Here is a 50,339-nt window from a genome sequence, read left to right on the forward strand (position 1 = left end):
CAAAGCGGGGATCGGCAATTACTTTTATCGGGATTGAATCCTTTGCGCCCTCATAATCCATAACAACGGTATAGTTGCCCGGTAAAACAGAGATCTTTTGTGCGCTATGGGTAGACCCAGGTAAATCGGCCGACTTTTCATCCAAATGCCAAACCAAATAATTCAATCCTTTAACCAAGGAATCCCCAGTAATGGTATTGATCCATTCCTTTTTTTCATTGAATATAGTGGCCGTTACCATTGCCGTAGAATCTTTTAGTTGCTTTAGATAAAAAGGGATTTCGGTCTTCTGGAAAACCTTGTTTTCTCCCTCGAACGTCGTATGGAAGCCGGTCCATATATTTCCGGGCGGATTGATAAAAAGTCCTTTTACCTGCACGGCGTCATTTACGGGTAAGGCTGTAATGGTATCTTTGATTCTATTGCCCGCAATTTCCCTTAGGCTCAACAAATCATCCAAGACCCATATCGCCCGCCCGAAGGTCCCTACGATCAAAGCCGATTCCGGCTCTTGTATGGTCAAATCCATTGTCGACACGGATGGAAATCCGTTTTTGAATTGTTTCCAGGATATCCCTTCATCCATACTGATCCATAACCCATTCTCTGTGCCCAAGAAGACCAACTTCGGTTCAACGGGGTCTTGAATAATACTCAGGGCATATCCTTTAACCTGACCTCCATCGGCAATTCGTTGCCAAGTACGTCCGAAATCAACCGTTTTGAAAATGTAAGGGGCATAATCCCCTTTTCGGTAATTATTGGCGACCAACCATGCAGTACCTGTATCATAACGCGACGCCTTGATTTGGGCGATCCAAGCTTCCTTTGGTAAGCCTTTCACGTTTTTGGTCACATTTTTCCAGGAAGAACCCCCGTTCTTTGTCAATTGCACTTGTCCGTCATCGGTACCTACCCAAATGATATCCGTATCCAAAGCATTGGGGGCAATGTCAAGAATACTATTGTATTGTTCAGCTCCTGATATATCCAAGGTCAGCCCTCCATAATCCCCTTTTTGATGTTCTGGATTGTTGGTGGTCAAATCCGATGAAATGATGTGCCAAGTAGCCCCTTTGTCTTCGGTGACATGCACAAATTGCGATCCGTAATACGCTTTATTTGCATTCTTTGGGTCACGGGCAAAGCCTGCATTCCAATTGAAGCGTAAAACCGTTTTGGAATCGGGTGAAGGTGGCTTTATGCTAACATAGTAACCGGTAAGTTTGTCGTATCTGTATAAATTACCGTTTTGTGAGGACCCGTATCCGAAGCGTGAATTTTCCAAATCCGGTGAAATATCAAAACCATCACCCCCTACCAAATATTGCCAATACAGCGTACGAATACCCCCTCTTTTCCATGTATACCCCGGACCGGACCAATTGCCATTATCCTGCATACCCCCATACACATTGTAAGGTCTATCTTCGTCAACACCGATATGATAAAATTGGGCCACAGGAATGGTTTCTGGAAAATACCAACTTTTGCCATGGTCATGGGTTATGCCCAAACCACCATCACCACCGATCATAAAATGTTCGGGATCCTTGGGGTTGACCCAAAAGGCATGAAAATCGGCATGGATACCTTTGGTCTCATCGGCAGGGATCATGGGTTTCGGGTCAAATGTCTTACCCCCGTCATAACTGACCGATAGCGGTTGGTAAATATTATACAACCGTTCAGGGTCTTTGGAGTCTACCGCAACATCCTGAAAATAAAAAGGCCTATTGTTCGTGAATTTTGGATCCTCATTGATAACGTACCAATGCTTCCCCCCATCATCACTACGGTACAATTGGTTCTTAATAGCCTCAATTTTGGCGTACATGCGATTGGGATCACTGGGGGCTATGGCCAACCCTACTCGACCCAATTCTCCCGTTGGAAGCCCAGCTTCAGCCCCTAAAGGTTGCCAAGTGTTGCCTGAATCCTCAGTGACATAGAGACCCGAACCTTTTCCGCCCGAAGTAAAAAAATAGGGCGTACGTTGATGCTCATATACCGCAGCAAATAGTTTATTAGTATTTCTAGGGTGCATTACAAGGTCCCCTATCCCGGATTGTGTATTGGTATATAAAATCTTCTTCCAGGTTTGTCCACCATCCATAGTTTTGTAAAGCCCTCTATCCTCATTTGGGGTAAAAGGATCGCCCATGGCCCCGACATATACCACAAGCGGATTTCGAGGGTCGATGATGATGCGATGAATCGTTTTGGTCGCTTCCAGACCCATTTGGGACCAGGTAGAGCCTCCATCCGTGCTCTTGAAAATACCCATGCCCAAATTCATCGAATTTCTCGGGTTACCTTCACCGGTACCTACCCAAACAACATCTGGATTATCTTGCTGAATCGCCAAAGCCCCAATATTTTGGGTAGGCTGGTCATCAAAGACCGGAAACCAAGCGCTTCCTCCGTTTTTGGATTTCCAAACCCCACCGGAAGCCGCACCGACGTACATGATTTTCGGATTGTCGTTTACAACATCAATGGCGGTAATTCGTCCACTCATGTTGGCAGGACCCACGCTTCGAATCTTCAGGTTTTCGAGATGGTCCATGTCCACCGATTGCGCATTTACGGCACATAGATTGATCGTTAAAAAGAATGAAAGAAGTAAACGGATTGATTTAAACATAAATATTAACACTTTATAAGACACCCATAGAGTGACTATGTGAAACGAAATTTAGTTATTGCAAATACTATCATTGGATCATTGCCATGAAATCGAATTCGGAAATTATAGGGACCCCCAAACTATCGGCTTTTGTGCGTTTGCTTGGGCCCATTTTATCACCAGCTACCAAATAGGAGGTTTTTGAGGATATGGAAGAGCCTACCTTAGCCCCATTATCCTCCATCAATTTTTTAAGCTCATCCCGACTGACCGTCTCAAAAACTCCGGAGACCACGAATGTTTTACCCTTGAGTATTTCAGTTTGGTTCATGAGTTTGTCCGCCGATAACTCGAACTGTAAGCCGTAACTTCTCAATCGGGAGATGTTTTCCAGATTCCTTTCATTACCAAAAAACTCCACGACACTTTGGGCAATTCGTTCGCCGATTTCATCCACAGCCATCAGCTCTTCCATAGAAGCGGCCATCAAGGCATCGATATTTTTGTAGGCCTTTGCCAATTTCTTGGCTACGGTCTCCCCTACGAATCGGATTCCTAAGGCAAACAGAACCCGCTCAAATGGAATCTTGACCGATTCGGCCACGCCTTTGACCAAATTCTCCGCGGATTTTTCCGCCATGCGTTCCAACGGCATGATCTGCGCTTTGGTTAAAATATAAAGATCGGCGTAATTTCGAATGAGTCCTTCCTTGAACAGTAACTCTACCGTTTCAGCCCCAAGGCCTTCAATATCCATGGCCTTGCGGGAAATAAAATGTTGGATACGTCCTGTAATCTGGGTTGGGCATCCATAGAAATTGGTGCAATAATGTTTCGCATCCCCTTCGCTGCGTACCAGTTCCGTGCCACATTCCGGGCAATGGGTAATGTATTGGGTCGGAGTTGAATCGATGGGACGCTTTGTTAAATCGACCCCAACTATTTTAGGAATGATCTCTCCCCCTTTTTCAACAAAAACGGTATCACCCTCACGAATATCCAATTTTTCAATTTGGTCCGCATTGTGCAATGAAGCCCGCTTCACAGTTGTTCCCGCCAACAATACAGGCTTTAAATTGGCAACCGGGGTAATTGCCCCGGTACGCCCCACCTGATAGGTAATTTCGTTCAATATCGTGGAGACCTGTTCTGCCTTGAATTTAAAGGCCATGGCCCAACGAGGGGATTTGGCGGTATATCCCAATTCTTCTTGATGTTGTATGCTGTTGACCTTGATAACCACCCCATCGGTCTCATAGGGCAATTGATGTCGATGTACATCCCAATGATCCACAAAGGCCATGACCTCATCGGTAGTTTTGCATAGTTGTGCGATTAAGGGCACTTTAAAGCCCCATTCCCGGGCTTTTTCGAGCATTTGATATTGGGATGTGATTCCTGTATTCGGGCCCACGATTCCATACAATAAACAATCCAATGGTCTTTGGGCAACGATGGCGCTATCCTGTAATTTTAAACTCCCTGAGGCCGTATTCCTTGGATTCATATAAGGATCTTCACCTGCAGCGATGCGTTCTTCATTCATTTTGGCAAAGCCATCCAAGGGTAAGATAATCTCTCCTCTAATCTCGAACTTCGGAGGATAATCACCTGTGAGTTGTAAGGGAACGGAACGTATGGTCTTTATATTCGTGGTCACGTCATCGCCTTGAAAACCGTCTCCCCGGGTCACAGCCCTTACCAATTTTCCGTCTTCATACGTAAGACTTATGGAAGCCCCATCATATTTCAGCTCACAGGTAAATTCGACCTCGGCATCCCCTAAAATACGTTGGATACGTTTCTCCCATTCCTCCAGATCCTCTTTGGAATAGGAATTGTCCAAGGAATACATACGATGTTCATGAACCACGGTATTGAAACTCTTGGTGACCCCGCCACCAACGCGTATGGTCGGGGACGTTTGATCGTGAAAATCAGGATGTGCCGCCTCCAAGGCTTGAAGCTCTTTAAGCTTCATATCGAACTCATAGTCAGAAATAGTGGGGTTATCAAGCACATAATAATTGTGGTTGTGTTCCCGTAATTCTTGGCGCAAGGCTTCTATTTTTTCTTTGATACCCATTTATAGCTCGTCTTTTTTAATCCATTTTGGTAAGGATAATGGTTGGTATTCCTCCATTTGTTTTAATAATCCATCAACAGATTTGTCCACCAACAACATATTATAATGCTCACCTTTCAAAAAACCTAGGTCGACCATCTTTCGGATCATTTTCAACAAATCATCATAAAATCCATTGGTATTCAATATTCCAATAGGTTTCTGATGCAGGCCTAACTGGGCCCAGGTGATCATTTCGAACAATTCTTCCAAAGTGCCATATCCTCCGGGAAGGGTAATGATACCATCGGATAGTTCGTGCATTTTAAGTTTGCGTTCGTGCATGTTCTCTGTGACGATCAATTCTGATAACCCCGTATGGCAAACTTCCTTTATTTTTAAAAAATCAGGAATAATGCCGATGACCTTGCCTCCATTGTCCAAGGCACCTTGTGCCACCTTTCCCATCACCCCAATTTTGGCGGCTCCATAGACCAAGGTGATTTTTTGTTCAGCAAGGGACTGCCCTAACCCATAGGCCGAAGATAGAATATCGGGGTCATTACCCTCACTACTACCACAAAACACGACAATGCTATGCATATCTTCCAATGTTCACATTTAAAATCCCCAGACTATCTTTTCTCAAAAGTATTTATTTTCAAATTATAAAATCATAGATCATCCTCTTCAAACATTTACAAAGGGAGCACCCCTTTCAGCATCCTATCATTCCCAAACATATCCTTACGAAGTTCGACTTCTGAAAAATCATGCTGCAAAAGTGCGCTTGTCTCTTTGCCCAAGTATTGATTTATTTCCACATACAACCTACCGTCAGGATTTAAATTATTCTTGGCAAATTGAATGATCTTACGGTAAAAGACCAAAGGGTCATCATCATTGACGAATAAAGCCGATTCCGGTTCATTTTTAAGAACGTTTGGTTTCATCATTTCCTTTTCCAACATCCTGACATAAGGTGGGTTTGATACAATTACATCAAACTTTGCTTTAAGCCTTTCCAATTTCAGGATATCCCCTTGAACAAAAGCGACTTCAACGTTGTTTAATACGGCATTTTCCTTTGCGACCGCCAAGGCTTTTGCCGAAATATCCAATGCATAAACCTTGGCCTTTGTTATATTTTTCTTCAACGCTATCGCGATACACCCACTACCCGTACCGATGTCCAAAATACTGATTTCCCCGTTTTCCACAAGGGGAACATCCTCAAGAACCCACCGTACCAATTCCTCCGTTTCCGGTCTTGGAATGAGGACATTTTCATTTACCTTGAAATCCATTTCCATAAAATGGGCCGATCCAAGAATGTACTGGATAGGTTTTTCCAGTCGCAATTGGCTTAACACCTCGAACAACGGTTGTTCTTCGTCTTTGGAAAGTGTCAAATTCGGTTGTAGTGCCAAAACAAATCGTTCCAGATCAAAATAATGCGCAATGGTGAGGTAAAAGAAGCTATCGACTTCCTCCATGGGATAGATGACATCAAGTTCGTTATGGAAGATTTTTTTGATTTCGAGTAATAGCATAACCTATAATGATTTCAGCATCCATACAGGGCAAGAAAAATGACCGGTATCGCCCATGGGCTTATCTAAATATTCGAATCCTGATTTTATGTAGAGTTTTTGGGCCGCTTCCATATAAGGCATGGTCTCTAAATAACATTTTTCAAAACCAAAGTGCCTTGCCCTCTCCAAACAGATTTCCATCATTTTTGCACCGAGGCCACGGCCCCGGGCTTCTTCCAGAAAATACATCTTTTGGAGTTCACAGACGGTATCATCATAATTCTCTAATTGTGCCACCCCGGCACATCCGATTATTCGGGACTTATGTTCGATTACAAAGTAAGTGGCCCTGGGCACATTATAATTTTCGTACATATGATCCAACGCCTTGTCCGCATAGGCGGTTCCCACTTTCGGAACACCCAAATCGACCAAGACCTTCCGAATTACAGTTGCCACTTCGATATTATCTTTTGGTTTGATTTCCCGTATTATCGCAGTATCCATAGCTTGTTTACCAGATATCTTTTAAAGTCCTATTTTTGTGGAGTGAAGATACATGAAATATAATTTTATTCTGAATCTTAAACCTATTTTTCGGACTTATCAGAATGAGCATCCTAAAGTAAAATTGTTTAATTAAATGCCCATAGACGCTCGATATATGCTACGCGCCCTACAACTTGCCAAAAATGGCTTGGGGGCCACGGCTCCCAACCCTATGGTAGGGGCAGTTATCGTATATGGCAACAAGATTATCGGTGAAGGATATACCAGTCCCTATGGTGGACCCCATGCGGAGGTGAATGCCATCAATGCCGTCAAGGATAGATCCTTATTATCCCAATCGATACTCTATGTGACCTTGGAACCCTGTTCCCATTTTGGCAAAACCCCTCCTTGTGCTGATTTGATCGTAAAACATAAGATTCCCAACGTTGTTATTGGCACCTTGGACCCCCATGAAAAAGTAATGGGCAAAGGAGTTGCACGTCTTAGAGATTCTGGATGCACAGTAACAGTCGGGGTACTTGAAGAAGCATGTAGGGAGCATCATAAACGCTTTCTGACTTTCCACCAAAAAAAACGTCCTTATATTATTTTGAAATGGGCGGAGACCCTAGACGGCTTTATAGCCCCATCTCCCAACAAAAGAAATGCCAAGCCCCAACCGTATTGGATCTCAAATAAATTCTCGAGGCAGTTGGTCCATAAATGGCGCAGTGAGGAACAGGCCATTTTAGTGGGCACCCATACGGTTTTGGCGGATAATCCCAAATTGGATGTGAGAGCGTGGTTCGGCAGACCCACGGTCAGGGTCATCCTTGACAGGCACTTAAAAATACAGGGGAAATACCATATCCTTGATCCCGATACAAAAACAATTATCATCACAGAGGTCAAGGATACGGTAAAGAGGCTTAAGGACATTGACTATGAAGTAATCGACTTTTCGGAACATGTGCCCCAACAAATTTGCCAAGTGCTGTACAAACACCATGTAACCAGTGTTATCATTGAAGGTGGGGGTAAAACCCTACAATCCTTCATAACCGCCAACCTGTGGGACGAAGCACGGGTTTTCATAGGCCCAAATACATTTGGGGAAGGAATACGAGCGCCATCATTGATGGCAAATAAAGTGTCACGGCGGGAAATTGGATCGGATTATCTAAACCTATATATGAATGATTAAAAACATCATTTTCGACTTTGGGGATATCTTTATCAATCTGGATAAGGAAATTGTTTTACGTGAGATTCAAAGACAAGGAAATACCACCCTTGCCCCAGAAGCGTTCACATTAAGCAGCGCCCTGGAAATAGGGGCCATTACCCCTGATGTTTTTGTAAAGGGTCTGAATGCCATTTTTCCAAAGGCCTCCTCCCAAGAAATCATAGCCATTTGGAATGGAATGATATTGGACTTCCCCGATTACAGGTTGGAGTTTATCGAACGTCTGGCCAAGGAAGACACCCATCGACTTTTTTTGTTAAGCAATACCAATGCCCTGCACATTTCATATGTAATGGAAACCATGGGCGAAGGGAGGTACCGTCGCTTTAAGGACAGTTTTGAACAGTTTTATCTTTCACACGAAATACAATTGAGAAAACCCAATGCAGACGTCTATGAATTTGTACTTCATGAAAACCATCTTAACCCTGCAGAAACCCTTTTTATTGACGATACCAAAGAAAATACCGACGCGGCAAATCGATTAGGCATACAGACATGGCATCTAAAGGTAGGACAAGAGGACATCATCGCACTAAAATCTAAATTGTAAATGATCGACCTCGTCTTAAGTATCTGTTGCTCAAGCCTGATTTTTGTGATTTTCAAGCTTTATGATGTCTATAAAATCGAGACCTTATTTGCCATCATCACAAATTATTTTGTGGCTTGTCTGGTAGGATTGTATTTTTATTCAGGTGAGGTGAAACCTTTGGAAATCGCTGAACAACCCTGGTTCCTTGGTACACTCCTCCTTGGGCTGCTTTTCATTGTTGTTTTCAATCTAATGGCAAAAACATCACAGACTGTTGGGGTTTCCGTGGCATCGGTAGCCACCAAGATGTCATTGGTAGTGCCTGTTATCTTTGGTGTTCTGGTGTATAAAGAAACCCTTGGCTTTTTGAAAGTTTTGGGGATTATCATGGCATTGGCTGCCGTATATTTCGCTTCCATCAAACAACGGAAGGTTGGCTTTAAAAGATCGGACCTGATCCTACCCGTCTTGGTATTTCTAGGATCCGGCATCATCGATACAAGTATCAAGTATGTACAGGAAGTGTATATCAAGGAACATGAGTTCCCGCTTTTTTCGGCAACGGTTTTTGCTGCGGCTGCCTTTGTAGGGCTTGTCTTTCTAATCTTCAAAGCGTTGAAAACCCCGTTGAAAATAAATTTTAAAAATATCCTTGGTGGAATTGCCCTAGGGGTTCCCAACTACTTTTCGATCTATTATTTGTTGCGGGCCTTACAAAATCCGACCTTGAACAGTGCATCGGTCTTTACAATCAACAATGTGGCCATTGTAATGCTCTCGACCCTTTTGGGCATCCTATTGTTCAAGGAACAGATCAGCGCCAAAAATTGGGGGGGCATCGTCTTGGCTATCCTCAGTATAACCCTGGTCGCTATATTCTAATGAAAACTACCGATCGCTATAAAACATTGGCCAAACCATCGCGCGAAATTCTCTTTAAAGAAAAAAAGAGTAAGTTTTTTGCTACGGCATACCCTATTTTAAGTGAAGATGAGGTAAAACCCATCATTGAAGCATTGAAGAAAAAACATCATACTGCCAACCATTTCTGTTTTGCCTGGCAATTAGGCGTCGAAGATGTACGCCATAGGGCAAATGATGACGGGGAACCCAATAATTCCGCAGGGATGCCCATTTACGGCCAGATACAGTCCCATGGGGTAACCAATGTCCTCGTGGTCGTAGCCCGGATTTTTGGGGGTACAAAATTAGGGGTCGGCGGATTGATCGGTGCCTATAGATCAGCAGCCAAAATGGCCCTCGAAGAATCCCGTATTGTCATAAGAACCATAAAGGTGCAATTTGAACTTACATTCGGTTATGAGACGATGGACAAAGTTATGCGGGTAATCAAACAGCACAACTTGGAAATCGTCAACCAGCGATTGGAAGCGAAATGCATTTTGACCATAAACGCACCTAAGAGTCAAGCGGCGGATATCTGTCGATTATTCAGTTTTGATCCTTCGATTTATGTAACTGAAAAACCGATTTAAACCTTTAGTTTGTCAAGCAGATAATCAGGACATTTGACAGGCTTGTTTTTTTTTGCGTCCATAAACGCAAGCACGGTATTTGCCAGAGCCAATAATTCGCCTTGTTCATTATGGATTTCGTAGTCAAATTCAATCCTCACCATGGGTTTTTTACGAATGATCGTTCGAACTCGCAAAAGGTCATCATAAACCGCCGATTTTTTAAAATTGATGCTGATTGAAATTACAGGTAGGATGATTCCGTTTTCTTCCATCGACTTGTAGGAAACCCCTAACGAACGTAACCACTCTACCCTACCCATCTCCAAATATTGCGGATAATTCCCGTGGTAAACCACGCCCATCTGGTCGGTTTCACTATAGCGTACTCGAAAAGAAAAATCATGAAAATCCATATTTATTCAGCTAAAAATTATATATTTAGAGGCCTATCCCCAAAGGTGGCAACATGCGAAAAAAAAAGGGTAAATTCAACCCCAAATCATTTTTTTTTTAGGATTTTTGTTCACATATTTGCGAGACCTAAATTACACTTGCATAACTATCCGGACTTATTCCTAATTATGCTTAAAAACTAACCATAAACTAGAGAATTTTTTTATAATGAGTGTAACTGCAAATTCCGTTTGGAACAATTGTTTGGCGTTTATCCAAGATAACATCCAACCGCAGGCATTCAAAACATGGTTTGAACCTATTAAACCGGTAAAACTCTCTGAAAATTCGCTGAGTATTCAAGTTCCCAGTAAATTCTTTTATGAATGGTTGGAGGAACACTACGTGAAGTTGCTTAAAGTAGCCCTCACCAAAGAGTTGGGGGAAACTGCCAAATTGGTCTACATCATACGCATGGAGAATACCTACGGCAACCGCGAGCCGTTCACTGAAAAAATACCGAGTTCAAATAGGGGCCATATGGGGCCGCAGGAAATGGATGTTCCCATTAAATCAAAAAACCCCGAGCTAAGAAACCCATTTGTCATTCCGGGTATTCGAAACATCAAGATCGAATCCCAGTTGAATCCCAATTACAATTTTGACAATTTTTTGGAAGGCGACTCAAACCGTTTGGCGCGATCGGCAGGTATGGCTGTGGCGAACAAACCTGGTGGCACCTCCTTTAACCCGCTGTTGATCTTTGGCGGTGTGGGATTGGGCAAGACCCACTTGGCCCATGCCATTGGTGTTGAGATCAAGGATAAATATCCCGAACGGACAGTGCTGTACATCTCTGCTGAGAAATTTACGCAGCAGTATATCGAGTCGGTCAAGAAAAATACCAGGAATGATTTTATACATTTTTACCAATTGATTGATGTATTGATCATTGACGACGTTCAGTTTTTATCTGGCAAGTCAGGCACACAAGATGTTTTCTTCCATATTTTCAATCATTTGCACCAAAATGGGAAACAGGTCATCCTAACATCGGATAAGGCACCGGTCGACATGCAGGATATTGAACAACGCTTGCTTTCGAGATTCAAGTGGGGATTATCGGCAGAATTGCAGAATCCCGATTATGAAACGCGAATCTCCATCTTAAAGAACAAACTATATCGAGATGGTGTTGAAATGCCAGACGATATCATCGATTATGTCGCCAAGCATATTAAGACCAATATTCGGGAGTTGGAAGGTGCCATTATATCCTTGATCGCCCAATCATCGTTCAACAAAAAAGAGGTTACCTTGGATTTGGCCCAGCAGGTGGTCGAGAAATTCGTTAAGAACACCAAACGGGAAGTCTCTATAGATTATATCCAGAAAATAGTATCCGACTATTTTGAAATGGATGTGGCCACCTTACAATCAAAGACAAGAAAAAGGCATATCGTACAAGCTAGGCAATTGGCCATGTTCTTTGCCAAAAAGCTGACCAAGGCCTCTTTGGCCAGTATTGGTTCCCAAATAGGGAAAAGGGACCATGCCACCGTATTGCATGCCTGTAAAACGGTTGACAACCTTGCCGAGACCGATAAGCAGTTTCGCAAGTATATTGAAGATTTAACCAGAAAACTTTCTTAATTTTTTTTTAATGGCAATCAAGGTTCTAATGGTCTGCCTAGGAAATATCTGCAGGTCGCCTTTGGCCGAAGGTATACTTCAAAGTAAAGTAGATCCAGCTAAGGTATTTGTAGATTCGGCCGGCACTGGCGGATACCACATTGGTAGTAAACCCGATAGCCGAAGTATTGCCGTAGGGCGCAAATACGATATTGATATATCCCATCAACGTTGCAGGAAATTTTCGGTCGACGATTTTGACGAATTTGATATGATCTATGTAATGGACCTAAGTAATTATGGCAATGTGATTGCCCTAGCCCTCAATGAACACCAAAAAAACAAAGTCAAATTATTGTTGGATGAGGTAGATTCCAAGACGAAAGAAGTACCAGACCCCTATTATGATGACAATGGTTTTGAACATGTTTTTCACCTTATCGATAATGCTTGCACGGTCATTGCCAAAAAAATGGAAAGGATATAACCCCCTCATATGGATAGTAATAGCACCCCCAAAGGAAAACTTTATTTAATCCCCACCACTTTGGGTGAAAACGAGCCATTGGAAGTATTGCCCATTTCCATCAAAAGGGTTATCGAGGCCATAGATTATTATATTGTCGAAAATGAAAAATCGGCAAGAAGGTTCATCAAAAAAATCAGTCCAAGAAAATCACAACCTAAATTACATATTGAAGTCCTCAATAAATATACGGAAGCTGAGGCGTTGCCAACCTTTTTACAACCTTGTCTTGAAGGATTTAATGTAGGCGTGATATCCGAAGCTGGATGTCCTGGAATAGCCGACCCTGGGGCCGATGTCGTTAGGATAGCCCATCAAAGGAACATACAGGTCGTTCCTCTAGTAGGACCATCTTCCATTGTTTTGGCCTTGATGGCCAGTGGTTTGAACGGTCAGAATTTCGCTTTTAATGGGTACCTGCCCATTGAGGCTGCCCAGCGCAATAAGGCCATCAAGTCCTTGGAGAAAAAATCGGTGGAGAGCCTTCAGTCACAAATATTCATTGAAACCCCGTACCGAAATGACAAACTGTTCGCAGAGTTATTGAAAAACCTATCGAACAACACACAACTTTGTGTAGCCTGTGATATTACCTTGGCCACAGAATACATACGAACACAAAGTGTCATGAACTGGAAAAAGTCTACGATAGATCTTAATAAAAGACCCGCCATATTCATCATACAAGGGTAAAAAATAAACCCTGACGTCTCCGTCAGGGCCTACCATTTTCATATTTACACAAAATCTTACACCTTGGCGTTACGCTTTGGGGAAACCAAAGAAATATCGTAACCTGAGAAATACTTTAAATAACTAATAATGGTTGTACCATAGGCATCCTTGAAATTCGCCTTTCCATACGAGCGCAGATACTTCATCACATTACCTGGCCCCGCTAAATGCGCTGCGGCCAACATACCTGACTCCGTAATCTCGACACCTTTGATCTTTTTGCCAACGAACTTCTTGATATCCCTTCGCATGATCCACTTATTACGGGCAATATTAGTTTCAAATGTTTTTTCCTGTAGCCCGGGATCATTAAGAAAAACGGAAGAATTGAAAACACCCATCAACTCAAGGGTACCTACCCCGAATTGGTACTTGCCTAAATACCCTAGGCTATTGGTTGCAAAATAATTCCCTGACGACTCCTTGAATGCCAGGGCCTCTTTAAAACCATGAAAAGTACTGCCTAAAAAAGGCGGTGTATCCATGGTATGTACAATAACAGTTTTGTTTTTGGGAAACAAAACTTTAGTAGGTTCAGTGACTTTTAATGTTCTAGGTACTGTTGTCGTTGTTGACAGACCATTGAAACCAACAAAAGTCAAAAGCATGATAAGAGAACTAAAAAAGATTATACATCTTCCCATATCTCTGTTTTCTTAAGACTTACAACCAAAAAGGGTTCGCTTAAATTTCACGCTACAAAGATAGAATGCTAAAAATGCAAGTGTAAGAAGCTCTTGTTAAAAATATTCAATTTTAGTTAACAAGTCTTAAAATTACGATTAATAGCCTATCTCTTGATATTCTGGCTATTTATCCATCGGATATACTGTGCCTTATTTCGGTTGTGTTGCGCTCCGGTCTTAGCAAATTTGTGATATCCAAAATCCTCTACATTGGCAACCATATAAAGATACTCATGGTTCTCAGGGTTTAGAACGGCATCTATAGCCGAAATATCAGGCATGGTAATCGGCCCTGGAGGTACACCCGCATATTTATATGTATTGTACGGAGAATCGAGTTCAAGGTCTTTGTATAGGACTCTTTTGATAACGGTATCAAAGTTGCCAGAATGCTTTTTTATGGCATAGATAACCGTGGGATCCGCCTGCAACAGCATTCCCTGTCGCAATCGGTTCAGATACAGCCCGGCCACCCGAGGCCGTTCATCTACTTTTGCCGTTTCCTTATGCACGATCGAAGCCAACGAAACAACCTCATTCGGGGATAAGCCCAATGCTTTCGCTTTGGCAACACGTTCATCATTCCAAAAACGTTTGTATTCTTTCAACATGCGGTCCCTGAACTTTTCGGCTGGGGTATTCCAGAAAAACTCATAACTATTTGGCATGTACATCGCTAATTTTGTTTCCTCGGTGAATCCATTGGCCTTATAAAAAGCAACGTCGTTCAGTACTGACAAAAGCCCGAGACTGTCAGGTTCCAACTGGGAAGAAATCCGGCCGGCCAAATCGGCCAAGGTCTCTTGGTTGTTGAAGGATACCTTTACAGGAATATTATTGCTTCGCAACGAATTGACAATAGCATTGTTGTTCATACCTTTCGCAAGCATGTATTTACCCCCCCTGACGTTTGGGGTGTATCCTTTTCTATCGGCCACCTGCATGAATGAGGCGGTGTTCTTCAAAAGGGGTTTCAACAAGGCATTCACATCATCGATACTGGCATCGGAAGGAATGTAGACGAATGCTTCTTTTTCGTTGAACTTGGTATTGGGTGAAAATACCGCATCGTATACCTTATAGGCGAATATTCCCCCTACAACCAGCCCCAAGGCTACCACGATCAACAAGATCCTCTTTATATACATTAAGCGTTTATTTTTTGCAGTAAAACTTCATTTTTAAATCCTCCCTTCGAAAAAATCCAATCCTTCTTTATTCCCACTTCAACAAACCCCATTTTTTTGAACAGATGCAGGCTGGCCAAATTATCTTCCAATACGTTGGCATACAATTGGCGCAATCCCAAGACCTTAAAGCCGTATTCGTACAAAAGCCCGATCGCCTCAGCGCCAATGCCCTTGTTTCGCTCTTTTTCCTCGAGAACAACCAATCCGATACCAGCCCTTTTATTCTGTGGATCAAAATCGAATAAATCGATTAATCCAAGCACTTTGTTCCCTTTACATATACACAAACGCAATTGTTTGACGTCATAGATATCCCTATGGGCATTTTCCAAATAATGCCTTAGCACTTGTTTGGAATAGGGCGTAATGGTACCGCTGATTTCCCAAATATCGGTATTGTTCTCCAATTGGTATAGAAAATCAAGATCCCCGGGTTCGATTGCTCTTAAATGAATCTGTTTTCCTTGTAAGTTCACCATTCGATTTCTCCTTTAAAAACCTGTTTCGCCGGCCCTATGAGGCGTACATTTCCATAACCTTCCGCCTGCACTGAAAACCGAACCTGCAATTTACCCCCTCGGGTTTCGATATCAACAACCTCTGAGGTCACTTTCTTGGCATGGTGCATCGCAATGGCCACCGCGGTAACACCCGTTCCGCAAGAAAGGGTTTCATCCTCCACCCCTCGTTCATAGGTCCTAACAGCAAAAGAACCATCGGCCATTGGTTCAACGAAATTGATATTGCTTCCTTTTTCACCATAGAGGCCATAGCGCAATCTTGAACCCTCCTTGTACACCTTCAAATCCTGAAGATGCTTTACCACCTGAACATGATGAGGGGAACCTGTATTCAGGAAATAGGCATTGGGTTTCGTTTTTATTTCAGTGACGTTGCCCATTCCCAACTCTACCCTATCACCCTCGATGGTCGCCAAATGGGGTCCATCTACGGCGCTGAATTTGGTTTCCGAGGCGATTAAACCGAGAAAATTTGCAAAGGCAACCAAACAACGACCTCCATTGCCACACATGGTACCCATATTACCATCTGCGTTGAAATATACCATTTTAAAATCCAAGGATTCATCATTCTCAAGTAGAATGAGTCCATCAGCACCTATCCCAACCCTCCTATCGCAAAGCCTGGCAATCAATTCGATATCGTTTTTGGGAAAGGTTTCCAACCGATTGTCCATCATAACAAAATCATTCCCTGTTCCCTGATATTTGTAGAAAGTATGAACCATATTAAATTTTATGGGGTAAATATAGTTTAATTTTAAGGGTTTTTTAGCAGTTAAAAAGGAGTTAAACCGTAAAAACAGGATCTTAAATTCGTTTAATTTTACGCTATGAATATAATGCTGGTTTAATATAATACTACATACTTATGAAGAAAATAGGGAGTTCGTTACTTATTGCACTTTTTGCAGGGGCTATAACCTTAGGCGCCTACAAACTATTTTTTGAGAAAACGAATTATGCCGTTGTCACTGATGATAACGCCTCATCAATCATCAATTCAAGCTTGTCGCCCACATCGGCCAAAGGGGCAGGGATCAATGAAGTTGATTTTACCATGGCTGCCGAAACAACGGTAAACGCAGTTGTGCACGTTAAAAACGTGACCATAAGCAGGGGTCCGACCAGTTTAATGGAATTCTTTTATGGGTATGAAGGGAACCAGAAAGCTCAGATCGGTACGGGTTCTGGGGTCATCATATCGCCCGACGGATATATCGTAACCAACAATCACGTCATCAAAGGCGCCAGTCAATTACAAGTTACCTTGAACAATAATAAAACTTACGAAGCGGAATTGGTCGGCACAGATCCAAATTCCGATATTGCCCTTCTCAAAATTGACGCAAAAAGACAATTGCCCTATTTGGCTTTTGGGGATTCTGACAATGTCAAAGTGGGTGAATGGGTATTGGCTGTAGGCAATCCGTTTAACTTGACCTCTACGGTAACGGCTGGAATTGTCAGTGCCAAAGCCCGGGCCCTTATGAGTACGGACCAATCCTTTATCCAAACCGATGCTGCCGTGAATCCTGGCAACAGTGGTGGGGCTTTGGTCAATACCAATGGGGATCTTATCGGAATCAACACCGCTATTTCGTCCCAAACGGGATCATATGTGGGGTATTCCTTTGCCGTACCCAGCAATATAGCCAAGAAGGTCATCGATGATATCATGGAATTTGGTAGCGTCCAAAAAGGTGTTTTGGGCATTAAGACCGTATCCTTGAATACACCATATGCCATCGAAAAAGGAATAAACGAGATCGATGGGGTCTATATTGAAGGTGTAGAGGAAGAATCAGGAGCGGACGAGGCCGATTTAAAAGAGGGTGATGTAATTAAAGCAATAGATCAGATTGAGGTCCATAAATTTGCAGATTTAACTGGATACCTTTCTACCAAAAGACCTGGTGATGAATTGGAGATAACAATAGACCGTCAAGGAGAACAACTAATGGTTCCGGTAACTATAAAAGAGAGACAGACCTTATTTGTTCCTGTTATGGGACTCGAGGTCAAGAATTTGACCGATAAGGATAAAAAAACATTCAAAACCAAGAAGGGGGTCAAAATCGTTGGGGTCCCTGAAATGTATCGTGGATATGGTCTAAATGGAAAAGTACTTCTTTCTGTCGACGATGAGGAGATAAGTGATATTCAGGAGGCAAAAACCCTTTTTGGGCGTATTTCGAAATACGGAAAATCAAGCATTACCATGATCAATGAAAAAGGGGAAAGGGAACGTCTGATATTTCAGTAAGACAAATTACGGAGGTTATGAACGAGGTCGTTTAAAAAACGACCTCGTTTTTTTTTGATATGGGAAAGCGCGATAGTAAGGGCTGAAACTTTTACTTTTGATAAAATTATTAACTTCAACAACCCATGAACCCGACAAAATCATACGAGAAAGAATTGGCCTTCCAGGCCGATCGCAGAAAAGCGACTACGGAATTCATCAAAATCACCAGTGACCTATGGTATGACAAGGCCATTGAAGTGGTGCTGTTCAAGAATCAAATTATAGACCGCAGTGTAAGTGATATCATTCACTTACACGAGTATGCAGGGGAGTTTGTGCAAAAGCCGATCTCTATTTTCGATTCCATTGAAATCCTTCGGGCTATCAATGATATAAAACTACCACCGGCCAAATTGGATATCGGCAAGTTAACGTATGAATATCATTCCGACGACCATACCTACAATGACATCAAGGCGTTTGTTATCGAGAAATTGAAGGATGCCCATAGTGCCAAGGAAATTCAACCCAAAGATGTGGTCTTGTACGGTTTTGGACGGATCGGACGGTTATTGGCCCGCGAATTGATGGCCAAAACAGGCAAAGGCAACCAGCTCCGTTTAAGGGCCATTGTCACCCGTGGCGACATCAATGAAGAAATCCTGGAAAAACGAGCGAATCTATTGCGTACGGATTCCGTTCATGGTAGGTTTTTGGGTACGGTGGATACTGATGTAAAGAACAGTGCCCTGATTATCAATGGCACAACGGTTCATGTCATCAGCGCAAGTAATCCCGAGGATGTGGACTATTCGCACTATGGGATTGAAAATGCGCTTTTAATCGACAATTCAGGGGCCTATAGGGACCAAGAGCAATTGTCCCGTCACTTAAGGGCCAAGGGGATTTCAAAAGTATTATTGACAGCTCCCGGAAAAGAGGTTCCGAATATCGTTCATGGAGTCAATCATTTGGAATACGACCCGGACAAGACCCATATTTTTTCCGCCGCATCCTGCACCACCAATGCCATTACCCCTATCCTAAAGGTCGTCGAAGACTCCCTTGGTATAAAAAAAGGGCATTTGGAAACCATTCATGCGTATACGAATGACCAGAACCTTGTTGACAATATGCACGGAAAATACAGACGTGGAAGGGCTGCAGCCTTGAATATGGTCATAACGGAAACAGGTGCCGGAAAAGCCGTATCGAAGGCACTCCCCTCGCTTCATGGAAAATTAACCTCAAATGCCATACGTGTTCCGGTCCCCAATGGTTCATTGGCTATTTTGAACTTGGTGATTAAAAACAAAACCTCATTGGATGGTATTAACACCATACTCAAGAAATATGCTTTGGAAGGTAACCTCGTTGAACAAATAAAGTATTCCTTGAGCAAGGAAATGGTATCGTCTGATATTGTCGGAACATCAGCGCCCGCAATCTATGATAGTAGGGCAACCATAGTTTCGGATAACGGTGAGAATATTGTTCTTTATATCTGGTATGATAATGAATATGGGTATTCGCATCAGGTCATAAGACTTGCCAAGTATATAGCCAAAGTGAGACGATTTACCTATTATTAGGTTTTTAGCTTAAAGCATACAATTAAAATAGAACCTTTGCGTTCCTAGCTTTATAAACCTTGTGATCAATTTTTTTTCTTAATTGATTTTAATGGTTTACTTTAGTTACCTCTAAATCATTTACTAAACTTAGAACCATTTTAAAATGAAAGGTTTAAAAACACTACTTTTAATATTGGCCATATTCGCTTTTAATTTTCACAGCGCTCAAGAAGAACCAGCCGACACAGAGGAATTGTCCTTGGACAAAGGGAATATTGATAGCCAGTTCGAATATGTCTTCAGAAAATCAGGTAATTATAGGGCCGATGGCATACGTTATGAGGTAGTTCGCATAACCTCTTTGGATAAATTGCGTAAGAATGTCGTGGATTCCCTCAAAGCCTCTTATAAAAAAGCAGCGGAATTGAACGCTACCATATCGGGCCATGAGGCCACTATTTCCTCCTTGAACAAAAAGTTGGAAGAAACGACCAATAATTTAACAGCGGTCACCGAGGAAAAGGATAGCATGTCCTTTTTAGGGCTATTGGTTTCAAAAGCCACATATAATTTTATTCTTTGGACCATTATCGCAGGGTTACTTTTATTGTTCCTTCTGTTCGTCTATAAATTCAGGAGAAGCAATACGCTGACCCAGGAGGCGAAAACTGCACTCTCAGAGGTCGAGATCGAATATGAGGATCACCGACGAAGGGCATTGGAAAGGGAACAAAAAATAAGTAGGCAGCTGCAAGACGAGATAAACAAATACAAGAAATCAAAATAAAAAAAAGCTCCTTGATGGAGCTTTTTTTTGCTAGCGCTATGATCGAAATCGTTACTGCTTCGATAGAAAACCTCCTTCACGTCGTGCCCTTATTCGACCAGTACCGGGTATTTTATAACCAAGAAAGCAATATTGAAGGAGCAAAGGCCTTTCTAAAGGAACGATTCAGAAAAAACGATTCGATGATTTTCCTTGCCTATTGTTCGGATGAACCTGTAGGATTCACGCAACTCTATCCCCTATTCTCTTCCGTTTCAATGCAACGATCCTATGTCTTGAATGATTTATTCGTGCATCCAGACTTTAGAAAAAAACAAATCGGTGAGGCACTGTTGAACAGGGCCAAGAAATTCTGCTTAGACAATAAGGCAAAAGGCCTTGCCCTCGAAACCGCCATTGATAATCCTGCTCAAAGACTGTATGAAAAATTGGACTGGGTGAAGGACGTTGACAGTTTTCATTACTTTTGGACTGCACAATAATTTAGATCTATCAGCTATTATGCGAATTGATATTATAACCGTATTACCCGAATTGCTCAAGAGTCCGTTTGAAGCTTCCATCCTAAAGCGGGCTATCGAAAAAGAATTGGTCGAGGTGCATCTGCATAATTTAAGGGACTATACCGATAAAACCTATAACCAAGTGGATGACTATCAGTTCGGAGGTGGGGCAGGTATGGTATTGATGATAGAACCTATTGATAAATGTATCTCGGCCCTTAAGGCCCAACGCGAGTATGATGAGGTCATTTATATGACTCCCGATGGACAGACCTTGAACCAAAAAATTGCGAATACGCTATCGCTTCTTGAAAATGTGATCATTCTTTGCGGACATTATAAAGGGGTAGACCAACGGGTTAGAGATCTCTTTATAACCAAGGAAATCTCCGTTGGGGACTATGTGCTTTCGGGGGGGGAATTGGCAGCGGCCATTCTATGCGATACCATCATTCGGCTTATTCCTGGAGTGCTCGGCAATGAAACTTCCGCCCTCACCGACTCGTTTCAGGATAACCTATTGGCACCTCCGGTATATACGAGACCTTCGGAATACAAAGGAGTAAAGGTGCCTGAAGTTCTTTTGAGTGGAAATTTTCCTAAAATCGAGGAATGGCGTGAAAATGAGGCTCACAAAAGAACAAAAACCTTGCGACCAGACCTGCTAACCGATGAAGCACCATAAACCACATAATGTTTTACATATTCCCGTCAGAAACCTTAATCTTCAAGGTTAAGGTCCTTGTTTTGGTTTTCTCGAATCTATAAATGCAATATTCAGATCGCACAAAAAACGCTTAATGGCCCTGGAACCACTGGAAGCTTGATGCTTCTTGTTTGGCCCCTTCGGTCGGGAGGAATATTTGACCATTTTGGAATACCTTTTTGCTGACGTTTTTGCCTTCTCGTTGCGATCGCGACACTTAAAAAGCCAATAATCGGGAAATCATGACCCTTTTTTGGAAAAATTAGAAATAAAAATCTTGTGCATTTTAATTTATAGCTTATTTTTGCACCCTGTTAAATCAACCTCTGACGAAAATCGTGAATGTTGGTTGAATATCATTGTAAAATAAAGTAATGGAAGCATTAATCAACTTCGTAGAAAACGAGTTCATTTCAAAAAAAGAATTTCCCGAATTCTCCGCCGGTGATACCATCACGGTATACTATGAAATTAGGGAAGGCGAAAAAACACGTACCCAGTTCTTTAAAGGGGTAGTCATCCAAAGAAGGGGCAGCGGCGCAACGGAAACCTTTACGATACGAAAAATGTCTGGAACAATCGGGGTTGAACGTATTTTCCCGATCAACTTGCCAGCATTGCAAAAAATTGAGGTTAATAAGAAAGGTAAGGTTCGAAGGGCCAGAATATACTACTTTAGAGGACTTACCGGGAAGAAAGCAAGAATCAAGGAAGTACGTTCCTAAGAAAATATATGTACGCTCTGAAAAACACCCCAAAGTCATGGGGTGTTTTTTTTATGAACAATTGTTAACAACCATAGTTCATAAGGTGTTGATTTTTAATTCATTGTAAATCGAAAATTATAATGTACTTTTATTTTATGGAATAATAGGAAAGCCCATAGGGTTCGTTTAATATTTCATTATAAAGGTTACGTTCTTTATATTGTTGTTTAGTTTACCAAGACCTTGCATCGGGATTCGTCCTGATTGGAATGAATTGGATAGACGAGCATGAAGACCAAAGGGCTCACGTCTTGCGGAGAATTATGTGGATGTTTTTGATAGAACTATAAAACCCAGGTTCTATAGCTACGTTGAGAATATTAAGACAGCGAGAAGAAATACAAAGCGTTACTTGATTGAAGGATTAAGGACTATCTTGTATTTCAAACGTTGAAATAGCCTAGTTGATGGCAATCACTGGTTGCGGTTTTGTTGAAAATACAAGACATATATTGACTACCTATTTCTAAAAAGCCATATCAAATGTACTTGTACAATGATATGGCTTTTGTTTTTTATGCCAGTAATAAGCGAACATGGTGTGTTCAACCCCATACCAAAAGAATCCTTCACAAGATAAATAATCCCTATTTCCCGATCTTTGGGGCGACCATAAAGTTGTATATTTGCAGCACTAAAATCAAATTTTCTATTAAATGCCTAAGATTTACTATACCAAGACCGATGAGGCCCCTGCCTTAGCTACCCAATCTTTTCTACCCATTGTTCAAGCATTTACCAAAACTTCGGGCGTAAACATAGAGACCAAGGATATTTCTTTGGCTTCTAGGATCATCACCTCTTTTCCGGAATTCCTGACCGAGGCCCAACGAATGGATGATGACCTTGAAGCGTTGGGGAATCTCGCCAAAAATCCGGAAGCAAACATCATAAAACTACCAAATATCAGTGCTTCGATTCCTCAATTGAACGAAGCCATTGAAGAACTTCAAAATAAAGGTTTTGCAATTCCCGATTATCCTGCAGACCCAAAAAATGATGCAGAACGTAAAATAAAGGCCACCTATGACAAAATCAAGGGCAGTGCCGTAAACCCTGTTCTTAGGGAAGGAAATTCTGACCGAAGGGCACCTAGGGCCGTTAAGAATTATGCGAAACAAAATCCACATAGCATGGGTGCTTGGAGCAAGGATTCCGCTACCCACGTTGCGACCATGGATCATGGGGATTTCAAATCAAATGAAAAATCATTGACCCTTGCCGCTGCAACCAGTGTTAAAGTGGTACTTACCGGTGATGATGGTACTACCATGGTTTTAAAAGAGAATATTCCGCTGTTAAAAGGTGAGATCATCGATGCTACGATAATGAGCAAAAAAGCCTTGGTCGCGTTTTTAGCCGAGCAAATCGAAGATGCCAAGAGAAAGGGAGTATTATTCTCCTTACATCTGAAGGCCACCATGATGAAGGTCTCCGACCCTATTATCTTCGGTCATGCCATCGAGGTCTTTTTTAAGGATGTGTTTGCCAAATATGGTCCTACCCTTGAGGCTATTGGGGTAAATGCCAATAACGGCTTGGAAAGTCTATTGGATAAACTCAATGGGCTTCCTGAGGAAAAAAGAAATGAAATTGAGAACGCCATCAAGACTGCGATAAGCCAAGGACCTGCTTTGGCCATGGTCAATTCAGAAAAAGGAATTACCAACCTTCACGTGCCAAGTGATGTTATTATCGATGCCTCTATGCCTGCAATGATCCGAAATTCAGGAAAAATGTGGAATGCGAAAGGTGAAGCACAGGATACCAAAGCGGTTATTCCCGACAGCAGTTATGCAGGCATCTATTCTGCGACCATCGATTTTTGCAAGGAGCATGGCGCTTTTGACCCAACCACCATGGGTACGGTTCCGAATGTTGGACTAATGGCTCAAAAAGCGGAGGAATATGGTTCCCATGATAAGACCTTTGAAATAGGAAAAGACGGCAAAGTATCCGTAATTGACATAAATTCTGGAAAAACCTTATTGGAACACACCGTCGAGAAAGGTGATATCTGGAGAATGTGCCAAGTAAAAGACGCCCCTATCCAAGATTGGGTAAAATTAGCCGTTTCAAGAGCCCGGGCGTCCCAAATTCCTGCTATTTTCTGGCTAGATGAAGAAAGAGCCCATGATAGGGAGTTGATGAAAAAGGTGAAAGCTTATTTGCCCGATCATGACACCACTGGATTGGACATTAAGATCCTTTCCCCTATTGAAGCTACAAAAGCTACCTTAAAACGATTGAAAGAAGGCAAAGACACCATTTCTGTTTCAGGGAATGTTCTACGTGATTTCCTAACCGATCTCTTCCCGATTTTGGAAGTCGGTACAAGTGCCAAAATGCTTTCCATAGTACCCCTTATGAATGGGGGCGGCCTTTTTGAAACAGGGGCCGGAGGCTCTGCGCCCAAACATGTCGAACAATTTTTGGAAGAAGGCCATCTACGATGGGATTCACTGGGTGAATTCTTGGCACTTGGTGTCTCGCTCGAATTCTATGGCGAAAAAAACAATAATCCCCAAGCGCGTATTTTAGGGGATGCTTTGGATAGTGCCACCGAAAAATTCTTGTTGAACGATAAATCCCCCTCGCGTAAGGTGATGGAATTGGATACAAGGGGAAGTCATTTTTATTTGGCGATGTACTGGGCCGAAGCATTGGCGAACCAGGATCAGGATATGGACTTGAAAAACACCTTCACAAAGGTTGCGGAAGCAATGAAGGGCCATGAATCTAAAATAATCAATGAATTAAAGGAAGCACAAGGCAGTCCGCAAAATATCGGGGGATATTATTTGCCCGATAAAAAACGCATTGCCAATGCCATGCGACCTAGCAAGACATTCAATGATATATTGTCCCATATCTGATTCGTTGATACACCCTATTGAAACCCTTGTCATTTGTCAAGGGTTTTTTTTCTTTTAAATTAATGTTAATACGCCATTATCCCTTGGTATTCTTTTTACATTTATAAAAAATTGCATCAATGAATAAGAGGTTTCCAACTTTTATCATCCTGTTCTTTATTTTTTCATTTTCTCTTTTTTCCCAACAAAAATTCACGCTCAGTGGCAGCGTATCGGAAGCATCGAGCAACGAAACAATGATCGGCGTGACCATCGCCATTCCTGCCTTGAATACAGGGGTGACTACAAATGAGTATGGTTTCTATTCCATCACCCTACCCCAAGGGGAATATGAAATACAGGTCAGTTATCTGGGTTTTCAAGACCAACTACACACCCTACAATTGACCGAAAACAGCAAGCTGAATTTCTTGATGGTCGAAGAGGCCCAACAATTGGAGGAGGTCATAGTTACCAATACGAGTGAAAAATTGGACATTCGCAAACCCCAAATGAGCGTGAATACGATGTCTGTATCAACGATCAAAAAGATACCGGTGATTCTTGGGGAGGCCGATGTCATCAAATCAATACTTTTATTGCCCGGGGTTACCAATGCGGGTGAAGGGTCTTCGGGCTTCAATGTTAGGGGTGGTGCCGTAGACCAAAACCTGATTCTTCTCGATGAGGCCACGATTTTCAATTCATCCCACCTTTTCGGATTTTTCTCGGTATTCAACCCTGATGCCATAAAAGATATAAAACTGTACAAAGGGGGTATTCCTGCCCGCTATGGTGGCAGACTATCATCCGTTTTGGATATCTTCCAAAAAGAAGGCAATAGCAAGGAATTTCATGTGAATGGAGGTATAGGTCTGGTGGCGAGCCGCCTGCTTGTTGAAGGACCCTTGAAAAAAGACAAAGCGGCCTTCCTCATCGGGGGCAGGTCATCCTATGCCCATATTTTCCTACCCTTGTTCGACATCGACAATACGGCCTATTTTTACGATCTGAACACCAAAATCAACTTTAAACTGAACGAAAACAACAATATTTTCTTATCGGGATATTTTGGAAGGGATGTTTTCAGCATCAGTGATAGTTTTGTGAACACCTATGGCAATGCCGTAGGGAATTTTCGCTGGAACCATTTGTTATCCAACAAGTTATTCTCTAATCTTTCATTGATTTATTCAGACTATTACTATGGTTTGAAATTGGATTTTGTAGGTTTTGACTGGAACTCGGGCATACAAAATTTCAATGTGAAATATGATTTAAAACACTATATCAATGATCATCTTCAAATAAACTATGGTCTTAACAATATCTATTATCGTTTCAATCCAGGCAAGATAGCACCCAGTAATTCCAATTCGGGGATCGTTGAAGATCAGCTTATCCAGAAGTATGCCAATGAGTTTGCCGCTTACATCGATATTGAACATGAGATAACCCCAGAACTAAGTCTAGGCTATGGCTTGCGGTTCAGTAATTTCAACCGTTTGGGCCAAGATGAGGTGAACCTCTATGAAAATGACCATCCGATAGTATTCAATACAGAACTTCAAATATACCAAGAAGCGGATCCCATAGGCGTATTGAATCCTAAACGGAATGAAAGCTTGGCCAAATTCAACAATTTTGAACCCAGGATCAGTTTGTCTTATACTTTAAATTCAGAAAGCTCTGTAAAAGCCAGTTATAGCAGGTTGGCACAGTACCTACACCTACTTTCAAACACCAATTCCCCAACACCCTTAGATGTATGGACCCCCAGTGGAACGTTTATAAAGCCACAGCTCTTGGATCAATATGCTATTGGATATTTCCAGAATCTTAAGGAGGGTTATTATTCGGTAGAGACCGAGATTTTTTACAAGGATATCCAAAACCGTATCGATTATGTGGATGGGGCCAACTTGATTGCCAATGATGCCATAGAGCAAGTCATATTGAATGGTGAGGCAAGAGCGTATGGCCTCGAGTTCCTGTTGCGCAAAAACATTGGTAAACTTCAGGGCTGGTTAGCCTATACCCTATCAAAATCGGAGCAAAGGACCCCCGGGCGCAATGCAATGGAATCCGGCATCAATAATGGAGCGTGGTACAATACCCCTTATGATAAAACCCACGACTTTTCAGTCTATGGGAACTATGAACTTAATTCCAAATGGAGTTTCAATACCAATTTTGTTTATCAGACAGGGCAACCTACCAACTACCCTATTGGACAATATGAATTTCAGGGACTGACCGTGCCCTATTATGGATTGAGAAACAAGGAAAGACTCCCAAGCTATCATCGTATGGACGTTTCTGCCACGCTTACACCAAAAAAGAACCAGTTTAGAAAATTACAGGGCGAATGGGTGTTCAGTCTGTATAATGTGTATAGCAGAAAGAATGCGGCCTCAATATCCTTTCGCAGAAATCAGGATACGAATGTGAATGAGGCGGTCCGAACTTCGATTTTCGGGATAGTACCGGCCGTAACCTATAACTTTAAATTTTAAGCCATGGGTAAATATTTTATTTTATTGGTTTTCTCTATAATGCTCATCGGTTGTGAGGATGTAATCGAAGTCGATGTCCCCAATGATGAAACACGCCTTGCAATCGATGCCTTGATCCGTGTGGATACCGATGTCGTAACAACACGGGTACAGGTTGCCGCTACAGAAACTACCTCTTTTTTCGAGGAAATAGGGCCCGCGGTATTGGATCAGATCCACCTTTTAAATACATCGACCAATACTGTGACAGATTTGGTGGAAGAACCTATTGGATCAGGAATTTACGTTGCGAATTGGTCGACCGATCAACTTATGCAAGGTGCATTACAATTGACCATAGTGTATAATAATGAGCTATACGAAGCAAATACGGCCTACGTTCCTTCAGTGCCTTTCGATGACTTAAAAGAGGGGGACGGCACGTTGTTCTCAGAAAATGAAACCGAAATTTTGGTTTCTTATACCGATGATGCAAACCGTGTTGATTTTTATCTTTTTGATTTTGATTTCAATGAATACCTGGTCTCTGAAGATACATTCTACCAAGGCCAATCCTTTGAATTTTCATATTTCTATGAGGAAGGACTCGAATCTGGCCGTGAACTTAATATCAGTATTTTAGGGGTAGATGAGGCATTTTACAACTACATGAATCAATTGATCGTGCAAAGCGGTGGAGATCAAGGTCCCTTCCAGACCCCGGCAGCCACAGTGAGGGGTAATATCATAAATACCAACAATAGTGATAATTTGGCCTTGGGGTATTTTGCCGTGTGCCAAGAATTTGCAGAGACCATAGTCCTGGAGTAAAATTTGAAGTCTTACGTTTTACCATTATAAGCCCAAAATTGGTATTTTTATGGTCCAAGATGTACGTACCATGAAAACGGATAAGGACCTTTTGATCAAGGGAGTAAAACACTTTGCCTATACCTTTCTATTGATGTTCGCTGCCCCGGTTGTGATATGGCAGGCGTTTAAAAATCAAGAACACGCTTTTTATATTCCGGTCCTGATACTAGGTTTGGTGTTGGCCATTGCAGCCATAGCAATGGGATTCTATAGTGTACATCTGATGATGAACGCCCTGTTCAATACCCCAAAAAAGAAGAAGTAACGAAAGCTATCCCCGGTCATTGCATTTCCTTGCCTTCGGCATCAGTGGACCCCCATTTGTTTTCTAGATCCATATAATTGAAATCCAATACGGAATTCTGGCGTTCCAATCGACCGGCCGCGAAGGCACGCTGTAAGACATCCTCTATAAGATAATCCTCTTGAACCACATCGGGCCTATACTCTTCTTTTAGGCTTATCTTGAACATTTTGGCCGTAGTATTGTACCAGAATGCACGCCATCCGCTTCGCAACTCCTTAACCAGGCCAAAAGCCGTATTACCGGTTTGCCGGTATATCAGTTTAACCAATATCTGTCCCTCGGTACGGGTCAGTTTTTTCAGTTCGTCCGAAAATTCACCTTCAATATATTTTTGGACTTCCCTAGTGTATTTTTTCCGCTTTCTCGGTTTCTTTATCCTCGAAAGGCTATCATTGAGTTCAGTGAGCCTTTCGGCAGCCATTTTGGCATAAGGAAATACCTTAATGGTCTTACGTCTTAAAATATAATACCTGAGTTTATCCTCATAGGAAGTAAATTTCAAGTTACTGAATACATACACCTCATCCAATGGAATGGAATGGTACATGATCGAATCGCCTTCAATGATGATCAGTTTCTCCGTAATCGAATCCATGGGCTGTTCCTTCACTTGTGCGGAAATAAACAAGCTACATAGACCGAACACCAAAAATAAACTCCTTTTATCCATACAATAGGGCAAACGCAAAAGCCTTGCCAAAATTAACGATTATTAATCATGGTTATTATTAATTAAAAGTGAATATTGTTAAGTTTGTATCCTAAAATATTTCATATGGCTACAAATAAGGTTCTTACCAAAAAATCAATGGATTTTCTGGAAAAATACTTGAACAATGCAGCTCCTACGGGCTATGAATGGGAAGGTCAAAAAATTTGGATGGAGTATCTAAAACCATATGTCGACACTTTCATTACCGATACCTATGGCTCTGCTGTAGGTGTCATTAATCCAGAGGCTGATTACAAGGTGGTCATCGAAGGGCATTCCGATGAAATTTCGTGGTATGTCAACTATATCACGGATAACGGACTTCTTTACGTGATTCGCAATGGAGGAAGCGATCATCAAATCGCCCCTTCCAAATGGGTGAACATCCATACCAAAAAAGGTATTGTGAAAGGCGTTTTTGGCTGGCCAGCGATCCACACGAGGGACAAGTCGAAAGAAGAGCCCCCTAAGTTGGATAATATCTTTATCGATATAGGAGCAAAGGATAATAAGGAAGTTGAAAAAATGGGGGTACATGTCGGTTGTGTCATTACCTATCCCGATGAGTTCCAGATCCTCAATAAGGATAAATTCGTATGCCGTGCCATTGACAATAGGGTCGGTGGGTTCATGGTGGCCGAAGTTGCCCGTTTGTTGCATGAAAACAAAAAGAAATTACCTTTTGGCCTGTACATTACCAATTCCGTGCAGGAGGAAATAGGGTTGCGTGGGGCTGAAATGATTACCCAGACCATAAAACCGAATGTGGCCATTATCACCGATGTTTGCCATGACACGACCACGCCTATGATCGAAAAGAAAACCCAAGGCCATACCGAGATAGGTGCCGGACCTGTTATTTCCTATGCCCCTGCGGTACAGAACAAACTTCGGGAACGGATCATAGAAACTGCTGAGGCGAAAAATATCCCCTTTCAACGCATGGCGGCCTCTAGGTCTACGGGGACAGATACAGACGCCTTCGCGTATAGCAATGGTGGAGTCGCCTCCGCCTTGATTTCCTTGCCATTGCGCTATATGCACACAACGGTGGAAACCGTGCACAGAGACGATGTTGAGAATGTAATCCGCTTGATCTATGAAACGGTGTTGAAAATAAAGAAGGGGGAGACATTCAGTTATTTTGAATAATGACTAGTCGGTAGGCACCTCCCCTTTTTAAGGGGAGGACACCTGAATTTGTATTTTATTAATGGATGAGTTGGTTGACATATTAGACTCGGAAGGAAACTTCACCGGAAAGACCGCCATGAAGTCAATTGCCCATAAAAAAGGCTTGTTTCATCCAACGGTGCATGTTTGGTTCTATACCAAAAATGGGCAAGTTTTAATTCAACAAAGAGGAAAGGACAAAGACATCCATCCCCTACTATGGGATGTATCCGTGGCAGGGCATGTTGGTGCCGGTGAGGACTTTGAAACATCGGCTATCAGGGAAATATCGGAAGAAATTGGCTTGAATATCTATCCTGGGAAATTAGAGAAAATCGGGGTTTTCAAATCGATCCAAAGACATCATGACAATTTGATCGATTGTGAATTCCACCATACCTTTCTTTGCGAATTGAAAGTACCGTTACACGAATTAAAAAAGCAAGATGCCGAAGTGGAAGCCTTGGACCTTATCTCCCTGATTCAATTTTCAGAGGAAACTTGGGGTTTGGCCCATTTAAAAAAGTATGTACCCCATGGTGTGGAATATTATAAAGAGATAATCAAGGCGATAAAAAAAAGATTATAACGTTTTTATAAAATCTTGGCATTGGTCCAACCCATAATTCTTCTGCACACCACTCTGCATATTCTTGACCACAAACGAATTATTCGCCAATTCGTGTTCCCCGATCAAAATAACATAGGGTACCTTTCGGTTATTGGCATATTTCATTTGCTTCTGCATTTTGGCGTTACTCGGATAAACGTCTGCTTTCACCCCTTTGTTCCGTAATTGGGTCACTAATTTCAAGGCGGCCATGGCCTCCTTTTCCCCAAAGTTGATGCAAAGCACATCCAACGTCTTATCCAAGGTTTCAGGAAACAGTCCCAATTCTTCCAAAACTAAATATATACGATCCAACCCGAAGGAGATGCCCACACCACTAACATCCTTCATTCCGAAAATACCTGTGAGGTCGTCATAACGTCCCCCACCCCCTATAGAGCCCATATCAACCCCTTTTGGGGCAGCTACCTCCAAGATTGCCCCTGTATAATAGTTAAGGCCCCTGGCCAAGGTGACATCGATTTCCAGTGTTGCCGATCGAAGCCCCAAATCGTCTATGGCATTGATAATGAACCCAAGTTCCTCTACGCCCGTGCTTCCTTGCCCAGAATCAAAAAGTAAGCGTTTCAACGTATTCAATTGCTCGGCATTAGTGCCTGACAGCTCAAATAAAGGCCCTGCCTTTACTATCGCCTGTTCCGATATCCCTTTGGCCAACATCTCTTTTTTGACCCCTTCTACCCCTATCTTATCCAATTTGTCCAAGGCGACCGTAAAATCCACTAAATTGTCGTGGGCCCCTATGACCTCTGCGATACCTGCTAGGATCTTGCGATTATTCAATTTAATGGTAACCCCCTCGAGCTTTAAATCGGCAAACACAGCATCGTATAATTGGATCAACTCCACTTCCTGTAAAAGCGAATTTGCCCCAACCACATCGGCGTCACATTGGTAAAATTCCCTAAAACGCCCTTTCTGAGGGCGGTCGGCACGCCATACCGGTTGTATTTGATAGCGCTTAAAGGGAAAATCGATTTCATTCTGGTGCATGACCACATAACGGGCAAAGGGCACGGTTAGGTCGTAGCGTAATGCCTTTTCGGAAATCTTAGGCGTTAATGCCCTTGAATCCTTGGAATCATAGGCCACATCATCAACCTTAGCCATAAAATCCCCAGAATTCAATATTTTAAAAATCAACCGATCCCCTTCATCCCCATATTTTCCCATCAGGGTTTCCGAATTTTCAAAGGATGGGGTTTCTATAGGCTGAAAACCAAAAGTCCTGAAGTGCTTCTTTACAATCTCGAAAATATAGTCCCGTTTAGCAATTTCGGTAGGGGAAAAATCCCTTGTTCCTTTAGGTATACCTGGTTTTTGTGCCATTTCTTAGAATTCTTCTGCAAATATATGGTTTTGTGGATTCCTGCCTAGGCAGGAATGACAATAAACTAAGCGATCATCGAATCAAACCACTTATAGAGATCACCTTTGGTGATGACGGCCCCCTGCTGTATCAAATTGAATTTATCAAGGTTCCTATCCTGGCCATAGGCTTTTGACGCCGTAAGGTATTCCACAAAATCAGATTGCCAGTTTTTCTTGAACCATCCAAAACCCACATGGGTCGTTAAGTCAATATCCGGATTCATTACCTTGACGGAAATCAGTTTCATTTCCTTCTCGGTCAATTGGAACAAATGCATCTGCTGGGCAGAAACATTCTCAAGATAGGATACCTTGGTAAGCACCCCTTCCCAGATCAAGTCACTGAAAACATCCAATTCATCCTCGGCCACTTCGGGCTTTTCTACCTTTAATTTGGCCCACTCCTCACCCGTTATCGATTGGGTGGCCAAAAAATTGATAAATTCCTGTTGCAGCTCGTCCAATTGCTGTTTCGTCAATCTCGTGTATTTCATCTATTTTATAAAATTGTTCTATTGTTTATTGTAAGCCTTGTATAGGAAATTCCAAACTTGGCCAATTCAACAATACGGTTACTACCCTAAGGGTTTATTATAATCCCACCCCAAATAGTTTGCAAAAATAAAAAAGCCTTTCAGATATTACTGAAAGGCCTATTATTTAATATACGGAATACGTTATTTATTCTCTGCAACCACTTCAAACGGGAAATCAATAATCACATCCCTATGCAGTCTAATTTGCGCATTGTAAGGCCCGGACCTTTTAACGGCCCCACCTTGGATACTGATGAATTTTTTATCGATCTCATGCCCTTCCTTTTCAATGGCCGAAGCCAAATCGATGGCGGTTACCGATCCAAAAAGTTTATCACCTGCACCGACCTTCGCCTTGATTTTAAGTTCAAGGGCCTTTAAAGCATCTGCAACCTTATTGGCGGCATCAATGATCTTCTTCTCTTTATGGGCTCTTTGTCTCAAGTTCTCTGCCAAAACTTTTTTAGCAGAAGGGGTAGCCATTGCGGCCAACCCTTGGGGTATTAGAAAATTTCTTCCGTAACCGTTCTTAACACTTACCAAATCGTCTTTAAAACCTAAGTTTTGTACGTCTTCCTTTAATATAAGTTCCATGGTTCGTTTTTCTTTTATTTTAATAAATCACCAACATAGGGCATAAGTGCCAAATGACGGGCACGTTTTACTGCCTGTGCTACCTTTCTTTGATATTTCAAAGAAGTACCTGTTAATCGTCGGGGCAATAATTTACCCTGCTCATTAACTAATTTAAACAAGAAATCAGCGTCTTTATAATCGATATACTTAATACCTGATTTTTTGAAACGACAATACTTCTTTTTGGTGTTGGTTTCAATATTCAAAGGGGTCAAATACCTGATTTCCCCATCTTTTTTTCCTTTTGCCTGTTGTTCTATAGATGCCATAGTCCTTACGCTTTAGTTTTTAACCTTGTTCTTCTTTTCTCAGCCCATGCGACGGCATGTTTGTCCAACTTCACAGTTAGGAAACGCATTACGCGTTCATCTCTTCTGAATTCTTGCTCGTAGGGTAAAATAACCTCTCCGGGAGCAGTAAATTCAAATAAATGGTAAAAACCACTTTTTTTATTCTGGATTGGATAAGCCAATTTCTTGAGCCCCCAATTTTCTTTTGATACCATTTTGGCATCATTCTTAATTAAGAAATCCTCGAATTTCTTAACTGTTTCCTCTATCTGAACATCTGATAGAACGGGATTTAAAATGAAAACAGTTTCGTAATTGTTCATAAATATTTTGTTTTTAAGGAGCGCAAAAATAAGAATATTTACGAGGAATTACAAGAAAAGGGAAAATTCTTCGTTATAGATAGGATAAAGATAAAAATCGAACTTAACCAAATCTTAATATATGTCATTGCAAATTACACAGTTATTAATACAATGTTTACAACTTTTATTGCAGTTCAACGTGTTTTTTCAGTAATTTGTCGATGATTTAACCCCACAAATCAACCCATTTATGAAATTAAGAAGTATTATTGTCGATGATTCATCAATGCAAAGGATGGCTGTTGCAAAGTTGGTGAACAATCACCCTAACCTAGCGATGGTTGCAGAATACAGCAATGCTATCGAAGCAAAAAACGGTATTAAGAACCACGAAATCGATTTGATTTTTCTTGATGTTGAAATGCCGATCATCAATGGATTTGACCTACTCGAATCCCTTGAGAACAGCCCACAGGTAATATTGATTACCGGAAAACCCGATTATGCCCTTAAAGCATTTGACTATGACGTGACGGATTATTTGCACAAACCCATTACCATGGCCCGTTTCGATGCTTCCGTCAAAAGAGCCGTAGCCAAATATGAGCAAATGAATAGGGTACTTGAAGACGAAGAGCACATCTTTGTCAAAAGTAATCTTAAGAAAAGGAAAGTTATCCTTAACGATATCAAATGGATCGAAGCACTCGGTGACTACATAAAATTGGTTACTGATGAGGCCAATATTGTAATTTTATCAACAATGAAATCTTTCGAAAAGCAATTGCCTGAAGAAAAATTTCTGCGCATTCACAAATCCTACATTGTGAACTTGGAAAAAGTTGAAAAATTCAATAGTAAGAATGTTGAAGTGAGCGGAAGGTCGATTCCATTAAGTAGAAACAAGAAGACTGAACTGGCCGAAGCGCTAAGTAATGTCTAAGTACGTAAATGACGTAATTTCTAAATGTGGTCTACATTGTAGATAACACGTACACTTCTGAACTGCGAAATAGCATTAAAGGAATTTTCGATTCTTTTAATGCTATTTTTCGTTTTTCCCAAAGGTTGGCCCAAAGGAATCTTAATGATCACATTTTTCAAGTATTGATTTCGTATGCGAGCCACTGGGGGGTACTCAGGGCCCAATATGCCCTTTTTAAAAACGTTGCGAAGTGATTTCGAAAACCATTCAGCAGCATCATTCAACGTATTGAAATTTCGGTGCTTGAAGGTAATCTTGATGATACGATTCAATGGTGGATATAAGAATTGTTCCCTTTCATATAGCTGTTCCTTGAACATACCTTCATAATCATTGGTTGAAACCTGTTTTAAAATCTGATGATAGGGATTATAACTTTGAATGATCACCTTTCCTCTTTTTTGGGTGCGCCCTGCCCTACCCGCTACTTGGGTCAATAGCTGAAAACTTCGCTCATGTGCCCTATAATCCGGGAAATTCAATAGGGAATCGGCATTCATGATACCCACCAAATTCACATTTCTAAAATCGAGTCCTTTGGTCAACATCTGTGTGCCCACAAGAATATCCAACTCTTGTTGCTCAAAAGCAGTGATTATCTTCTCATAACCATATTTGCCCCGTGTCGTGTCCAAATCCATTCTCCCGATCTTGGCGTTGGGATACAGTCCCTTTAATTCTTCCTCGACCTGTTCCGTACCAAAACCCTTGGTGTCCAAAGATGGACTGCCACAGGCCTCGCATCGTTCCGGAAGTGCAATATGATGGCCACAATAATGACACCGCAATTGTTTTTTAAATTGATGATAGGTCAAACTCACATCGCAATTCGGACATTGGGGCGAATGGCCACAGGTGGTACATTCAAGGATCGGTGCAAAGCCCCGTCGGTTTTGAAAAAGGATGGCCTGTTCGCCGTTGTTCAAGGTTTCTGTTATTTCCTGTAATAAGCGTTCGGAGAAATGGCCTTTCATTCGTCTTTTTCGGATTTGCTCCTTTAAGTCAACCAACTCAATTTCAGGCATTAAAACATTGCCGTAGCGTCTATTGATGTGTGCGTACCCATATTTTCCGTTCTGTGCATTATAGTAGCTCTCCAAACTTGGGGTGGCCGAACCCAAAATAATGTTCGACTGATGTAATGTGGATAGGACGATCGCTGCATCCCTAGCATGGTATCTCGGTGCTGGGTCGAACTGTTTAAAGGAACCTTCATGTTCTTCATCGACGATGACCAATCCCAAATCTGAATAAGGCAAAAACAATGCGGAACGCGCCCCGATCACTATTTTCGCCTTCTCTTTTTTGGCCAACACATTGTTCCATACCTCGACCCTTTCATGAATGCTGTACTTGGAATGATACACAGAAACCTTTTCCCCAAAATAATCCTGTAATCTTGAAATCAATTGGGTGGTCAAGGCAATTTCAGGCAATAAATACAAGGCCTGTTTTCCACGATTGATGCATTCTTCAATCAATTTTACATACACTTCGGTTTTTCCTGAGGAAGTAACGCCGTGCAGCAAGGTCACCTTGTTAGCTCCAAAACCAAGATATATATCTTCCAACGCCTTTTGTTGAAACTCGTTAAGGGCCTTTAAGTCAAATGTATTCCCCGTGCCATCATAAGAGATCCTATCGGTCTGTATTTGGTATTCCTCTAAAACACCTTTATCGATCAAGGCCTTGATAACTGCTTTTGAACTCCCACTGATCAGTTCCAAATCCGAGACTTTTACAGGTTTCTTGGTTGTGGCCTGCAACTGGAACAAGGACAATACCACTTGACTCTGTTTTGGGGCCCTTGTCAAGGATTGCAGCAACTCCTCCAACTTTTCTTCTGAAGTATAACGGGGGCCGAGTTTTACATAGCGCACCAATTTGGGCTTGTATCGCTCGTAGATTTCATCTTTTAAAATTATAATTTGTTTTTGCAATAACCGATTCAAGATGGGTAGTACATTTTTTATGTCTACAATGGCACGTATCTCATCTACCCTGAGCATCGATTGATGTTGCAATGCTTCATAGACCAAAAATTCATCATCCTTAAGGTCATCTTCATGAACCACGCCACGCTCGTTCCTTAAAATCAAGGTTTCACTCTCCAGTAAAAAGGCACTGGGCATGGCACTTCGGAATACTTCCCCCATCGTGCACATGTAGTAATCGGCAATCCAACGCCAATGCTTTAATTGTATCTCATTGACCAATGGATATTCATCCAATATCCTATGTATTTCCTTGGCCTCGTAGACTTCTGGGGGAGTTAGGTGGATTTCATAGACCAGGGCGGTATAAATCTTTGATTTGCCAAAAGGAACGGCCACACGCATACCGGGTTGCAAAATCTCGAATTCAGATGCTGAAATACTATAGGTAAAGAGTTTTTCGAGAGGTATCGGTAATATTACGTTGATGAAATGTTGCATACACTTCGTCTTCTAACCTTTAACGCGAAGCCAAGTCTGTGTTCTATAAATAAACATCAAATAACCCCTGACAATAAGCTCATTCTTATTTAGGGGATTCAACCAAATCTTACAGCGAAAGGTCATGGCCTGTTGAGGGTCAAAGAGTTTCTTACCTTTCCACTCCCCGTTATCATGTTCTTCGGCGGCCTCTATGATCGTCATGCCCAAAATAGGCTGGTCCTTCTGTTCCCCGTCACATTTGGTGCATACGGCATCTTCCTTTCCATCTTCAAGGATCTCAACCACATGACCATACATCAATCCATCCTTATTGTATATATCAATAATGGCTTTTGGTTTGCCCGTTCGATCATCGATTGTTTTCCATTTTCCGAATACACTTTGTGATTTTGCGGAAAAGGAAAACAAGAGCAACATTCCCAATATTATAATCTCACTTGTTATCGTCATCTTTATTGATGTTTTTTCGTAATGAATTAAGTGAAGCGTTAAGCTCGAACCCGAGCAGCAATATATTGGAATTTAACCAAATGAACACCATAAGGATCAATAATCCTCCCAATGCCCCGTATAATTCGTTGTACCGTGCAAATTTTTCAACATATACCCCGAAAAGATAGGAGGTCAATAAAAACAAGATGGTAGTCATCAAGGCCCCAATAGAAAAGAATTTTGCCTGTTTACCCTCTCTAGTCCCAAAATAATATAAAATTGACGTTGTCAAATACGATAATACGACAAAAAAGAAAATCTTACCGATCTGGGCCCCTACGATGTCATTTTCGGTTAAATCATACCCTCTGGTTTTGGCTGCCCATGCACTCAAGTAATCCAAGATATAGAATTCAAAGTATACAAAAGCGGCCGCCCCCAAAATCAAAAGGATAGAAAGTATTAGGCCTACCATGAGTGCGTAGGCATATTGCCGTATAAAACTCCGTGTCAATTCGACATGATAAGAATTCTCAAACCCACCGAATATGGCATTTACCCCATTTGCCATTAGGAAAATCGATATAAAAAAAGCCGAAGACAACAACCCTCCGCTCTGTTGATCTTTGATTTGTTGATAAATCTCACCGAAATAGTCACTGGTCGCATTTGGTAGAAAAGACTCTAGGAACAATAAAAATTGGGCGTCGAAATTCTCATTGCCCACACTGGCATAAGGGATGAGAAAAGGCACGAGGGTCACTAAAAATATCAAAAGGGGGAACAAGGCCATAAACAGACTAAAGGCAATGGAACTAGCCCTAGAGGACAAGGCGCCCTGCACAATCCCCACAATATACATTTCTAACAAATCATAAAGGGAAAGACCTTCGAAAGCCGGTAATTTCACCTTTTTCAAAAAAACCACCACCCAATTTACTATAGGTATCTTATCTAGTCTTGCCTCAATTTCTGCTGACATTTATACGGCTTTAAGACTAAGGTCCATGTTATGCACTGAATGTGTCAAAGCACCGGATGAGATATAGTCGACCCCACACTCGGCATATTTTCGGATTGTTTTTTCGTTGATGCCCCCCGAGGACTCCGTTTGGCATTGATCGCCAATCATGGTAACCGCTTTGCGGGTATCGTCATAATTGAAATTATCGATAAGAATGCGATGTACCCCTTTGCATTGAAGAATTTCCTCGATTTCCTTTAGGTTTCTAGCTTCCACAATAATCTTGAGATTTCTTTCGGTTTCCTTAAGATAGTGTTGGGTTTTTTGAATGGCCTTGGTAATACCACCCGCAAAATCGATATGATTGTCCTTAAGCATGATCATATCATAGAGGGCGAACCTATGGTTTTCACCGCCTCCGATCTTTACCGCCCATTTTTCCAAAGCCCTTATGCCCGGGGTGGTTTTTCGAGTATCCAGAATCTTTGTCTTGGTACCTTCCAACAAGTGGACATAGGCATTCGTTTTGGTCGCAATGGCACTCATGCGCTGCATGGCGTTCAACACCAAACGCTCAGCTTTTAGGATACTTTGTGAGCGGCCGGTAACATAAAACACGATATCCCCGTACTTTACCTTAGAACCGTCTTCAATTAATGTTTCAACCTGCATTTCAGCATCGACATGGGCAAAAACCTGTTTCGCAAAATCAACCCCTGCGATAATACCTTCATCCTTCACTAAAAGTTTTGCCTTTCCCATGGCTGTTGGAGGTATGCAAGCCAACGAACTATGGTCGCCATCACCGACATCCTCCCGAATGGCATTGGCAATGATCAATTCTATTTCGTGTTGAAATTGGGCTTCTGAAATCATAAATATAAATGGTTTGCGCTAATTTACTAAAAACAATATCCATTATGGATATCCGATAACTTGAAAGTTTTAAATTTGGAACATGACGATAAAACTTTTGGCCATAGGAAAAACGGATAGTACCTCATTGCAGCACCTCATCACCGATTATGAAAAAAGGTTAAGTCATTATATCAAGTTTGAACTTGAAATTATCCCAGACATTAAAAATGTAAAAAACCTTTCCGAAATCGAGCAAAAGGAAAAAGAGGGCGAACTGATCTTAAAAAGGCTCAACAATACGGATGTTTTGGTTCTCTTGGACGAAAACGGAAAACAACTCGACTCCATTGAATTCTCGAAGTACCTACAGAAAAAGATGAACTCAGGCTTAAAACAACTGGTATTGGTCATTGGGGGCCCTTATGGTTTCAGTCCGGCCGTATATGCAAAGGCCCAAGGGAAACTCAGTCTTTCAAAGATGACCTTTTCACATCAAATGGTACGGCTGTTCCTTATTGAGCAAGTATACCGGGCATTTACCATTTTGAAAAATGAACCTTATCATCATAAATGACCCATTCCCAATAAGGCTAAGGAGCTACATTCGGTTGGTCCGAACCCAAAACCATCACTAGTGCACTTTAGTAAAGCACCCTGAATTTAATGGTATTATCAATCTGACGTAAGGCCTTTACCACATCTTTATTATACTCTTTGTCCAAATCAGTGATCACATATCCCAAATCCGAATCGGTAGATAGATATTGCCCAATGATATTGAGTTCGTATTTGGCCAATACCTTGTTGATTTGGGCCATAATACCAGGAACGTTCTTATGAATATGCAAAAACCGGTGTGCATTGGTTTGTTTTGGCAATCTTATATTCGGGAAATTCACCGCATCGACAGTATTGCCCGAATTGATATAATCCATGATCTTATTCGGTACAAAATCAGCAATATTACGTTGGGCCTCCTCGGTACTGCCCCCAATATGGGGGGTAAGGATTACGTTCGAAAGTCCTTGTAGTTCTGTATGGAACTTTCCATTGCCCCTTGGTTCCTCGGGATAAACGTCTACGGCAGCCCCGCCAAGTCTACCACTTTTCAACGCCTCGGAAAGGACTTCGATATCAACCACAAAACCTCGTGAAAGGTTGATCAACATCGCCCCTTTCTTCATTTGCTTTATCTCACGCTCCCCAATAAAATTCTGATTCGCCTTATTGTCATCGATATGTAAGGTCACTACATCGGATACATTCAATAAATCTTCGAGCGTTTCACATCGCACGGCATTCCCAATGGCCAATTTATCGTCTATGTCGTAATAATACACGCGCATGCCAATAGCCTCGGCCAATACCGACAACTGTTTCCCAATATTTCCATAACCCACAATGCCCAGATTCTTACCCCGCACTTCCCTGGAATTGGAGGCTGTTTTATTCCAATATCCGTTATGGATCTCTGTGCTATGAGGAAAAACGTTTCGCATAAGCATAATGATCTCTCCGATGGCCAATTCAACAACCGAACGTGTATTGCTATAAGGAGCATTGAAAACCACAACCCCTTTTTTCTTGCAATAATCAAGGTCTATCTGTGTCGTTCCGATGCAGAAGGCGCCCACTACCAAAAGCTTGTTCGCCGCATCCAATACTTTTTGGGTTACTTGCGTTTTTGAACGTATTCCCAGTACATGAACCCCTTTTATTTTTTCAATCAATTCCTGTTCCGATAAACTGGACTTTACCAATTCAACTGCAAAACCATCTTCCGATAGATTATCGAAGGCAGCAGGATGCACATTCTCCAACAAAAGAATCTTGATCCTATTTTTGGGATAGGAGATATTACGAGGTAGGTCGTTTACAAAAAGAAATTCATCCATGTTGGGTGTTACATGATCGGCATTGTCAGCCGCCTTTGCCCTATGTACATTTTCTGTATACGCAAAAAACTTATGGGCAATACCCGCTTCACGCATTACATAGTCACTATAGCCATCCCCGATAACCTGAACCTCTCCTTCTAGGTTCATCTGTTGAAGACATTCTATCTTTCCGTTGTGTTGTGACAAAGGGTTCTTTGCATCAAAACCAATGATGTAACCCGTCTCATCAAACTCAAAGGTATTGGCATATACTCTTTCCGAAGGAATATTATACTCTTTAACGATGGGGTCTATGAATTCTTTGAACCCACAGGAGATCACATAAATATCATCCGAGAATTTTTCAAAAAACTCCTTGTTCGATGCTATTGATTTGGATATTTTTTGGCGTAATTCCGCTACCAAGCCATCCAAATCGTCTTTATGCGCTTTCAATAACTTTATTCTTCGCTCCAATGATTCGGTGAACGAAATATCCCCATCAATACCTAAATTGGTAATGTGTTGAATTTCTTGAATTATTTCCTCCTTGTTGGATTTCCCTTCCAAGGTCATTTCGGCAAGAACATCCAAAGCCTCTACCCTTGTTAGGGTGCTGTCAAAATCAAAAACGTACTTTCTTCCCACTTGAAATCCCTATTGATTAATAAAGGGGACAAAATTAATTATAAAATCTGTCGGATTATCCTTTTATTTCCAAAAGTCCGGGTAGTTTGCGGTTTTTAGGGCAATATTATGGATTTAACTTTTTGATACATCCCAAATTGTGAATTTCTAAATTAAAAATATCATCACTTTTAGGAAGCTTTCAGTTACTCTTTTAATTAACTTTAAAGCTAATTTTTGAAACCACATCATGAAGAAGTTTGGAAAAATTCTTAAGTATCTGATTTTAGGTATCATAACCGTATTGGTCTTAGGGTTTGCCATTGCCTATTTCAGTATGAAAAGTAAATCTAACAAAAATATGGAGCTCTTAGGGGTTGAAGCCCCTACCCTCAGCCAGGGTGGTATTTCTTTTCGGGATCTGAACAAGAACGGAAAACTGGATACCTACGAAAATCCGAACGCCCAAATTGAAGATAGGGTTGACGATTTGGTTAGGCAGATGAATCTGGAGGAGAAAGCAGGATCTATGTACATTACCATGATCGGTACCACTACGGATGGGGAACCCATGGAAACCCCCGCAATTTCAACAGATCCAATCACCTTTATGATGTCGTTCATTCTACCGTCCAATTCTGAGATGATCGTTAGGCAAAAGTTGAACAGTTTTAATATTTTGGCTTCGTTGGATGCCGATAAAATGGCCAAATACAACAACAATATCCAGAAAATGGCCGAACGAACACGGTTAGGTATACCTATAACTATTGCCACGGACCCCAGACATGGCACCCAAAACAATCCCGGGGCGGCACTTTACACCCCTGCATTTTCACAATGGCCAAGTTCTTTGGGGTTAGCGGCAACAAGGGACACGCTATTGGTAAGGGAATTTGGGGATATCGCAAGACAGGAATATACGGCGGTAGGAATTAGATTGGCATTGCATCCTATGGCCGATTTGGCCACAGAACCTCGCTGGGGTCGCTCCAATGGAACTTTTGGGGAAGATGCGCAACTTTCCGCCATGATGACCAAAGCCTATGTTTTAGGCTTTCAAGGAGATTCGTTAGATCAAAACAGCGTGGCTTGTATGACCAAACATTTTTCTGGTGGGGGACCGCAAAAAGATGGCGAGGACCCTCATTTCCCTTACGGAAAGGAACAAGCATATCCGGGGGACAATTTTGACTACCACGTCATTCCTTTTATCGATGGTGCTTTTGAGGCGAATACTGCCCAGATTATGCCTTATTACGGAATTCCTGTGGGGCAGACCAGTGAAGATGTAGCCTTTGGATTCAATAAGGACATCATCCAAGGATTGCTTCGGGATTCCTTGAATTTCCAAGGCGTTGTCTGTACCGATTGGAATATCATTTCCGATACCCAAATGGGAGAAGGTCGTGCTTGGGGCGTCGAACATCTTTCCTACAAAGAACGGATTAAAAAGGTAATTGATGCCGGCTGTGACCAATTTGGTGGAGAAAATAATCCTGAATTGATTGTTGATCTGGTGAATGAAGGGTTAATTGACGAAAGCCGACTCGATATTTCTATAAAACGGATCATGCGCGATAAGTTTCGTTTAGGCCTATTTGACAATCCTTATGTAAATGAACAAAACGCAACCCGAATAGCAGGTCAAAATGCCTTCAGGGAAAAAGGGGAAATTGCCCAGGCCAAATCAATGGTCCTATTAAAGAACGATGCACTTTTACCGCTGAAAAATGGAACCAAAGTATATGTAGAAGGCATGTTGATACCAGAAGTCTTCGATGGCCCTGGTACCTTGGTGAAGAATCCTGAAGACGCCGATGTCATCATTAAACGAATTAGAACTCCATTTGATGAACGTAGCGATTACTTTTTGGAAAAATTCTTTCATCAAGGACGCCTCTATTACTCCGATGAAGAGAAAAAAGAGATTTTGGACTTGATTTCACAGAAACCTTCAATCGTGGTTGCCAACCTTGAACGGCCTGCTATTTTGACAGAAATTGCAGGGACAAGCGCCGCATTGTTTGCCGAATTCGGAACAAGTGATGAGGTATTGGTCGATGTTCTTTTTGGAAAGATAAAGCCTTCAGGGAAATTACCTTTTGAATTACCATCTTCCCAAGAAGCCGTTGAAAACCAAAAAGAGGATGTGCCTTATGATTCCAAAGACCCCTTATATCCCTTTGGATATGGTTTGGGTTATTGAGCCGTACCGGTCATTTCTTTTATAAAAGCCACCTCTTCCATGGAATAGGGCGTACCATCTTGTCGAAGAATATCATGATGCCATATTTTTGGTTCACTTGTAAATGTAGAATCCCAACTTGTCCAGGGGTAAATCGTATTGGTCTTACCTGCAACAAATCCCCAATTGATCGCTGCTATTTTGTCCTTTTTTAGAATGGGCATCATGGTTTCAAAGGTGTTGCCTCCTCCCCTGGCCACATATTCTGTGCACAACAGCGGTCTGTTATATTCTTTAAGTTCCACTATTTTTCTACGAACATCGTCCATGTTACCTTCGTAGGCATGAAAGGAAATGACATCGGATTGTTCCATCATATATTTATCCAATGGGGGTAAACTGTCTAACGATCCCCAATGATCGATATTTCCACGCCAAATACCTGTGGTAAGAGGTTGTGATGGGTTTACTTCCCTTGCCCATTTCATCACTTTTCTCAATAAGGATAAAGAGTATTCCTGCTTGTTCTTTACTTCCAATTCCTTTCTTCCTGGTAGGTTTGCAACATTATCGGGTTCATTGTAAATGTCCCAGACCAGTACCCGTTTATCATTTGCAAAGTGTTTTATAACTCCTTTTATATACCCCTTTAACTCTTTATGCCTTGTAGTATCCCCTAAAATTTCAGCCCCTGGGGCTTGGACCCATCCCGAATTGTGTACATGGGGTACAGGTTCTGGCTGTTTTCCCAATTTGGGTATGGGATGCCATACATCGTCCAATAAAACGAACATGGTTTTGATCTGATGTTTATCCGCCAAAGAAAGATAGGTATCCAATCGGTTCAAAAATCCTATGGAATCTTGCTGCCAAAGTAAATTGTGGAGATAAACCCGATGCAGGTTCATTCCCAGATCCGCAGACCATTTTAATTCCCGATCTATGGTTTCGGGATCGAAAGTGTCTTCTTGCCAAAATTCCAATTGATTGATCGCTGTACTTGGATTAAAATTCGCACCCACCAACCAAGGCTGGCCATTGTACCATTCCCAAGCCTTTTCTTTAGACCAGCGTTCAGCGACCACCGGTTCGGGTAGTTCCCTCTTTTCATCCTTTGTTCTTTCCTTGCAAGAACTAATTAGTAAAATTACCAATAAGGATAATGTCAATCTTGTCATTTCGATATGAATTAATTTAGCGTATTCGTATAAATGATTCCCGTAATTATGGCCATTCCGAAACTTAGTAAAGTACCGATCAAAATATACTCGGTAAGCTTTCTATTATTTCGCTCCTTAAGATCATTGAATCGAAAAACCGATTTGGCCGTGATCAATAAGCCAATGGCCTCCCACCTGCCCAAGAGAATAAACACAAATACGAACAGACGTTCGATCATACCGATATACTTTCCGGCATTGGGCAACGATTTATGGTCAAGTTCTATTTTTTTCGACATTCCCTCCAATAGTACACCCATGATAATTGCCGCAGGATAGGTTACAAAAACAATGGCGGTGACCAAGGACCAATCGATTTGTGACAACAAATACATGGTATGGTCAAACAAATTTCCATAGTAGGCGCAACCATACAGGACCACCAGATGTAAGATCTGATCGACAAAAAAGGGAATCGACTTGTTCTTGAATAAGGGATTCGCATACAGTTTGGCCAAATCCAAAAAATAATGGCTGATCATTATGATCACCACGATCTTCCAGTAGCCTACATCCCATAGTAACAGCATCATGAGTGCACCATGTACAAGCACGTGCAGGTATAGGTATTTAGAAGTGATTTTATTCGCTTCCTTATGAATAACCCAGCGGAGGGGTTGCATTACGAAATCGCCTATGAGATGGGCCAATAAAAGTTTAATGAACAACATTATTCCTGGATTTTTTTAATAGTAGATTCATAGTATGCCAATACTTCCTGAACCAAATCCAATCGTGCCCGTTTTGTTCTTTGGCTTACCGCCGATTGATTGATATTCAATTGTTCGGCCAAGTTAAGCTGTGAAACATTCGGGTTTCTCAAGGAAAGGTATACGATTTCGGCAGAAACCGGACTCCAATCATCCATAAAATCAGAGGCGAGTTTTAGCAATAGGTTCATGGTACGGTTGTATGCTTCGTCTGCCGTTGTTAGCATTAAATGTACCTTTTTTTCCTTTAATGCCTCCAAGGTTATGCCTGAACGCTGGTACGCCGTTCCATTGGACTCACTTACGCCTGCACCGACAAACGATTCTTCACCGATACCTATGCCCATGCGAATATCGAGTCCCTTCACTGTTTTTATCAAGGCCTTTAGCTGTATCGCTGCGAACAAGGCCTTACTAACGGAAATACGAATTTGAATTTCGTCCCCCCTGTATATTTCCCATGTCGTGGGGGTATCACCCCATTGTGCCAAACATGATTTGAGTTTGGGCATCCATTCCGTAGGTTCATACCCTCTCGAATTGATGATATCCCCTGTAATTATCGCTACCATAGGTATAATCTAAAAAGCTTATTTTTATATTTAATAAGCTAATATACTAATATTATTGTTTATAAGCTAAATAAGTAATAAAAACGTGCTTATTCTCTCTAAACCCTAAAACCATCGCCTCACCTGGGTACAGTAGTGTTGGTAGGCCTTACCATATAAAGCGGATAGTGCCCTTTCCTCGGCAATAATCTGAAATTTGTTCATATACCTAACGAAACCGGCTGCCAACAGCACATTAAACGCATTGCCCAACCACAGCCCCCAAGCCAATAAAACCATTAAAAGCGCCAAATACATGGGGTTTCTAGAGAATTTATATAGACCGTCCGTTACCAAATCAGTTGTTTTGGAAGGTGTTCTAGGGTCAATCGAAGTTTTCGCGTTATAAAACTGGATCAACGTAATAAGTCCCACCAATACGCCTATTCCGAATAAAAACAAAATCAACACATTTCTGCCAAAAAATTCAAAATCGCCAAAAGGCAATACTAGCGACAACACATACATTAGTATTGAAAAAATAACAAAAACAAGCACTGGTGGTAATTTTAACTTCATGAATCATTAAAATAGTGGGAAATAAAATTACTACTTTTGATCCGGTTTATACTAATCCCCTATCTTCCCTTTCAATGAAACCCGCCTATTTTGGGAAGAATTTCCTCTGCAAAGAGAGAATTTATAGGGTTTTCCTAAAAAATAAAAAGTAAACAATAGTTGAAATGAACTTGGTTTTCGCCACACACAACCAAAATAAGGTAAAGGAAGTACAGGCCCTATTACCCGGGAACCTCTCCCTTCTATCCTTAACAGATATCGGGTGTACCCAAGAGATACCGGAAACCGGCAAAACACTGGAGGAAAATGCCAAACTAAAGGCCGATTTTGTAACCCAAAACTATGGTTTCCCTTGTTTTGCCGATGACACAGGCTTGTTGGTAACCCAATTGCAGGGAGCTCCTGGGGTTTATTCTGCCCGCTATGCCGGGGAGCAGGCAAATGCCAATGACAATATGGATAAGCTTCTTCAAGAATTAATTTCTGCCGGGGACCGTTCTGCAAGGTTTGAAACCGTAATCGCCCTAAACCTGAATAACGATCAACACCTATTTAAAGGTACGGTCGAGGGTGAAATCATCCATGAAAAAAAAGGAAAGAACGGTTTCGGTTACGATCCTATTTTTAAGCCAAAAGGGTATTCCAAAACCTTTGCTGAAATACCTTTGGATATAAAGAACAAAATAAGCCATCGCGGAAAGGCAATCCACCAATTAATCACGTATTTAAATAGTTTAAATTTATGATACACGACACTAAAAAAGGAGATACCGTACAAGTTTCGGTCGCTTCTGAAAATGCGGAGGCCATTGGAGGTGTCCTAATTGCTTTCTTTGCCGCACTAATGGCTATCGCGCAGATGGTGAACGGGGAGCTGGAGGAAGAAATGATGATAGCCCATAACAAAGTGGCCAATTATTCCAGTTGGTACCAATCCAAAAGCATAAAGGAAAGTTTATACGAAAGTGAATTGAACTATCTTGAAACTTTAATGGATGCGGGCGTAGTTTCCCCTGAAAACCAAGGGGTTGTTACCTCGAAAATAACGGAAACAAAAGCTAAAATTAAAAAGTACGGGGATGAGAAGACCGAATTACTTCTCGGATCATCCAATATATCAAAAGAAGAATGGGCCCAAGACTTGGATGGCGAAATGGGTGCCATAACAGGGGTTAAAGAATGGGAAGTTTTGGCCAATGAATATGATGTAGCCACCCATAAATTCGATATTGGAATGCTGTTCTTTCAAATCAGTATCGTTCTTGGGGCGATTTGTATCATCATCTATGACAATCCTAAATTACAGAAAGGCTTCATCATTCTAATGGTGGTCTGCGGTATTTTTGGCCTTATCCTTTCTATTTACGGCTATTCTTTGGCCCCCTAATTTCCGTCGTGCACATGTAAATAAATAACCGTACCTTTGCAGCTTGAATAATTGCCGCCGGTATGGCAGGTGTTGCGCTGAGTCTAATGGGTTATAAACGATAATCGCTCTATACAACACACATATTTGCGATTAAGTAAAACACATTATGACAAAATTTAAAGCATTGGGACTGCAGCAGTCCCTATTGGATGCTGTTGCCGATTTGGGATTTGAAACCCCTTCGGAAGTACAGGAAAAAGCGATTCCCATTTTATTGGAAGATGAAACCGATTTGGTAGCCTTAGCGCAGACCGGAACGGGTAAAACGGCCGCTTTTGGATTTCCTTTGATCCAAAAAATAGATCGAGAAAGTAGAACTACCCAAGGATTGATCCTCTCCCCCACCCGCGAACTCTGTTTGCAGATCACGAATGAACTTAAACTGTACGCGAAGTACGAAAAGAGCATCAATGTCGTTGCGATTTATGGAGGTGCCAGTATTACAGAGCAGGCAAAACAAGTTAAAAGAGGGGCGCAGATCGTGGTTGCCACCCCAGGGCGAATGAAAGATATGATCGGTCGACGATTGGTAGATATCTCCAAAATTGATTATTGTATTCTGGATGAGGCCGATGAAATGTTGAATATGGGCTTTTTTGAGGATATCAAGGATATTCTATCGAATACCCCCAAAGAAAAATCAACATGGTTGTTCTCGGCGACCATGCCGAAGGAAGTTTCGATAATCGCCAAAAAATTCATGCACAGTCCAAAAGAAATTACTGTGGGTGCAAAAAATGCCGGTGCCACTACGGTACAACATGAATATTACGTCGTAGGTGGTCGAGATCGCTACCCTGCCTTGAAAAGACTCGCGGATACCAATCCCGATATATTCTCGGTGATTTTCTGTAGAACGAAACGAGATACCCAAAAAGTAGCGGAAAAGTTGATCGAGGATGGCTATAATGCCGGCGCCTTACACGGTGATCTTAGTCAGAACCAAAGGGATTTGGTCATGAACTCCTTTCGTAAAAAACAGATACAGATGTTGGTTGCCACCGATGTAGCGGCCCGAGGTATCGATGTGGATGATATTACACACGTCA

At 41.7% G+C, this 50,339-nt stretch carries 50 protein-coding genes; 25 read left to right on the top strand and 25 right to left on the bottom strand.

Annotated features, from left to right (window positions below):
* The 5 genes from WBM98_RS09405 to WBM98_RS09425 form a co-directional block, all read right to left on the bottom strand.
* On the bottom strand, positions 1-2,647 hold a 2,647-nt coding region (locus WBM98_RS09405), incomplete at its 3' end, for a hypothetical protein (RefSeq protein WP_424365765.1).
* A gap of 70 nt (positions 2,648-2,717) precedes the next feature.
* Entirely contained in the window at positions 2,718-4,715 is a 1,998-nt protein-coding gene (gene ligA, locus WBM98_RS09410; protein WP_424365766.1) for an NAD-dependent DNA ligase LigA, read from the bottom strand.
* Positions 4,716-5,297 carry a TIGR00730 family Rossman fold protein gene (locus WBM98_RS09415; protein WP_424365767.1) on the bottom strand — a complete coding sequence of 194 codons (582 nt, stop codon included), beginning with the start codon at positions 5,295-5,297 and terminating at the stop codon, positions 4,716-4,718. It abuts the gene before it with no gap.
* Positions 5,298-5,392: 95 nt separating this feature from the next.
* The gene (gene prmC, locus WBM98_RS09420) at positions 5,393-6,247 is read right to left on the bottom strand and encodes a peptide chain release factor N(5)-glutamine methyltransferase (RefSeq protein ID WP_424365768.1); all 855 of its coding nucleotides are present in this window, start codon (positions 6,245-6,247) and stop codon (positions 5,393-5,395) included.
* A 3-nt stretch (positions 6,248-6,250) separates the two neighbouring features.
* Complete coding sequence (locus tag WBM98_RS09425; RefSeq protein WP_424365769.1) at positions 6,251-6,736, bottom strand: GNAT family N-acetyltransferase; 486 nt, start codon at positions 6,734-6,736, stop codon at positions 6,251-6,253.
* A gap of 136 nt (positions 6,737-6,872) precedes the next feature.
* On the opposite strand from WBM98_RS09425, the gene ribD reads away from it, so the two are divergent.
* Genes ribD through WBM98_RS09445 form a run of 4 tightly spaced genes read left to right on the top strand, consistent with a single transcriptional unit; the run spans position 6,873 to position 9,998 of the window.
* Positions 6,873-7,925, top strand: a complete 1,053-nt coding sequence (gene ribD / locus WBM98_RS09430; protein WP_424365770.1) for a bifunctional diaminohydroxyphosphoribosylaminopyrimidine deaminase/5-amino-6-(5-phosphoribosylamino)uracil reductase RibD — start codon at positions 6,873-6,875, stop codon at positions 7,923-7,925.
* Entirely contained in the window at positions 7,918-8,520 is a 603-nt protein-coding gene (locus WBM98_RS09435) for an HAD family hydrolase (RefSeq protein ID WP_424365771.1), read from the top strand. The genes ribD and WBM98_RS09435 overlap by 8 nt, the downstream gene beginning before the upstream one ends.
* Positions 8,521-9,384 (top strand): GRP family sugar transporter, encoded by an 864-nt coding sequence (locus WBM98_RS09440; RefSeq protein WP_424365772.1) that lies wholly within the window; start codon positions 8,521-8,523, stop codon positions 9,382-9,384.
* Complete coding sequence (locus WBM98_RS09445) at positions 9,384-9,998, top strand: IMPACT family protein (protein WP_424365773.1); 615 nt, start codon at positions 9,384-9,386, stop codon at positions 9,996-9,998. Before WBM98_RS09440 ends, WBM98_RS09445 begins: the two co-directional genes overlap by 1 nt.
* Here the strand turns inward: WBM98_RS09445 and WBM98_RS09450 are convergent.
* A complete protein-coding gene (locus tag WBM98_RS09450; RefSeq protein WP_424365774.1) occupies positions 9,995-10,393 on the bottom strand; it encodes an acyl-CoA thioesterase in 399 nt (132 codons plus the stop codon). The genes WBM98_RS09445 and WBM98_RS09450 overlap by 4 nt on opposite strands.
* A 208-nt stretch (positions 10,394-10,601) precedes the next feature.
* Between WBM98_RS09450 and dnaA the strand changes: the two genes are divergently transcribed.
* From dnaA to WBM98_RS09465, 3 genes are read left to right on the top strand one after another with little or no spacing between them, the layout of a single operon-like run.
* The gene (dnaA, locus tag WBM98_RS09455; protein ID WP_424365775.1) at positions 10,602-12,026 is read left to right on the top strand and encodes a chromosomal replication initiator protein DnaA; all 1,425 of its coding nucleotides are present in this window, start codon (positions 10,602-10,604) and stop codon (positions 12,024-12,026) included.
* Between the two features lie 10 nt (positions 12,027-12,036).
* On the top strand, positions 12,037-12,492 hold the full coding sequence (locus tag WBM98_RS09460; protein WP_424365776.1) for a low molecular weight protein-tyrosine-phosphatase: 456 nt from the start codon (positions 12,037-12,039) through the stop codon (positions 12,490-12,492).
* Positions 12,493-12,501: 9 nt separating this feature from the next.
* A complete protein-coding gene (locus WBM98_RS09465) occupies positions 12,502-13,224 on the top strand; it encodes an SAM-dependent methyltransferase (protein ID WP_424365777.1) in 723 nt (240 codons plus the stop codon).
* Between the two features lie 56 nt (positions 13,225-13,280).
* On the opposite strand, the gene WBM98_RS09470 is transcribed toward WBM98_RS09465, so the two are convergent.
* The 4 genes from WBM98_RS09470 to dapF all read right to left on the bottom strand — a co-directional run bounded on the left by WBM98_RS09470 (position 13,281) and on the right by dapF (position 16,391).
* A complete protein-coding gene (locus WBM98_RS09470; RefSeq protein WP_424365778.1) occupies positions 13,281-13,910 on the bottom strand; it encodes a hypothetical protein in 630 nt (209 codons plus the stop codon).
* A 146-nt stretch (positions 13,911-14,056) separates the two neighbouring features.
* Positions 14,057-15,100: an endolytic transglycosylase MltG gene (gene mltG, locus WBM98_RS09475; protein ID WP_424365779.1), complete on the bottom strand. Its 1,044-nt coding sequence runs from the start codon at positions 15,098-15,100 to the stop codon at positions 14,057-14,059.
* Entirely contained in the window at positions 15,100-15,621 is a 522-nt protein-coding gene (locus WBM98_RS09480) for a GNAT family N-acetyltransferase (RefSeq protein WP_424365780.1), read from the bottom strand. The genes mltG and WBM98_RS09480 overlap by 1 nt, the downstream gene beginning before the upstream one ends.
* Positions 15,615-16,391: a diaminopimelate epimerase gene (dapF, locus tag WBM98_RS09485; protein ID WP_424365781.1), complete on the bottom strand. Its 777-nt coding sequence runs from the start codon at positions 16,389-16,391 to the stop codon at positions 15,615-15,617. Before dapF ends, WBM98_RS09480 begins: the two co-directional genes overlap by 7 nt.
* 143 nt (positions 16,392-16,534) lie before the next feature.
* Between dapF and WBM98_RS09490 the strand changes: the two genes are divergently transcribed.
* The 10 genes from WBM98_RS09490 (at position 16,535) to WBM98_RS09535 (ending at position 28,736) form a co-directional block, all read left to right on the top strand.
* Entirely contained in the window at positions 16,535-17,929 is a 1,395-nt protein-coding gene (locus WBM98_RS09490) for a S1C family serine protease (protein ID WP_424365782.1), read from the top strand.
* Positions 17,930-18,054: 125 nt separating this feature from the next.
* Positions 18,055-19,503, top strand: coding sequence for a glyceraldehyde-3-phosphate dehydrogenase (locus WBM98_RS09495; RefSeq protein WP_424365783.1), 1,449 nt, complete (start codon positions 18,055-18,057; stop codon positions 19,501-19,503).
* A 145-nt stretch (positions 19,504-19,648) separates the two neighbouring features.
* Positions 19,649-20,272 carry a tRNA (guanine-N1)-methyltransferase gene (locus WBM98_RS09500; protein WP_424365784.1) on the top strand — a complete coding sequence of 208 codons (624 nt, stop codon included), beginning with the start codon at positions 19,649-19,651 and terminating at the stop codon, positions 20,270-20,272.
* A gap of 14 nt (positions 20,273-20,286) precedes the next feature.
* Positions 20,287-20,754 carry a GNAT family N-acetyltransferase gene (locus WBM98_RS09505; protein ID WP_424365785.1) on the top strand — a complete coding sequence of 156 codons (468 nt, stop codon included), beginning with the start codon at positions 20,287-20,289 and terminating at the stop codon, positions 20,752-20,754.
* A 19-nt stretch (positions 20,755-20,773) separates the two neighbouring features.
* Positions 20,774-21,460: a tRNA (guanosine(37)-N1)-methyltransferase TrmD gene (trmD, locus tag WBM98_RS09510; protein WP_424365786.1), complete on the top strand. Its 687-nt coding sequence runs from the start codon at positions 20,774-20,776 to the stop codon at positions 21,458-21,460.
* A gap of 395 nt (positions 21,461-21,855) precedes the next feature.
* Positions 21,856-22,206: a 50S ribosomal protein L19 gene (rplS, locus tag WBM98_RS09515; protein ID WP_424365787.1), complete on the top strand. Its 351-nt coding sequence runs from the start codon at positions 21,856-21,858 to the stop codon at positions 22,204-22,206.
* 698 nt (positions 22,207-22,904) lie between these two features.
* Positions 22,905-25,124, top strand: coding sequence for an NADP-dependent isocitrate dehydrogenase (locus tag WBM98_RS09520; RefSeq protein WP_424365788.1), 2,220 nt, complete (start codon positions 22,905-22,907; stop codon positions 25,122-25,124).
* Between the two features lie 119 nt (positions 25,125-25,243).
* On the top strand, positions 25,244-27,619 hold the full coding sequence (locus tag WBM98_RS09525) for a TonB-dependent receptor (RefSeq protein ID WP_424365789.1): 2,376 nt from the start codon (positions 25,244-25,246) through the stop codon (positions 27,617-27,619).
* A 3-nt stretch (positions 27,620-27,622) separates the two neighbouring features.
* Positions 27,623-28,429 (top strand): DUF4249 family protein, encoded by an 807-nt coding sequence (locus WBM98_RS09530; RefSeq protein ID WP_424365790.1) that lies wholly within the window; start codon positions 27,623-27,625, stop codon positions 28,427-28,429.
* A gap of 49 nt (positions 28,430-28,478) precedes the next feature.
* Positions 28,479-28,736, top strand: coding sequence for a DUF6095 family protein (locus tag WBM98_RS09535; protein ID WP_424365791.1), 258 nt, complete (start codon positions 28,479-28,481; stop codon positions 28,734-28,736).
* A 16-nt stretch (positions 28,737-28,752) separates the two neighbouring features.
* On the opposite strand, the gene WBM98_RS09540 is transcribed toward WBM98_RS09535, so the two are convergent.
* A complete protein-coding gene (locus WBM98_RS09540; RefSeq protein WP_424365814.1) occupies positions 28,753-29,448 on the bottom strand; it encodes a DUF4294 domain-containing protein in 696 nt (231 codons plus the stop codon).
* Positions 29,449-29,553: 105 nt separating this feature from the next.
* Between WBM98_RS09540 and WBM98_RS09545 the strand changes: the two genes are divergently transcribed.
* Both WBM98_RS09545 and WBM98_RS09550 read left to right on the top strand, forming a co-directional pair.
* Complete coding sequence (locus tag WBM98_RS09545; RefSeq protein WP_424365792.1) at positions 29,554-30,642, top strand: M42 family metallopeptidase; 1,089 nt, start codon at positions 29,554-29,556, stop codon at positions 30,640-30,642.
* Between the two features lie 61 nt (positions 30,643-30,703).
* A complete protein-coding gene (locus tag WBM98_RS09550) occupies positions 30,704-31,252 on the top strand; it encodes an NUDIX hydrolase (protein WP_424365793.1) in 549 nt (182 codons plus the stop codon).
* Here WBM98_RS09550 and hisS read toward each other — a convergent pair.
* From hisS to rpsF, 5 genes are all read right to left on the bottom strand, one after another.
* Complete coding sequence (hisS, locus tag WBM98_RS09555; RefSeq protein WP_424365794.1) at positions 31,247-32,623, bottom strand: histidine--tRNA ligase; 1,377 nt, start codon at positions 32,621-32,623, stop codon at positions 31,247-31,249. The genes WBM98_RS09550 and hisS overlap by 6 nt on opposite strands.
* Positions 32,624-32,688: 65 nt before the next feature.
* Positions 32,689-33,159, bottom strand: a complete 471-nt coding sequence (locus WBM98_RS09560) for a DUF6495 family protein (RefSeq protein ID WP_424365795.1) — start codon at positions 33,157-33,159, stop codon at positions 32,689-32,691.
* A gap of 183 nt (positions 33,160-33,342) precedes the next feature.
* Positions 33,343-33,795, bottom strand: a complete 453-nt coding sequence (gene rplI, locus WBM98_RS09565; protein ID WP_424365796.1) for a 50S ribosomal protein L9 — start codon at positions 33,793-33,795, stop codon at positions 33,343-33,345.
* Positions 33,796-33,809: 14 nt separating this feature from the next.
* On the bottom strand, positions 33,810-34,106 hold the full coding sequence (gene rpsR, locus WBM98_RS09570) for a 30S ribosomal protein S18 (protein WP_424365797.1): 297 nt from the start codon (positions 34,104-34,106) through the stop codon (positions 33,810-33,812).
* 5 nt (positions 34,107-34,111) lie between these two features.
* Entirely contained in the window at positions 34,112-34,450 is a 339-nt protein-coding gene (gene rpsF / locus WBM98_RS09575) for a 30S ribosomal protein S6 (RefSeq protein WP_424365798.1), read from the bottom strand.
* 232 nt (positions 34,451-34,682) lie between these two features.
* Here rpsF and WBM98_RS09580 point away from each other — a divergent pair, with 232 nt between their 5' ends.
* Complete coding sequence (locus tag WBM98_RS09580; RefSeq protein WP_424365799.1) at positions 34,683-35,375, top strand: LytR/AlgR family response regulator transcription factor; 693 nt, start codon at positions 34,683-34,685, stop codon at positions 35,373-35,375.
* Between the two features lie 20 nt (positions 35,376-35,395).
* On the opposite strand, the gene priA is transcribed toward WBM98_RS09580, so the two are convergent.
* The 4 genes from priA to nadC are packed head-to-tail and all read right to left on the bottom strand — an operon-like array spanning position 35,396 to position 40,127.
* Positions 35,396-37,852: a replication restart helicase PriA gene (gene priA / locus WBM98_RS09585; RefSeq protein WP_424365800.1), complete on the bottom strand. Its 2,457-nt coding sequence runs from the start codon at positions 37,850-37,852 to the stop codon at positions 35,396-35,398.
* 12 nt (positions 37,853-37,864) lie between these two features.
* Positions 37,865-38,305 (bottom strand): DUF2147 domain-containing protein, encoded by a 441-nt coding sequence (locus tag WBM98_RS09590; protein ID WP_424365801.1) that lies wholly within the window; start codon positions 38,303-38,305, stop codon positions 37,865-37,867.
* Positions 38,289-39,269: a YihY/virulence factor BrkB family protein gene (locus WBM98_RS09595; RefSeq protein ID WP_424365802.1), complete on the bottom strand. Its 981-nt coding sequence runs from the start codon at positions 39,267-39,269 to the stop codon at positions 38,289-38,291. The genes WBM98_RS09590 and WBM98_RS09595 overlap by 17 nt, the downstream gene beginning before the upstream one ends.
* The gene (nadC, locus tag WBM98_RS09600; protein ID WP_424365803.1) at positions 39,270-40,127 is read right to left on the bottom strand and encodes a carboxylating nicotinate-nucleotide diphosphorylase; all 858 of its coding nucleotides are present in this window, start codon (positions 40,125-40,127) and stop codon (positions 39,270-39,272) included.
* An 82-nt stretch (positions 40,128-40,209) separates the two neighbouring features.
* Between nadC and rlmH the strand changes: the two genes are divergently transcribed.
* Complete coding sequence (gene rlmH / locus WBM98_RS09605; RefSeq protein WP_424365804.1) at positions 40,210-40,683, top strand: 23S rRNA (pseudouridine(1915)-N(3))-methyltransferase RlmH; 474 nt, start codon at positions 40,210-40,212, stop codon at positions 40,681-40,683.
* A gap of 67 nt (positions 40,684-40,750) precedes the next feature.
* Here rlmH and serA read toward each other — a convergent pair whose 3' ends face one another.
* Positions 40,751-42,634 carry a phosphoglycerate dehydrogenase gene (gene serA / locus WBM98_RS09610; RefSeq protein WP_424365805.1) on the bottom strand — a complete coding sequence of 628 codons (1,884 nt, stop codon included), beginning with the start codon at positions 42,632-42,634 and terminating at the stop codon, positions 40,751-40,753.
* Positions 42,635-42,863: 229 nt separating this feature from the next.
* On the opposite strand from serA, the gene WBM98_RS09615 reads away from it, so the two are divergent.
* Positions 42,864-44,822, top strand: a complete 1,959-nt coding sequence (locus WBM98_RS09615) for a glycoside hydrolase family 3 N-terminal domain-containing protein (protein ID WP_424365806.1) — start codon at positions 42,864-42,866, stop codon at positions 44,820-44,822.
* On the opposite strand, the gene WBM98_RS09620 is transcribed toward WBM98_RS09615, so the two are convergent.
* From WBM98_RS09620 to WBM98_RS09635, 4 genes are all read right to left on the bottom strand, one after another.
* A complete protein-coding gene (locus WBM98_RS09620; RefSeq protein WP_424365807.1) occupies positions 44,816-45,979 on the bottom strand; it encodes a cellulase family glycosylhydrolase in 1,164 nt (387 codons plus the stop codon). The genes WBM98_RS09615 and WBM98_RS09620 overlap by 7 nt on opposite strands.
* An 11-nt stretch (positions 45,980-45,990) precedes the next feature.
* Positions 45,991-46,692 (bottom strand): DUF3307 domain-containing protein, encoded by a 702-nt coding sequence (locus WBM98_RS09625; RefSeq protein ID WP_424365808.1) that lies wholly within the window; start codon positions 46,690-46,692, stop codon positions 45,991-45,993.
* Entirely contained in the window at positions 46,692-47,303 is a 612-nt protein-coding gene (locus WBM98_RS09630; RefSeq protein ID WP_424365809.1) for a SatD family protein, read from the bottom strand. Before WBM98_RS09630 ends, WBM98_RS09625 begins: the two co-directional genes overlap by 1 nt.
* A 105-nt stretch (positions 47,304-47,408) precedes the next feature.
* The gene (locus tag WBM98_RS09635; protein WP_424365810.1) at positions 47,409-47,861 is read right to left on the bottom strand and encodes a methyltransferase family protein; all 453 of its coding nucleotides are present in this window, start codon (positions 47,859-47,861) and stop codon (positions 47,409-47,411) included.
* 164 nt (positions 47,862-48,025) lie between these two features.
* Here WBM98_RS09635 and WBM98_RS09640 point away from each other — a divergent pair, with 164 nt between their 5' ends.
* The 3 genes from WBM98_RS09640 to WBM98_RS09650 all read left to right on the top strand — a co-directional run.
* Positions 48,026-48,607 (top strand): non-canonical purine NTP diphosphatase, encoded by a 582-nt coding sequence (locus WBM98_RS09640; RefSeq protein ID WP_424365811.1) that lies wholly within the window; start codon positions 48,026-48,028, stop codon positions 48,605-48,607.
* Complete coding sequence (locus WBM98_RS09645) at positions 48,604-49,248, top strand: DUF4337 domain-containing protein (RefSeq protein WP_424365812.1); 645 nt, start codon at positions 48,604-48,606, stop codon at positions 49,246-49,248. Before WBM98_RS09640 ends, WBM98_RS09645 begins: the two co-directional genes overlap by 4 nt.
* Before the next feature lie 148 nt (positions 49,249-49,396).
* On the top strand, positions 49,397-50,339 hold a 943-nt coding region (locus WBM98_RS09650; protein ID WP_424365813.1), incomplete at its 3' end, for a DEAD/DEAH box helicase.

The organism is Maribacter sp. (assembly GCF_049667165.1).
Taxonomy (GTDB): domain Bacteria; phylum Bacteroidota; class Bacteroidia; order Flavobacteriales; family Flavobacteriaceae; genus Maribacter_A.

Excerpts from the sequence above, each read along its gene's own strand:
- ligA (WP_424365766.1), bottom strand. The coding sequence starts at position 4,715 with ATGGGTATCAAAGAAAAAATAGAAGCCTTGCGCCAAGAATTACGGGAA.
- WBM98_RS09415 (WP_424365767.1), bottom strand. The coding sequence starts at position 5,297 with ATGCATAGCATTGTCGTGTTTTGTGGTAGTAGTGAGGGTAATGACCCC.
- prmC (WP_424365768.1), bottom strand. The coding sequence starts at position 6,247 with ATGCTATTACTCGAAATCAAAAAAATCTTCCATAACGAACTTGATGTC.
- WBM98_RS09425 (WP_424365769.1), bottom strand. The coding sequence starts at position 6,736 with ATGGATACTGCGATAATACGGGAAATCAAACCAAAAGATAATATCGAA.
- ribD (WP_424365770.1), top strand. The coding sequence starts at position 6,873 with ATGCCCATAGACGCTCGATATATGCTACGCGCCCTACAACTTGCCAAA.
- WBM98_RS09435 (WP_424365771.1), top strand. The coding sequence starts at position 7,918 with ATGATTAAAAACATCATTTTCGACTTTGGGGATATCTTTATCAATCTG.
- WBM98_RS09440 (WP_424365772.1), top strand. The coding sequence starts at position 8,521 with ATGATCGACCTCGTCTTAAGTATCTGTTGCTCAAGCCTGATTTTTGTG.
- WBM98_RS09445 (WP_424365773.1), top strand. The coding sequence starts at position 9,384 with ATGAAAACTACCGATCGCTATAAAACATTGGCCAAACCATCGCGCGAA.
- WBM98_RS09450 (WP_424365774.1), bottom strand. The coding sequence starts at position 10,393 with ATGGATTTTCATGATTTTTCTTTTCGAGTACGCTATAGTGAAACCGAC.
- dnaA (WP_424365775.1), top strand. The coding sequence starts at position 10,602 with ATGAGTGTAACTGCAAATTCCGTTTGGAACAATTGTTTGGCGTTTATC.
- WBM98_RS09460 (WP_424365776.1), top strand. The coding sequence starts at position 12,037 with ATGGCAATCAAGGTTCTAATGGTCTGCCTAGGAAATATCTGCAGGTCG.
- WBM98_RS09465 (WP_424365777.1), top strand. The coding sequence starts at position 12,502 with ATGGATAGTAATAGCACCCCCAAAGGAAAACTTTATTTAATCCCCACC.
- WBM98_RS09470 (WP_424365778.1), bottom strand. The coding sequence starts at position 13,910 with ATGGGAAGATGTATAATCTTTTTTAGTTCTCTTATCATGCTTTTGACT.
- mltG (WP_424365779.1), bottom strand. The coding sequence starts at position 15,100 with ATGTATATAAAGAGGATCTTGTTGATCGTGGTAGCCTTGGGGCTGGTT.
- WBM98_RS09480 (WP_424365780.1), bottom strand. The coding sequence starts at position 15,621 with ATGGTGAACTTACAAGGAAAACAGATTCATTTAAGAGCAATCGAACCC.
- dapF (WP_424365781.1), bottom strand. The coding sequence starts at position 16,391 with ATGGTTCATACTTTCTACAAATATCAGGGAACAGGGAATGATTTTGTT.
- WBM98_RS09490 (WP_424365782.1), top strand. The coding sequence starts at position 16,535 with ATGAAGAAAATAGGGAGTTCGTTACTTATTGCACTTTTTGCAGGGGCT.
- WBM98_RS09495 (WP_424365783.1), top strand. The coding sequence starts at position 18,055 with ATGAACCCGACAAAATCATACGAGAAAGAATTGGCCTTCCAGGCCGAT.
- WBM98_RS09500 (WP_424365784.1), top strand. The coding sequence starts at position 19,649 with ATGAAAGGTTTAAAAACACTACTTTTAATATTGGCCATATTCGCTTTT.
- WBM98_RS09505 (WP_424365785.1), top strand. The coding sequence starts at position 20,287 with ATGGAGCTTTTTTTTGCTAGCGCTATGATCGAAATCGTTACTGCTTCG.
- trmD (WP_424365786.1), top strand. The coding sequence starts at position 20,774 with ATGCGAATTGATATTATAACCGTATTACCCGAATTGCTCAAGAGTCCG.
- rplS (WP_424365787.1), top strand. The coding sequence starts at position 21,856 with ATGGAAGCATTAATCAACTTCGTAGAAAACGAGTTCATTTCAAAAAAA.
- WBM98_RS09520 (WP_424365788.1), top strand. The coding sequence starts at position 22,905 with ATGCCTAAGATTTACTATACCAAGACCGATGAGGCCCCTGCCTTAGCT.
- WBM98_RS09525 (WP_424365789.1), top strand. The coding sequence starts at position 25,244 with ATGAATAAGAGGTTTCCAACTTTTATCATCCTGTTCTTTATTTTTTCA.
- WBM98_RS09530 (WP_424365790.1), top strand. The coding sequence starts at position 27,623 with ATGGGTAAATATTTTATTTTATTGGTTTTCTCTATAATGCTCATCGGT.
- WBM98_RS09535 (WP_424365791.1), top strand. The coding sequence starts at position 28,479 with ATGGTCCAAGATGTACGTACCATGAAAACGGATAAGGACCTTTTGATC.
- WBM98_RS09540 (WP_424365814.1), bottom strand. The coding sequence starts at position 29,448 with ATGGATAAAAGGAGTTTATTTTTGGTGTTCGGTCTATGTAGCTTGTTT.
- WBM98_RS09545 (WP_424365792.1), top strand. The coding sequence starts at position 29,554 with ATGGCTACAAATAAGGTTCTTACCAAAAAATCAATGGATTTTCTGGAA.
- WBM98_RS09550 (WP_424365793.1), top strand. The coding sequence starts at position 30,704 with ATGGATGAGTTGGTTGACATATTAGACTCGGAAGGAAACTTCACCGGA.
- hisS (WP_424365794.1), bottom strand. The coding sequence starts at position 32,623 with ATGGCACAAAAACCAGGTATACCTAAAGGAACAAGGGATTTTTCCCCT.
- WBM98_RS09560 (WP_424365795.1), bottom strand. The coding sequence starts at position 33,159 with ATGAAATACACGAGATTGACGAAACAGCAATTGGACGAGCTGCAACAG.
- rplI (WP_424365796.1), bottom strand. The coding sequence starts at position 33,795 with ATGGAACTTATATTAAAGGAAGACGTACAAAACTTAGGTTTTAAAGAC.
- rpsR (WP_424365797.1), bottom strand. The coding sequence starts at position 34,106 with ATGGCATCTATAGAACAACAGGCAAAAGGAAAAAAAGATGGGGAAATC.
- rpsF (WP_424365798.1), bottom strand. The coding sequence starts at position 34,450 with ATGAACAATTACGAAACTGTTTTCATTTTAAATCCCGTTCTATCAGAT.
- WBM98_RS09580 (WP_424365799.1), top strand. The coding sequence starts at position 34,683 with ATGAAATTAAGAAGTATTATTGTCGATGATTCATCAATGCAAAGGATG.
- priA (WP_424365800.1), bottom strand. The coding sequence starts at position 37,852 with ATGCAACATTTCATCAACGTAATATTACCGATACCTCTCGAAAAACTC.
- WBM98_RS09590 (WP_424365801.1), bottom strand. The coding sequence starts at position 38,305 with ATGACGATAACAAGTGAGATTATAATATTGGGAATGTTGCTCTTGTTT.
- WBM98_RS09595 (WP_424365802.1), bottom strand. The coding sequence starts at position 39,269 with ATGTCAGCAGAAATTGAGGCAAGACTAGATAAGATACCTATAGTAAAT.
- nadC (WP_424365803.1), bottom strand. The coding sequence starts at position 40,127 with ATGATTTCAGAAGCCCAATTTCAACACGAAATAGAATTGATCATTGCC.
- rlmH (WP_424365804.1), top strand. The coding sequence starts at position 40,210 with ATGACGATAAAACTTTTGGCCATAGGAAAAACGGATAGTACCTCATTG.
- WBM98_RS09615 (WP_424365806.1), top strand. The coding sequence starts at position 42,864 with ATGAAGAAGTTTGGAAAAATTCTTAAGTATCTGATTTTAGGTATCATA.
- WBM98_RS09620 (WP_424365807.1), bottom strand. The coding sequence starts at position 45,979 with ATGACAAGATTGACATTATCCTTATTGGTAATTTTACTAATTAGTTCT.
- WBM98_RS09625 (WP_424365808.1), bottom strand. The coding sequence starts at position 46,692 with ATGTTGTTCATTAAACTTTTATTGGCCCATCTCATAGGCGATTTCGTA.
- WBM98_RS09630 (WP_424365809.1), bottom strand. The coding sequence starts at position 47,303 with ATGGTAGCGATAATTACAGGGGATATCATCAATTCGAGAGGGTATGAA.
- WBM98_RS09635 (WP_424365810.1), bottom strand. The coding sequence starts at position 47,861 with ATGAAGTTAAAATTACCACCAGTGCTTGTTTTTGTTATTTTTTCAATA.
- WBM98_RS09640 (WP_424365811.1), top strand. The coding sequence starts at position 48,026 with ATGAACTTGGTTTTCGCCACACACAACCAAAATAAGGTAAAGGAAGTA.
- WBM98_RS09645 (WP_424365812.1), top strand. The coding sequence starts at position 48,604 with ATGATACACGACACTAAAAAAGGAGATACCGTACAAGTTTCGGTCGCT.